At 35.2% G+C, this 57,671-nt stretch carries 49 protein-coding genes (2 of these 49 only partly in view); 28 read left to right on the top strand and 21 right to left on the bottom strand.

The window, feature by feature from the left end; all coding sequences use genetic code 11:
- Positions 1–534: the 5' portion of a fasciclin domain-containing protein gene (locus tag FT986_RS10920; RefSeq protein WP_147865079.1), read on the bottom strand. 18 nt of this gene lie to the left of the window's left edge; only the first 534 of its 552 coding nucleotides appear in the window; its start codon is at positions 532–534; its stop codon lies beyond the left edge, outside the window.
- A 404-nt stretch (positions 535–938) separates the two neighbouring features.
- Here FT986_RS10920 and lysA point away from each other — a divergent pair, with 404 nt between their 5' ends.
- Both lysA and FT986_RS10930 read left to right on the top strand, forming a co-directional pair.
- On the top strand, positions 939–2,147 hold the full coding sequence (gene lysA, locus FT986_RS10925; RefSeq protein WP_147865080.1) for a diaminopimelate decarboxylase: 1,209 nt from the start codon (positions 939–941) through the stop codon (positions 2,145–2,147).
- Between the two features lie 73 nt (positions 2,148–2,220).
- Complete coding sequence (locus tag FT986_RS10930; protein WP_147865081.1) at positions 2,221–2,448, top strand: putative signal transducing protein; 228 nt, start codon at positions 2,221–2,223, stop codon at positions 2,446–2,448.
- A 45-nt stretch (positions 2,449–2,493) separates the two neighbouring features.
- Here the strand turns inward: FT986_RS10930 and FT986_RS10935 are convergent, their stop codons facing one another.
- On the bottom strand, positions 2,494–3,321 hold the full coding sequence (locus tag FT986_RS10935) for a M48 family metallopeptidase (RefSeq protein ID WP_147865082.1): 828 nt from the start codon (positions 3,319–3,321) through the stop codon (positions 2,494–2,496).
- A gap of 130 nt (positions 3,322–3,451) precedes the next feature.
- Between FT986_RS10935 and msrB (FT986_RS10940) the strand changes: the two genes are divergently transcribed.
- The 4 genes from msrB (FT986_RS10940) to lpdA all read left to right on the top strand — a co-directional run bounded on the left by msrB (FT986_RS10940) (position 3,452) and on the right by lpdA (position 6,395).
- A complete protein-coding gene (msrB, locus tag FT986_RS10940) occupies positions 3,452–3,934 on the top strand; it encodes a peptide-methionine (R)-S-oxide reductase MsrB (RefSeq protein WP_147865083.1) in 483 nt (160 codons plus the stop codon).
- A 5-nt stretch (positions 3,935–3,939) separates the two neighbouring features.
- Positions 3,940–4,347, top strand: coding sequence for a peptide-methionine (R)-S-oxide reductase MsrB (gene msrB / locus FT986_RS10945; protein WP_147865084.1), 408 nt, complete (start codon positions 3,940–3,942; stop codon positions 4,345–4,347).
- A complete protein-coding gene (locus FT986_RS10950) occupies positions 4,344–4,883 on the top strand; it encodes a collagen-like protein (protein ID WP_147865085.1) in 540 nt (179 codons plus the stop codon). Before msrB (FT986_RS10945) ends, FT986_RS10950 begins: the two co-directional genes overlap by 4 nt.
- A gap of 120 nt (positions 4,884–5,003) precedes the next feature.
- Positions 5,004–6,395, top strand: coding sequence for a dihydrolipoyl dehydrogenase (gene lpdA, locus FT986_RS10955; RefSeq protein ID WP_147865086.1), 1,392 nt, complete (start codon positions 5,004–5,006; stop codon positions 6,393–6,395).
- Between the two features lie 188 nt (positions 6,396–6,583).
- On the opposite strand, the gene FT986_RS10960 is transcribed toward lpdA, so the two are convergent.
- From FT986_RS10960 to FT986_RS10980, 5 genes are all read right to left on the bottom strand, one after another.
- Positions 6,584–7,135 carry a hypothetical protein gene (locus FT986_RS10960; RefSeq protein WP_147865087.1) on the bottom strand — a complete coding sequence of 184 codons (552 nt, stop codon included), beginning with the start codon at positions 7,133–7,135 and terminating at the stop codon, positions 6,584–6,586.
- A gap of 134 nt (positions 7,136–7,269) precedes the next feature.
- Complete coding sequence (locus FT986_RS10965; RefSeq protein WP_147865088.1) at positions 7,270–8,001, bottom strand: diphthine--ammonia ligase; 732 nt, start codon at positions 7,999–8,001, stop codon at positions 7,270–7,272.
- On the bottom strand, positions 7,988–8,413 hold the full coding sequence (gene aroQ, locus FT986_RS10970) for a type II 3-dehydroquinate dehydratase (protein ID WP_147865089.1): 426 nt from the start codon (positions 8,411–8,413) through the stop codon (positions 7,988–7,990). Before aroQ ends, FT986_RS10965 begins: the two co-directional genes overlap by 14 nt.
- Positions 8,414–8,422: 9 nt before the next feature.
- Entirely contained in the window at positions 8,423–8,905 is a 483-nt protein-coding gene (locus tag FT986_RS10975) for an outer membrane beta-barrel protein (protein ID WP_147865090.1), read from the bottom strand.
- 113 nt (positions 8,906–9,018) lie between these two features.
- Positions 9,019–9,636 (bottom strand): porin family protein, encoded by a 618-nt coding sequence (locus tag FT986_RS10980; RefSeq protein ID WP_147865091.1) that lies wholly within the window; start codon positions 9,634–9,636, stop codon positions 9,019–9,021.
- Positions 9,637–10,003: 367 nt separating this feature from the next.
- On the opposite strand from FT986_RS10980, the gene FT986_RS10985 reads away from it, so the two are divergent.
- Positions 10,004–10,597: an outer membrane beta-barrel protein gene (locus FT986_RS10985; protein ID WP_147865092.1), complete on the top strand. Its 594-nt coding sequence runs from the start codon at positions 10,004–10,006 to the stop codon at positions 10,595–10,597.
- Positions 10,598–10,669: 72 nt separating this feature from the next.
- Here the strand turns inward: FT986_RS10985 and FT986_RS10990 are convergent, their stop codons facing one another.
- Entirely contained in the window at positions 10,670–11,311 is a 642-nt protein-coding gene (locus FT986_RS10990) for a porin family protein (RefSeq protein WP_147865093.1), read from the bottom strand.
- Between the two features lie 114 nt (positions 11,312–11,425).
- Here FT986_RS10990 and xerD point away from each other — a divergent pair, with 114 nt between their 5' ends.
- Positions 11,426–12,331 (top strand): site-specific tyrosine recombinase XerD, encoded by a 906-nt coding sequence (gene xerD, locus FT986_RS10995; protein WP_147865094.1) that lies wholly within the window; start codon positions 11,426–11,428, stop codon positions 12,329–12,331.
- Positions 12,332–12,398: 67 nt separating this feature from the next.
- A complete protein-coding gene (locus tag FT986_RS11000) occupies positions 12,399–13,352 on the top strand; it encodes an aldo/keto reductase (protein ID WP_147865095.1) in 954 nt (317 codons plus the stop codon).
- A gap of 148 nt (positions 13,353–13,500) precedes the next feature.
- On the opposite strand, the gene FT986_RS11005 is transcribed toward FT986_RS11000, so the two are convergent.
- Positions 13,501–14,958 carry an aminoacyl-histidine dipeptidase gene (locus FT986_RS11005; RefSeq protein ID WP_147865096.1) on the bottom strand — a complete coding sequence of 486 codons (1,458 nt, stop codon included), beginning with the start codon at positions 14,956–14,958 and terminating at the stop codon, positions 13,501–13,503.
- An 88-nt stretch (positions 14,959–15,046) separates the two neighbouring features.
- Between FT986_RS11005 and FT986_RS11010 the strand changes: the two genes are divergently transcribed.
- The 14 genes from FT986_RS11010 to FT986_RS11075 all read left to right on the top strand — a co-directional run bounded on the left by FT986_RS11010 (position 15,047) and on the right by FT986_RS11075 (position 32,466).
- Complete coding sequence (locus FT986_RS11010; RefSeq protein WP_147865097.1) at positions 15,047–16,114, top strand: DUF3810 domain-containing protein; 1,068 nt, start codon at positions 15,047–15,049, stop codon at positions 16,112–16,114.
- A 45-nt stretch (positions 16,115–16,159) separates the two neighbouring features.
- The gene (locus tag FT986_RS11015) at positions 16,160–16,960 is read left to right on the top strand and encodes an RNA methyltransferase (protein WP_147865098.1); all 801 of its coding nucleotides are present in this window, start codon (positions 16,160–16,162) and stop codon (positions 16,958–16,960) included.
- 50 nt (positions 16,961–17,010) lie between these two features.
- Positions 17,011–18,243: a M48 family metallopeptidase gene (locus tag FT986_RS11020; protein ID WP_147865099.1), complete on the top strand. Its 1,233-nt coding sequence runs from the start codon at positions 17,011–17,013 to the stop codon at positions 18,241–18,243.
- A 22-nt stretch (positions 18,244–18,265) separates the two neighbouring features.
- On the top strand, positions 18,266–20,473 hold the full coding sequence (locus tag FT986_RS11025) for a bifunctional (p)ppGpp synthetase/guanosine-3',5'-bis(diphosphate) 3'-pyrophosphohydrolase (RefSeq protein WP_147865100.1): 2,208 nt from the start codon (positions 18,266–18,268) through the stop codon (positions 20,471–20,473).
- 22 nt (positions 20,474–20,495) lie between these two features.
- Positions 20,496–20,951 (top strand): Fur family transcriptional regulator, encoded by a 456-nt coding sequence (locus FT986_RS11030; RefSeq protein WP_111540882.1) that lies wholly within the window; start codon positions 20,496–20,498, stop codon positions 20,949–20,951.
- Between the two features lie 7 nt (positions 20,952–20,958).
- Positions 20,959–22,233, top strand: coding sequence for an adenylosuccinate synthase (locus FT986_RS11035; protein WP_147865101.1), 1,275 nt, complete (start codon positions 20,959–20,961; stop codon positions 22,231–22,233).
- Between the two features lie 106 nt (positions 22,234–22,339).
- Positions 22,340–24,079, top strand: coding sequence for an OstA-like protein (locus FT986_RS11040; RefSeq protein ID WP_147865102.1), 1,740 nt, complete (start codon positions 22,340–22,342; stop codon positions 24,077–24,079).
- Positions 24,076–25,269, top strand: a complete 1,194-nt coding sequence (locus FT986_RS11045) for an aspartate aminotransferase family protein (RefSeq protein WP_147865103.1) — start codon at positions 24,076–24,078, stop codon at positions 25,267–25,269. Before FT986_RS11040 ends, FT986_RS11045 begins: the two co-directional genes overlap by 4 nt.
- A gap of 86 nt (positions 25,270–25,355) precedes the next feature.
- On the top strand, positions 25,356–26,747 hold the full coding sequence (locus tag FT986_RS11050) for a tetratricopeptide repeat protein (RefSeq protein ID WP_147865104.1): 1,392 nt from the start codon (positions 25,356–25,358) through the stop codon (positions 26,745–26,747).
- A 74-nt stretch (positions 26,748–26,821) separates the two neighbouring features.
- Complete coding sequence (locus FT986_RS11055; protein WP_147865105.1) at positions 26,822–27,766, top strand: DUF368 domain-containing protein; 945 nt, start codon at positions 26,822–26,824, stop codon at positions 27,764–27,766.
- Positions 27,744–28,766 (top strand): DUF368 domain-containing protein, encoded by a 1,023-nt coding sequence (locus FT986_RS11060; protein WP_147865106.1) that lies wholly within the window; start codon positions 27,744–27,746, stop codon positions 28,764–28,766. The genes FT986_RS11055 and FT986_RS11060 overlap by 23 nt, the downstream gene beginning before the upstream one ends.
- Positions 28,763–29,491 (top strand): shikimate dehydrogenase, encoded by a 729-nt coding sequence (locus tag FT986_RS11065; protein ID WP_147865107.1) that lies wholly within the window; start codon positions 28,763–28,765, stop codon positions 29,489–29,491. The genes FT986_RS11060 and FT986_RS11065 overlap by 4 nt, the downstream gene beginning before the upstream one ends.
- Before the next feature lie 94 nt (positions 29,492–29,585).
- The gene (locus FT986_RS11070; RefSeq protein ID WP_147865108.1) at positions 29,586–31,556 is read left to right on the top strand and encodes a DUF349 domain-containing protein; all 1,971 of its coding nucleotides are present in this window, start codon (positions 29,586–29,588) and stop codon (positions 31,554–31,556) included.
- A 37-nt stretch (positions 31,557–31,593) separates the two neighbouring features.
- Positions 31,594–32,466, top strand: a complete 873-nt coding sequence (locus FT986_RS11075) for a DUF808 domain-containing protein (protein WP_147865109.1) — start codon at positions 31,594–31,596, stop codon at positions 32,464–32,466.
- 70 nt (positions 32,467–32,536) lie between these two features.
- On the opposite strand, the gene FT986_RS11080 is transcribed toward FT986_RS11075, so the two are convergent.
- A complete protein-coding gene (locus FT986_RS11080) occupies positions 32,537–32,836 on the bottom strand; it encodes a hypothetical protein (protein WP_147865110.1) in 300 nt (99 codons plus the stop codon).
- A complete protein-coding gene (locus FT986_RS16185) occupies positions 32,836–33,672 on the bottom strand; it encodes a hypothetical protein (RefSeq protein WP_147865111.1) in 837 nt (278 codons plus the stop codon). Before FT986_RS16185 ends, FT986_RS11080 begins: the two co-directional genes overlap by 1 nt.
- Positions 33,673–33,784: 112 nt before the next feature.
- Here FT986_RS16185 and FT986_RS11090 point away from each other — a divergent pair, with 112 nt between their 5' ends.
- Together FT986_RS11090 and FT986_RS16320 are read left to right on the top strand one after the other, a co-directional pair.
- Entirely contained in the window at positions 33,785–34,729 is a 945-nt protein-coding gene (locus tag FT986_RS11090; RefSeq protein ID WP_147865112.1) for a YafY family protein, read from the top strand.
- Between the two features lie 10 nt (positions 34,730–34,739).
- Positions 34,740–35,585 carry a YqiA/YcfP family alpha/beta fold hydrolase gene (locus FT986_RS16320; protein ID WP_147865113.1) on the top strand — a complete coding sequence of 282 codons (846 nt, stop codon included), beginning with the start codon at positions 34,740–34,742 and terminating at the stop codon, positions 35,583–35,585.
- Here FT986_RS16320 and FT986_RS11100 read toward each other — a convergent pair whose 3' ends face one another.
- A complete protein-coding gene (locus FT986_RS11100; RefSeq protein ID WP_147865114.1) occupies positions 35,586–36,245 on the bottom strand; it encodes a class I SAM-dependent methyltransferase in 660 nt (219 codons plus the stop codon). It abuts the gene before it with no gap.
- A gap of 1,101 nt (positions 36,246–37,346) precedes the next feature.
- On the opposite strand from FT986_RS11100, the gene FT986_RS11105 reads away from it, so the two are divergent.
- Positions 37,347–37,610, top strand: a complete 264-nt coding sequence (locus FT986_RS11105; protein ID WP_147865115.1) for a DUF6520 family protein — start codon at positions 37,347–37,349, stop codon at positions 37,608–37,610.
- A gap of 56 nt (positions 37,611–37,666) precedes the next feature.
- Here the strand turns inward: FT986_RS11105 and FT986_RS11110 are convergent, their stop codons facing one another.
- From FT986_RS11110 to FT986_RS11120, 3 genes are read right to left on the bottom strand one after another with little or no spacing between them, the layout of a single operon-like run.
- Positions 37,667–40,492 carry a M16 family metallopeptidase gene (locus tag FT986_RS11110; protein WP_147865116.1) on the bottom strand — a complete coding sequence of 942 codons (2,826 nt, stop codon included), beginning with the start codon at positions 40,490–40,492 and terminating at the stop codon, positions 37,667–37,669.
- Positions 40,493–40,501: 9 nt separating this feature from the next.
- A complete protein-coding gene (locus FT986_RS11115) occupies positions 40,502–41,905 on the bottom strand; it encodes a RagB/SusD family nutrient uptake outer membrane protein (protein WP_147865117.1) in 1,404 nt (467 codons plus the stop codon).
- Positions 41,906–41,915: 10 nt separating this feature from the next.
- Entirely contained in the window at positions 41,916–44,864 is a 2,949-nt protein-coding gene (locus FT986_RS11120) for a SusC/RagA family TonB-linked outer membrane protein (protein WP_147865118.1), read from the bottom strand.
- A 1,995-nt stretch (positions 44,865–46,859) separates the two neighbouring features.
- On the opposite strand from FT986_RS11120, the gene FT986_RS11125 reads away from it, so the two are divergent.
- The gene (locus FT986_RS11125; protein ID WP_147865119.1) at positions 46,860–47,096 is read left to right on the top strand and encodes a helix-turn-helix domain-containing protein; all 237 of its coding nucleotides are present in this window, start codon (positions 46,860–46,862) and stop codon (positions 47,094–47,096) included.
- 125 nt (positions 47,097–47,221) lie between these two features.
- Here the strand turns inward: FT986_RS11125 and FT986_RS11130 are convergent, their stop codons facing one another.
- The 6 genes from FT986_RS11130 to FT986_RS11155 form a co-directional block, all read right to left on the bottom strand.
- Positions 47,222–47,911, bottom strand: coding sequence for a M48 family metallopeptidase (locus tag FT986_RS11130; RefSeq protein ID WP_147865120.1), 690 nt, complete (start codon positions 47,909–47,911; stop codon positions 47,222–47,224).
- Complete coding sequence (locus tag FT986_RS11135) at positions 47,904–51,095, bottom strand: type I restriction endonuclease subunit R (protein ID WP_147865121.1); 3,192 nt, start codon at positions 51,093–51,095, stop codon at positions 47,904–47,906. The genes FT986_RS11130 and FT986_RS11135 overlap by 8 nt, the downstream gene beginning before the upstream one ends.
- A gap of 322 nt (positions 51,096–51,417) precedes the next feature.
- The gene (locus tag FT986_RS11140) at positions 51,418–53,061 is read right to left on the bottom strand and encodes an ATP-binding protein (RefSeq protein WP_147865122.1); all 1,644 of its coding nucleotides are present in this window, start codon (positions 53,059–53,061) and stop codon (positions 51,418–51,420) included.
- Between the two features lie 6 nt (positions 53,062–53,067).
- Positions 53,068–54,285: a restriction endonuclease subunit S gene (locus FT986_RS11145; RefSeq protein ID WP_147865123.1), complete on the bottom strand. Its 1,218-nt coding sequence runs from the start codon at positions 54,283–54,285 to the stop codon at positions 53,068–53,070.
- Positions 54,282–55,832 carry a class I SAM-dependent DNA methyltransferase gene (locus FT986_RS11150; protein WP_147865124.1) on the bottom strand — a complete coding sequence of 517 codons (1,551 nt, stop codon included), beginning with the start codon at positions 55,830–55,832 and terminating at the stop codon, positions 54,282–54,284. The genes FT986_RS11145 and FT986_RS11150 overlap by 4 nt, the downstream gene beginning before the upstream one ends.
- A 55-nt stretch (positions 55,833–55,887) precedes the next feature.
- Entirely contained in the window at positions 55,888–57,060 is a 1,173-nt protein-coding gene (locus FT986_RS11155) for a PD-(D/E)XK nuclease family protein (RefSeq protein ID WP_147865125.1), read from the bottom strand.
- 458 nt (positions 57,061–57,518) lie between these two features.
- Here FT986_RS11155 and FT986_RS11160 point away from each other — a divergent pair, with 458 nt between their 5' ends.
- On the top strand, positions 57,519–57,671 hold the start of the coding sequence (locus tag FT986_RS11160; RefSeq protein WP_147865126.1) for a hypothetical protein. It continues 492 nt past the right edge of the window; the window shows 153 of its 645 coding nt (coding positions 1–153); the start codon lies at positions 57,519–57,521; its stop codon lies off the right edge, out of view.

The raw sequence follows: 57,671 nt of genomic DNA on the forward strand, positions 1-57,671 counted from the left end.
ATCAATTACGTGAATTACTCCATTTGATTGCATTACATTAGCAATAGTTACCATAGCAGTATTTCCTGCATTATCTGTGATTTTTACAGACTTCCCTTCCATCCAAGCAGTTAGAGTTTCTCCATTTACCGTTTTAATGGTGGACTTTCCTCCATCTTTTTTGATCTTTTTCATAAGATCTTTAGCAGTCCACTTTCCACCAACTACATGGTACGTAAGTACTGCCTGTAACTGGGCTTTGTTTTCCTCTTTCAATAAATTATCTACAGTTCCTTTTGGTAATTTGTCGAAAGCAGCATTTGTAGGCGCAAAAACCGTAAACGGGCCTTTACCTTGTAAGGTCTCTACTAAATCTGCAGCTTTTACTGCAGCGACCAATGTGGTATGCTCTTTAGAGTTTCCTGCATTCTCTACAATGTTCTTTGTGGGATACATTTCTGCCCCTCCTACCATTTTTGTTTGTGCTACAGAATTGAATCCAGTAAGTAACGTAATAGTTAATGCTAGTACCGATAATCTTTTTACATTTTTCATAATAAATTTTTTAATTGATTTGATTTCTAACATAAACGTTGAATACTTCCTTTGGGATTTTTTGGGAGATCAATTTGGGAATACTTTAACAAAACAGATAAATCTTTAAAAAACTAAAAAAAATGGAGTAACTATTTTATATATGTATTAAATTGCAGCCCTTATGAAAGTTAATATTCTTAGCATCTTTTACTTAGCGTTTTCTATGATGCTATTAAAAATCAATTATTCAATAATTCCAGTTATTCTATTAGCTGTTTTATTTGTTTATACTTATTCTATTAAGTCTTCATCTCTATTGAATAAAAAGATTGTCAAACCTATAGTTGTAAAAGAGTAATTTACTTTTTTACAACTCAACCACCCATATAAAAAATTTTCAACCTCAAACCTTCATCTAACCCATGAAAAATTCAGATTTAATAAAAATTACAGAAGATTACAGTAGCCCTATTTATGTTTATGATAGTGCTAAAATTGTTTCTCAATACAAGCGACTGACCTCCGCTTTTAAACAAGTAAAAAATCTAAGAATTAATTATGCTGTTAAAGCATTATCTAACATTAACATCTTAAAGCTTTTGCATAATTGCGGAAGTGGTTTAGACACGGTTTCTATACAAGAAATAAAATTAGGTCTAGCTGCAGGAGTTCCCGCTAAAGACATTATCTACACGCCAAATGGGGTTTCGATGATAGAAATTGAAGAAGCCGTAAAACTTGGTGTTCAAATAAATATTGACAACCTTTCTATTCTAGAAAAATTTGGAACCCTGCACCCAACCATTCCAGTGTGTATACGTATTAATCCCCACGTAATGGCGGGAGGAAACACCAATATTTCAGTGGGACATATAGACTCAAAATTTGGTATTTCTATTCATCAAATGCCTCATTTACTACGCATCGTAGAAAACACAAATATGAATGTGAATGGTATTCATATGCATACGGGGAGTGATATTTTAGATATTGAAGTCTTTTTATATGCATCTCAAATTTTATTTGATGCTGCAAAAAATTTCAATGCCTTGGAATTTATTGATTTTGGAAGCGGATTTAAAGTTGCCTACCATGAAAGTGATATAGAAACAAATATAGAAGAATTAGGAAAAAAGCTTTCTAAAAAGTTTAATGATTTCTGTAAAGATTACGGACGAGAACTTACCTTGGTTTTTGAACCCGGAAAGTTTTTGGTAAGTGAATCTGGTTACTTTTTAGTGAAAGTTAATTCCGTAAAGCAAACAACTTCTACTGTTTTCGCTCACGTAGATTCTGGGTTTAATCATTTTATAAGACCTATGTTTTATAATTCTACTCATGAAATTATTAATATTTCTCATCCAAAAAAGCACAAACGTTTCTATTCTGTAGTGGGTTATATTTGTGAAACCGATACTTTTGGAAGCAATAAAAGAATTAGTGAAATTACTGAAGGCGATATTCTGGCATTTAAAAATGCTGGTGCTTATTGTTATTCTATGGCTAGTAATTACAATTCTAGATTTCGTCCTGCCGAAATTCTTTGGCACAATAATCAAGCACATCTAATTAGAGAGCGAGAAACTATGGACGATATTTTAAAAAATCAAGTGGAGGTTTCATTGAGTTAATTTTTTCTGAAATTATAATTGACCTTTTCTTTTCTTAAGTCTTTTTCAACTATCTTTAAGAAAAAGATAAATTATGAGCAATACAGAGTATACAAATGTTTACACAGGTACTGAAGTTAATATTCAATACCTACAAAGCGTATTAGATAAAGCAGGTATTTCTTCTATCGTTAAAAACAATCATGAATCTGGTGTTCGTGGTGGTTTTTATGGCGGAGATGCTATGCAAGTTCAATTATTAGTACATACTTCTCATAAAGAAGAAGCTGAAAAAATTGTAAAAGCTACTTTCCCAAACTAAAAAAAGCCCGATTAAATCGGGCTTTTTACTTTATAGATTTCTTTTTTATTTGAATGAAGTCACTCCAAATTTTCGAGCTTCAGCTTTAGCACTTGCAGCCCACTGTGTTAAATTATTAATACGGGTATCATTAGAAGGGTGTGTACTTAAAAATTCTGGAGGCGCTCCTCCTCCACTATTTGCTTTCATTCTTCTCCAAAGCTCTGCAGCTTCATCAGGATCGTATCCAGCAATAGCCATAATATTAAGTCCTATTTTATCTGCTTCTGTTTCATGACTTCTACTAAAAGGAAGCATAACTCCAACTTGAGATCCTACTCCATATGCCATATTAAAATAACCTGCGGTTTCTTCATCTACTCCTGCAGCTTGAGTTCCTACTGCCGTTGCTACCGCTCCTACTTGCTGAATTTGACTAGCACTCATACGTTGTTGTCCATGATTAGCAAGCGCGTGAGCAACCTCATGCCCCATAACAACAGCTAAGCCTGTTTCACTTTGTGTAATCGGTAGAATTCCTGTATAGACTACAATCTTACCTCCTGGCATACACCAAGCATTTACTTGATCATCTTTTACCAAGTTATATTCCCAACGATAATCTTCTAAATAGCCTTGATATCCATTAGCGTTTAACCAGCGTTCCGAAGCCGTTGCAATTTTCTGCCCCACACTTTTTACCATATTAGCTTCAGCTGTTCCTGTTACCACATTATTATCTGATAAAAATGCATCGTACTCTTGAAAAGCCATCGGCAATATCTGAGAGTTAGGTACAAGTGCTAATGTTTTTTTTCCGGTAAACGGGTTTTGAGCACACGAGAACAACATTAAAAATGATGCTGTATACAATATTATATTCTTTCTTCTCATAACGGTTAGTGTATTATTTACAAGTATTAAAATTACAAAAGCAATACTTAGTTTTAAAAAGTTTATCATCGCTTTAACAATTGAAATAGTGAAATATGGCAAGGTCTTTGTAATTTTATCATAAAAAATTATGAAAAAGCTTTGTTTCCTTATAATATCTGCCGCACTCTTAGTGAGTTGTAATTCTAACGCTCAAAAAAAATCTAAAGAAGAACAGTTTCCTGTTCAAAAAACAGAAGCTGAATGGAAAAAAGAGCTTTCTGCAGAAGAATTTTATGTTTTAAGAGAAGCGGGTACCGAAAGACCTTTTTCTAGTCCATTGAATAACATCAAAGAATCGGGTACATTTATTTGTGCGGCTTGCAGTCATCCTTTGTATGAAACTAAAAATAAATTTAAAAGCGGAACAGGATGGCCTAGTTTTGACCAACCTATAGAAAATGGCGTATTTTTCTCTACAGATAACAAATTAGGTTATACTCGTAATGAAGTTCTTTGCGCTAATTGTGGCGGACATTTAGGACACGTTTTTGATGACGGACCTAAGGAAACTACAGGAAAAAGATATTGTATGAATGGAGATGCGATGGATTTTATTCCTACTAAAAATTAAATAAAATGAAAAAATATACCATTGAAAAATCTGATGAAGAGTGGAAAAATCAACTCACTGAAGAGCAATATAGAATATTAAGGAAAAAAGGAACCGAAGCACCCCACACAGGTAAATATAACTTACATTTTGATGATGGCGCTTACGAGTGTGCTGCGTGTAACGCTAAACTATTTGAAAGTGAAGCTAAATTTAAAAGCAATTGTGGCTGGCCCAGTTTTGATCAAGCTATAGAAGGCAGTATTGAGTTTATAAAGGATACCACATTTGGTATGATTCGTACTGAAATTTTATGCGCCAATTGCGGCGGACATATAGGTCACGTTTTTGATGATGGCCCAACAGAAACTGGCGAACGCTTTTGCGTGAATTCAGCAAGTATAGATTTTACTAACGAAAACAATAAAAGATGAAAAAATTATTATTAGGAATAGTGATTGCCGCTGGGCTAATGGCTTGCGAAGGCGATAGAGGACCACAAGGACCTCCAGGGCAAGATGGTTTAACTATAATAGGACAAACATATGAATATGAAAATGTAAATTTTACATACGAACCTGCAGCCAACTTATACTCTAGACTTTTAGAAGTACCTTCAGAAATTGAAGTATTAGAGTCTGATGCTATTTTAGTTTATCGATTAGAAGTAGTTTCAGGCGATAACGGTCCTATAGAAACTTGGAGCCTTATCCCTCAAAACTTTTTCTTACCTCAAGGAACAATGCAATATGTATATAACCATACTGCAGCAGACGTAGAACTTTTAATAGATGGTAATTTCGATTTGAGTACTTTAGATGCGGGATTTACAACCAATCAAGTATTTAGATTTGTAGTAGTTCCTTCAGACTTTGCTAAAGATCCAAAAATTAATATTGAAACTTACGATGAACTTGAAAAAGCAGTACTTCAGCAAGATTTTCAATTAAAAGAATTTGCAGTTCAGTAAAACTATATTAAATTTTAAAGGAATATAAAAGAGTGAGCGCTTAAATTTAAGCGTTCACTTTTAGTTATGGGGATATTTGTTTAAATTCGCAATTCAAAATTCAGCATAAAAAATAAAGATATGAGTAAATATGATGTTATTGTTTTAGGAAGTGGTCCTGGTGGTTACGTTACTGCTATTCGTGCCTCTCAATTAGGTTTAAAAACTGCCGTAGTTGAAAAAGAAAGCTTAGGTGGGGTTTGTCTTAACTGGGGATGTATTCCTACTAAAGCACTTCTAAAAAGTGCCGAAGTATTTAATTACTTAAAACATGCTGAAGATTACGGTCTTACTGTAAAAGAAGCCGATAAAGATTTTGAAGCCGTTGTTAACAGAAGCCGTGGTGTAGCTAACGGAATGAGCAAAGGGGTTCAATTCTTAATGAAGAAGAATAAAATTGATGTTATCAATGGTTTCGGAAAAGTAAAAGCTGGTAAAAAAGTAGAAGTTAAAGATGAAGAAGGTAATACTAAAGATTACCAAGCAGACCATATCGTTATTGCTACTGGAGCTCGCTCAAGAGAATTGCCTAATTTACCACAAGATGGTGAAAAAGTAATAGGTTATCGTGAAGCAATGAGCTTAAAGAAACAACCTAAGAAAATGATCGTAGTAGGTTCTGGAGCTATTGGAGTTGAGTTTGCTCACTTCTATAATGCTATGGGAACCGAAGTTACTATCGTAGAATATTTACCAAACTTAGTTCCATTAGAAGATACAGATGTTTCTAAAGAATTTGAAAAATCTTTCAAAAAAGCAGGAATTAAAGTAATGACCAATGCCTCTGTAGAAAGTGTAGATACTTCTGGAGATACGGTAAAGGCAAAAGTAAAAACAAAAAAAGGCGAAGAAACCATCGAAGCAGATGTAGTTCTTTCTGCTGTGGGAATTAAGACCAATATAGAAAATATTGGTTTAGAAGATCTAGGTATCAAAACCGATAAAGATAAAATTATTGTAAACGAGTGGTACCAAACCAACGTGCCAGGTTATTATGCTATTGGTGATGTTACTCCAGGTGCAGCTTTAGCTCACGTCGCTTCCGCGGAAGGAATATTATGTGTAGAGAAAATTAAAGGAATGCACGTAGAAGCTTTAGATTACGGTAACATTCCAGGATGTACTTATGCTTCTCCTGAAATTGCTAGTGTAGGAATGACTGAAAAGCAAGCTAAAGAAGCAGGTTACGAATTAAAAATCGGGAAATTCCCTTTCTCTGCCTCTGGTAAAGCAAGTGCTTCTGGTAAAAAAGAAGGTTTTGTAAAAGTAATTTACGATGCAAAATACGGAGAATGGTTAGGATGCCACATGATTGGTGCTGGTGTTACCGATATGATTGCTGAAGCCGTTCTAGGTAGAAAGTTAGAAACTACAGGACACGAAGTATTAAAAGCTGTTCACCCTCACCCAACGATGAGTGAAGCAGTGATGGAAGCTACAGCAGCAGCTTACGATGAAGTAATCCACTTATAAAATTATAAGATTAAACTATCAAGAAAGCCTCGTGAAATTCACGAGGCTTTTTTATTGCTATTAGTATCCTAGATAATTCTAGTAGTATTAAACTCTTACTATTTTTGAAATGAGTCTTTCTTTAAAATAATTATATAAAAAAAGCCCCACAACAACTGCAGAGCTTTTATATATCGATTAATTATTTACTAAAGAGAAGGATCTAATTTAGCATCAAATTCCATCTCCATATTTAAATTTAAATCGGTAGCATCTTCTGTACTCTCAAACTGTACAACTAACTTTAAGCTTTCAGATTTCGCATAATCATCAATAAAAACATCATCGAGAGTATTTAAATCTAAAGTAGTAGCCCCTGATGGAATTTCATCTAAAAAAGCAACTTCTTTATAATCTAAATCATCTGTTCTAATTCCCAAAGTTACAGAATTCACAAAATCAAAATTCTCTTGATCTTCTGCGTTCAAGAAAACAATGTCCATATCATCTAATTCAACTTCTTTGACTTGATCTAGAGCCTCATCAGTCCCTAATTCATCTTCAATGAGTTGACGCAAGTCCAAATCTGTTTCTACAGGAATTTCAAAAACATTAATAGGTAGATAATCCACACTCACCTCTGCACTTGCAGGAACATCACTAATGGTTCTCAAACGATCAACCACATCGTCATCGTCACTGCATGAGGTTAAAAAAATAGTCATTAAAAATACAGGTAATAAAGAAAAAATCTTTTTCATAATAATTGTTTTTTTGTTTGATACAAAGAACAAAAAATCATTAAAAAAAATATCTCAAAAGGTCGTTAACATTAGCTTTCTAAACCTCAAAATTCCCTTAAAAAAGTTAAAAATGAATTCTTTATTGTGAAACTTTACCCTTGTAAGTCTTGATACCAAAATTGATTGTCCCAATAAGTCTGACCTTTAAAACAATCATCTTCCTCATTCTTGTTAGACGGTTTATAACTGCGCATAATTTTTTCTCCTTTCTCAAACCTTACAGGTTGCTTAAATAAAGGTCCATCATAGACAAAGGTATGAAATTCACCATTTTCACCACAAGGATCTACTCCCTCTGGTAAGTCTTGTAAAAAGTCATGGGTAAATTCTCTTCCACAGAAAGAAGCATCTAACTCTTTAGCACTTGTACAAACTACAATTGCTTTATAGCCTAAATTTATAAACTCTTGAGCTAATGTTGTCGTGTCTTTTTTCCACAAGGGAAATATAGCGTTTAAACCGATTTTGCGGAGTTCTTTTTCCCTATAATTCTTTAGATCTTCTAGAAAAATATCTCCAAAAACTGCTTCCGTAAAGCCTTCATCTATCAATTGGCGAGTATGTTTTTGCATTGTTTCATTATAGGTTTGCAAAGAAACATTTCCGCTTAAAGCGATTTGATGTAGAGGAAGTTGAAGAGATACAGCTTGGGCTTCTAATAATTCTATAGCAACTCCATGCATAGAAACCCGTTTAAAATCTTTATTTACTGTAGTTACTAATTTTTGAATATCGTAATTGCCATCTTGAAGAATATGATGCCACGCCATAAGGGCGTCTTTACCAGAACTCCAATTTAAATAGGCTTTTTTATTTTTGCTCATATAAACAACTTTGTAAAGCTAATTCATAGCTTTGAAGACCAAATCCAGATATTATGCCTTTCGCAAAAGGTGCTATATAAGAATGCTTTCTATAAGCTTCCCGTGCATGAACATTAGAAATATGCACTTCTATTACTGGAATTTGAATGGCTTTAACTGCATCGGCTATAGCTATAGAGGTATGGGTATAAGCTGCCGCATTAAGAATTACTGCATCTACTTTTTTTGAAGCTATATGTAAAGCGTCTATAAGCTCTCCTTCATGATTGCTTTGCTTATAATTGAGCTCTACACTTTTAAACTTATCTTTTAATTGCGTAAAATATTGATCGAAGGAAACATCTCCATAAACAGAGGGTTCTCTTTCTCCCAATAAATTAAGGTTAGGACCGTTAAGGATTAAAATTTTCATGTGTTTGTGTTATAAACCAATTCCTAATCCTACCATAAAGGTATTAAAATTGGTACTTCCTACTCCTGCTACATCTTCATTCACTAGCTTAAATGCGTAACGAGCTTCTATAAACACATTATGAAAAAGATCAAAACCTGCACCGACAGCTAAATCTAAACCTACTTGATTTTTAAAGTCTCCTAAGTCTTCTAAAATCACTGTTCCTTGAGGTCCTAATTGTATATTTAAATCGGTGTTTGCTACATAGTACTTAAACATCAAGGGTACGTATAAAAAGTTGGTGTCTTCTGCATTTCCGTAAAGTAAACTTGGTTGAAAATGAAAACTTTCTGAGATGTCTAAGTCTGAATAAATTCCTGCATAAAACCCTGAAGCTCCTTCATTTGCTCCGTCGGTTTTTACATTAAGATATCCTCCTGTAATTCCTACTTGTGCATTGGCAAATTGTGTAGTGATAGCGAATGCTACTAAAAGTAAAATTTTTTTCATGATTGTCTTTTTTGTGAAGCTAAAATACTGATTTAATCCCTAAAGCTAAATGTATCCTATAAAAAAAAGCGAAAACAAAAGTTTTCGCTTTTCATATTCTTAAAGAATAAAATTTAGAATTTATATCCAACTGAAACTTGAATTACACTGTTTTTCTCATCGAAATCATCACTCGTATCATCAATATCAGCTAATCCATAATAATATCTTGCTCCAAACATTACCCCCATATCTAGGGTATAGCTTACACCAACATTTAAACCATAGTCAATGGATTTATAAGCATCTTTAATATCTTCATCCTCACTTTCACTTTCTCCTCCACCGCTAGCTTCATACTCATAATTTGCAGACATTAAAAAACCAATTTGAGGACCTGCTTCTATCGCTAAGCCTTCAGTAACATAATATTTAAATATCAATGGAACGTTTATATAATCAAGTTTTATTTTTTCTTCAACGGAAACTGTTTCTCCAAAAAATGTTGCAGACTCTTCATATTTGTATCCTTGCATGGAGTAAAGAAGTTCTGGTTGGAAAGCAAATTTTTCTGAAAACATGAATTCTGCAAAACCACCAATATGGAGTCCTATTTTTGAATCTGCGTCTTCAACATCTCCTGCTCCATTGGAAATATTTACACCTGCTTTGACACCAAATCTCATATCTTGAGCTTGTGTACCGATAATTCCGAAAACTGCAATTGCAGCAGTAAGTAATAATTTTTTCATTGTAAGTTAGTTTGGTTATACGCTATCAAATATATAATATTTTTAACAATTTATAAAAATACTCTTAAAAAATCACCTTTAATTTACATTTAACACAATAAGATTAATATAAATTCAATTTTACATTAACTAACGGTTAAGTTGATTTCAACAGGTTTTAAAATTTTATAAAAATTGTGTCTTAACTAGAATTTTCACATTTTACAAGTACTTCTGTTACTTCTACTGGATATGAAGTCTATTTTGCAAAACATATCTATTCTTTTTCTGATAAAATCATATCTAACGTTATTCCATATGCTGTTTAAACATCTTTTTTAGACTAAAAAAAGAAGTACTTTTGCTTAAAACACTTAAAATAAAAAGCATGAAAAAATTAATTTTATCTCTAGCTGCTCTTGCTAGTTTTACTTTTGCAAGCGCTCAAGAACAAGAAGTAGAAACCTATGGTTTTAATGAAGGAGATATGTTTGCTTCTGGATCATTTGGTATAGGATCAACAAAATTTCCAGACGATTCTAAAGAAAACACTTTCAATATTTCTCCTCGTTTTGGTTATTTTTTAAACGATTTTATAGCTGTTGGTGCCCAAGCAGGTTATAGCAAACAGAAAGAAGAAAATGCAAATGGTGATGACGTGGTAGATAACTCTACTTTTACTATTGGTGCTTTTGGTAGATATTACTTAATGCCTGCTCAAAAATTTTCTTTCTTTGGAGAACTTGGTTTAGGTTACGGAACTACCGAAGATATTAATGACAACAAAGTGAACGGGGTGAATATCGAGGTAGCTCCTGGTTTAAGCTATTTTGTATCTAAACATTTTGCTTTAGAAGCTACATTTGGAATTTTAGGATATAATAGTGTAAAACCTGATAATGACGGAGCTGAATCTACAGATTCTTTTCAGTTTGGTTTAAATATGGATGATATTAATTTAGGTCTTATTTATAAGTTCTAATTATTTTAAAATCATCAACAAAAAAAAGGAAGGCAAAATGCCTTCCTTTTTTCATATCTTCTTCTATGAGATTTAAAACATAAACCCTACTCCTGCTTGTATTACAGAGTTATGTACACTTGGGTCTCCAAATACGTCAGATTCTTTTAATAATTTAGATACACCATAGATATATCTTCCTTGCACGAAGAATCCGTTATCAAATTTATATTCTAATCCACCTACTACGCTAAATTCAATATCTTCAGCTTCTGGTAATGCTGTATCTTCAATATTGATGTCTCCTGCATCTGAGTTCGGTTGGTAATCAACTTCTTCATTGATTTTAAAACCAATTTGCGGTCCAGCCAATACACTTAAACCTTCAACTACATAATACTTAGCCATAATAGGCACTTGAATATAATCTAATTGATATTCGATATTATCGTCATTATCTAAAAAGTTATCTTGGCCTGAGTTATTTATATCAAATCCCTGACCAGAATACATTACTTCACCTTGCATAGAAAAGCGTTCAGAATAAGGAACCTCAGCTACAAAACCAGCATGAAAACTTGTTCTAGACTCTGTGTCACCAATATCATCTCCAGTTAGATTAGAGAAGTTTACCCCTCCTTTAACACCTAATTGTACCAAATCTGAATCGGCTTGAGCATTTGCGGCGAAAATTGATGTAGCTGCGATAGCTACGGTTAGCACTAATTTTTTCATAATATTTGTTTTTTTGTTTACTGCAAATCTATAGGTTGCTTCCTTAAAGCTTTCCCAAGTAAAGATTAAAGTTGTACTAAAGGAAATTTTAAGAAATATCCTTACTTTTAGCCTATGAAATGGAGCCAAGCCCTTAAGGATTACCAGAGTTACCTAAAAATAGAACGGGGTTTATCTGCTAATTCAATTCAAAATTATTCTTATGACATTGTTAAACTCATCAAACATTTAGAAGAGCATAACATAGAAATTTCTCCCATTCGGGTAACCGAAGAAGATATTCAGGGGTTTATTTATCATTTAGCAAAGAAAATGAATGCACGTTCTCAAGCTAGAATCATATCAGGTTTAAAAAGTTTTTTTAATTATTTAATTTTTGAAGATTACCGAGAAACAAATCCGCTTGAGCTTATAGAATCTCCAAGAATAGGAAGAAAATTACCCGATACGCTTACTACAAAAGAAATCGATTTACTTATCAATGTTATCGATCTAAGTCACCCGCAAGGGGAAAGAAATAGAGCAATCATTGAAACCTTATACAGTTGTGGCTTGCGAGTTTCTGAACTTACCGAACTTAAAATTTCTGATCTTTTCTTTGAGGAAGACTTTATTAAGGTGACAGGAAAAGGAAATAAACAACGTTTTGTACCTATAAGCGAACTCACAAAGAAATACATTAACACGTATAAAGATCATATTCGCATACACCTTAATCCGCTTAAAGATGATGTAGACATTCTCTTTCTTAATCGAAGGGGAAAAAAACTAACTCGAGCCATGATTTTTACCATTGTAAAAACACTCACTAAGCAAGCAAACATTCAAAAGAAAATAAGTCCGCATACCTTTAGACATTCTTTTGCAACCCACTTATTAGAAAACGGAGCCGATTTACGGAGCATTCAACAAATGCTAGGTCATGAAAGCATAACCACCACAGAGATCTACATGCATGTAGATCGCAGTCATTTAAAAGAGGTTTTAGATAATTTTCACCCTAGAAGCCATAACTATTAAAGTAATGCTAAAAGCCTAGCATAATTTTCTAAGCTCTCAATCCCTTCCTATCTTTAAACAAAAAACAATGAAAACACTTACATTTAGAGATGGCGATACGATGCCTGCGATAGGATTAGGAACTTGGAAATCTGCACCAGAAGACGTTACCAATGCAGTAAAACACGCTTTAAACAATGGCTACAAACATATAGATTGTGCGGCTACTTACGGGAATGAAGATGCGGTTGGTAAAGCTTTCGCGGAAGTTTTTAGTGAAGGGAAAGTAAAAAGAGAAGATGTATTCATCACTTCTAAATTATGGAACAACGCCCACCGAAAAGAAGATGTTATTCCTGCTTTAAAAAAGACATTAGAAGATTTACAATTAGACTACCTAGACTTATACTTAATGCACTGGCCGGTAGCTTTTAAATCTGGTTTAGAAGGGTTTCCTGAAAATGATGAAGACTATCTTTCTTTAGAAGAAGTTCCTTTAGCAGAAACTTATAATGCTATGTTGGAAGCTAAAAAACAAGGTTTGGTTAAGCACGTAGGAGTATCTAATTTTAGTGCTAAAAAACTTGAAGACTTATCTAAAGAAGTAGATGAAGCACCAGAAATGAATCAAGTAGAACTTCATCCTTATTTACAACAAAACGATTTAATAGAGTATTGCTCCAAAAATAAGATTCTAATGACGGGTTACTCTCCTTTGGGAAGTGGTGACCGTAGTGACGCTATGAAAGCCGATAATGAGCCTTCTCTTTTAGAAAACGACACTATTAATAAAATTGCTAAAAGACATGGCGCCACTCCAGGGCAAGTCTTAATAAAATGGGCAGAATCTCGTGGTACGGCTGTGATTCCAAAATCTACCAATGAGGGAAGAATTGTAGAAAATATTCAGAGTACGGGAGTGAATTTAAATGAAGATGATTTTAAAGAGATAGCAGACTTAGATCGTCATTTTAGATATGTAACTGGAGAGTTTTTTGTTACTAAAGGAAATTCTTACGAAGATATATACGATGAAAAATAGAAGTTAGAGTCCAGATGCTTCAAGAAATTAAAACGTCCTGAACTTGTTTTGGGATTTCACTCTAGGGTTCTAGAATCTATTTCAAAAAAAAACCTATACAAAGACTTCAAACATCTTTGTATAGGTTTTTATATTTTTAATACCTTAATTACTTTTTAGGGATTTCCTTTAAAGCTGCTAAAGTAAATTTCCAAAATTTCTGCATAGAAGAAATGCTAGCTCTTTCATCTGGAGAGTGCGCTCCACGAATAGTAGGGCCAAAAGAAACCATATCCATTTTTGGATAATGACTTCCCAAAATACCACATTCTAAACCAGCGTGGCAAGCGGCTACGTGAGCCTCTTCTCCATTTTGTTCTTTATATAAATTCTCCATAACTTTTAAGATACCAGAATCTGGATTAGGAGCCCAACCTGGATAATCTCCGCTTAGATTTACATCAAAACCACCTAACTCAAACGTAGATTTTAAGGTATTGGCTAAATCCCATTTCCCAGATTCTACCGATGATCTAGTAAGACACATTACCTCTATTTGTCCGTTTCCTACTTCTACTCTAGCAATATTGTTAGAAGTTTCTACCAAACCTTCAATAGCCGGACTCATTCTAAAAACTCCGTTATGGGCAGCATAGATGCTTCTTAAAAGTTCACTTTGATCTTTTTCTAGCATCACTTTTGCTGGCATTTCTGCTTCATTAACTTCTACCGTTAAATTAGCTTCTAGGGTTGCGTATTCCTCTTGTATGGCTTTACTTAATACTTTTATTGAAGAATTAAACGCTTCCACATCTTTTTCTGCTACCACCACTACAGCATTACTCTCACGAGGAATTGCGTTTCTTAAACCTCCTCCGTTAATTTCAGCTACTTGCATTCCTACGTTTGCAGCTTCAAATAACACACGGTTCATAATTTTATTAGCATTTCCTAAACCTTTGATGATATCCATCCCAGAGTGTCCTCCGTTAAGGCCTTTTACCGTAATTTTAAATGCTTTACTGTTTACACCAGGTTTATCACTTGCGTAAGATCTTGTTGCAGTAATATCTATTCCTCCTGCACAACCAATTCCAATCTCATCATCTTCTTCGGTATCTAAGTTTAATAAGATTTCTCCGCTAAGGATACTATCATCTAAATTCTTAGCCCCTGTCATTCCCGTTTCTTCATCGATGGTAAATAAACCTTCAATGGAAGGATGCTCTATATCATTACTCTCTAAAATTGCCATAATGGTAGCCACTCCTAAACCATTATCTGCCCCAAGAGTGGTTCCTTTTGCTCGCACCCAATCGCCATCAACATGCATCACGATACCTTGAGTATCAAAATTAAAATCGGTATCATTATTTTTTTGATGAACCATATCTAAATGGGACTGTAAAACTACGGTCTTACGATCTTCCATTCCTGCAGTCGCTGGTTTTTTAATAATGACATTACCTGCTTTATCTTCTAAGGTTTCTAAGCCTAAATTTTTACCAAATTCTTTCATAAAAGCAATGACTCTTTCTTCTTTTTTAGAAGGTCTTGGCACTGCATTCAAATCGGCAAATTTATTCCAAACCGCTTTGGGTTCTAAGTTTCTTATCTCTTGATTCATATCGTAATTTTTAAAGTCTTACAAAGGTATTGGTTTCTCTTGCAACTATAAAATTTGCTTGCCTAGATTTAGTTTGTATTTTTAGCAAGTGAAAAAGAAATTAAACATTACCTTAAGCATCTTACTTCCTGTACAAATTGTACTTATTGAGCTTTTAAAAACCAACCCGGTTTGGATAGAGCATTTTTACAGTAAAGGCTTGTATCCTTATATCTCACAAAGCTTAAGAGTCTTGTTAGGATGGATCCCTTTTTCTATAGGGGATTTTTTATATGCGTTGCTTATTTTGGGATTGATCCGATGGATGTACATTCGTATAAAAACCAAATTTAAAGCGCCAAAGCAATGGATTTTTTCCGCTTTAGCGACCTTATCGATTATTTACGGATGCTTTAATTTATTTTGGGGATATAATTATTACCGATTACCCCTACATATTTCTTTAGAGATTAAAACCGATTATTCTCCCGAGGAATTAGTCACATATACCACTTACCTTATTGAAGAGAGTAACCGATTACACAAGGAGATTACTCAAAATGATACTCTACAAGTCAAATTTCCTTTTACAAAATTAGAAGTAGATGAAATGGCTATTAAAGGTTACGAAAATATATCTCATGAATTTCCAGAGTTAACCTATACTCAAAGAAGTTTAAAACCCTCCTTGTTTAGTATTCCTCTCACGTATATGGGCTTTAATGGTTATTTGAACCCGCTTACCAATGAGGCGCAATACAATAGACAAATTCCATTATTTAAATTGCCGAGCACCACTAGTCATGAGATCGGACATCAATTGGGTTACGCTAAAGAAAATGAAGCCAATTATATGGCTTGTTTAACGACGATGAACCATCCCGATATTTATATGCGTTATGCCGGTTACACCTTTGCTTTGCAATATTCTTTAGGCGAAGTGCTAAAAACCCAACCCTGTGTAGGGCAAAATTTAGTAGGCACTATCAACACAGGGATTTTAAAAGATTACCGAGAAGTGCGATTATTTTGGGAAGACCATAACAATCCTTTAGAACCGTTTTTTAAACTTTTTTATGGAAACTACCTTAAGGCTAACAACCAGCCACAGGGAATTAAAAGTTACAGTTACGTCGTAGCTTTACTGGTGAACCAGCATCAAAAAAACTTAAAGTAAGTTCCTCTATAATTTCATGTAAATTTGTCATTCTAAAAAGACTCTATGCACCTCCAAATTAGCAGTACTCAAAATAAAACCGTTAAGCGACTTATACAATTACAAGAGAAATCTAGAAATAGAAAAAAAGAAGGCGTTTTTGTGATTGAAGGATTTCGAGAACTACAACTCGCTCTTAAAGGTAATTACCAGCTTCAAGGTCTGTATTACTGCGAAGACCTGATGCCTTTCGACAATCTTAAAGACTTGTCTATTCCTGCTCATGATATTTATCAACTGAGTTTAGAAGTGTATAAGAAAATCGCTTATCGCGGAAGTACCGAAGGTGTCATTGCTCTTGCTACGCCTAAAAATCATTCTTTAGCAGAGTTAAAATTTCAACAGAAGAATCCCTTATTATTAATCGCTGAAGCTCCAGAGAAACCTGGAAATATCGGTGCCATTCTGCGTACGGCAGATGCTGCTCGAGTAGATGCCGTTTGTATCGCCAACCCAAAAACCGATTTATACAATCCTAATATTATCCGCTCTAGCGTAGGTTGCGTTTTCACCAATCAAATTGCCACAGGTAGCACCCAAGAAATCATCGATTTCTTAGCACAAAACAACATTCATTTTTATGCGGCAACTTTACAAAATGCAAATGTTTACACTCAAGAAGATTTCACTCAACCTACGGCGATCGTAGTAGGAACCGAAGCCGATGGATTAAGCGAACAATGGCGAACTAAAGCTACTAAAAACATTTACATACCTATGCAAGGTGAAATAGACTCTATGAATGTTTCGGTAGCTGCAGGAATTTTAATTTTTGAAGCTAAAAGACAACGCGGGTTTCATTCGTAAACAAATCTATTTACTTACTTTTCCAACCTTATTTATTACTCATCAATTTCATGACTCCACAACTCCTTTTTTATATCCTTATCGGAATTATAATCGCTAACTTTATTTTCGATCAGTTTTTAGATGCTTTAAATGCTAAACATTTTAATGACAGTTTACCTGAAGAATTAAGCGATGTTTACGATGACAAAGAGTATGAACGTTCGCAAGCCTATAAAAAAACACGCTATCGTTTTGGGATTCTTACCAGTACATTTTCATTGATACTTACCCTAGCTTTTTTCTTTTTAGAAGGCTTTGCTTATGTAGATGATATAGCTAGAAGTATAAGCGACAACTCCATTGTAATTGCACTCATTTTCTTCGGAATTATTTTATTAGCGAGTGATATTTTAACCACTCCTTTCTCTTATTACAGCACCTTTGTAATTGAAGAGAAATTTGGTTTCAACAAAACCACGAAAGCTACTTTCTTTTTGGACAAGCTTAAAGGTTGGTTGATGGGAGCTTTGCTTGGCGGAGGGATTCTCGCACTCATCATCTGGTTTTATCAACTCACCGGAAATGATTTTTGGATCTACGCCTGGATCATCGTCACCATCTTTTCTATTTTTATGAATATGTTTTACAGCAAACTCATTGTTCCTCTATTTAATAAACAAACGCCTTTAGAAGATGGAAGTCTAAGACAAAAGATTGAAGCTTACGCTAGAAACGTAGGTTTTCAAATCGATAAAATATTTATTATCGATGGCTCTAAACGCAGTACCAAAGCTAACGCCTACTTTTCTGGGTTTGGAAAAGAGAAAAGAATTACACTCTACGACACTTTAGTTAACGATTTAGAAGAAGAAGAAATCGTGGCGGTCTTGGCCCATGAAGTTGGTCACTATAAAAGAAAACACATCATTTATAATCTTAGTTTAAGTATTCTTACTACAGGTTTAACCTTTTGGATTTTATCATTATTTGTCAGCAATCCTATCTTTTCTCAAGCCTTAAGTGTGGAAGAGACCAGTTTCCATATTGGGTTAATCGTGTTTGGCATATTATATACGCCAATTTCAGAAATTACAGGCTTATTAATGAACCTCCTCAGTAGAAAATTTGAATATCAAGCCGATGATTTTGCTAAGGAAACTTATGCGGCTGCGCCTTTAATTAGCAGTTTAAAAAAACTTTCTAGCAACAGCCTCAACAATTTAACTCCGCATCCCAGCTATGTGTTTTTTCATTATTCACACCCTAGTTTAGGTCAGCGTATTTTTAATTTAAAAAAATAAAGATATTTAGTATCTTAGAGTTATGACAGAACAAGAAATAAGCATCGAGAACAAGAAAATAGCACAAGAATATAAAGAGTTGCTGCGTATAAGTTACAGAGCCTTATCTGATGATGATAAAATTCTCATTAGAAAAGCTTTTGAAACAGCTGTAGATGCTCACAAAGACCAGCGTAGAAAATCTGGAGAAGCTTATATTTTTCATCCTATTGCCGTGGCAAAAATCGTGGCTTCAGAGATTGGCTTAGATGCTACCTCTATTGCAGCGGCACTTTTACACGATGTGGTAGAAGATACGGATTTTACGCTTCAGGATATGGAAGATATGTTTGGTGTGGTCGTTGCTAGAATTGTAGAAGGTCTCACTAAAATAAGTCATTTAGAGCACGATAAAGATATTTCGCTTCAAGCGGAAAACTTTAGAAAAATGTTATTGACACTGAATGATGATATCCGAGTAATCATAATAAAAATCGCCGATCGATTGCATAATATGCAAACGATGGATTCAATGCGAGAAGACAAGCAAGTTAAAATTGCTTCAGAAACGCTCTATATCTACGCTCCCCTTGCCCACAGAATAGGTCTCTATAATATTAAAACAGAATTAGAAGATCTTAGTTTAAAATATACCGAACCAGATATTTACAAGAATATCTTAAACAAGATTAAAGATAGTAAAGAGGAGCAGGATTTATATATCAAAGACTTTTCTAAAGTAATTGCAGATACATTAGATAAAGAAAATTTAGCTTACGAAATTAAAGGACGGCCTAAGTCCATTTTCTCCATTCGCAAGAAAATTTTAAAGCAAAATGTCACTTTCGATGAGATCTATGATAAGTTTGCGATTAGAATTATCTACAAAAGTTCTCCTGAAGAAGAAAAATTTCTGGCTTGGAAAATTTACTCAATTGTAACCGATCATTTTCGCCCCAATCCTATTCGCTTAAGAGATTGGATTTCTTCTCCTAAATCTACGGGTTATGAAGCTTTACACATTACTGTAATGGGCCCTAAAGGACGCTGGGTAGAAGTACAAATAAGAAGTGAGCGCATGAATGAGATTGCAGAAAAAGGATATGCAGCTCATTATAAATATAAGCATGGCGCCAAACAAGAAGATGAAAATTTAGAGCAATGGCTTAATAAGCTTCAAGAAGCACTAGAAAACAGTGAAGCCAATGCGGTAGATTTTGTAGAGCAGTTTAAACTTAATCTGTATTCTAAAGAGATTTTTGTGTTTACGCCAAAAGGAGATTTAAAATCGCTACCAAAGGGTTCTTCTCCATTAGATTTTGCCTTTAGCATTCATACAGAAATCGGATTAAAAACACGAGGAGCTAAAGTCAACGGAAAATTAGTTCCGTTAAGTCATAAATTAAAAAGTGGCGATCAAGTAGATATCATCACTTCAGAAAATATAAAGCCCAATAACAATTGGCTAGATTATGCCAATACCGCACGTGCTAAATCTAAAATTAAAAATGCACTAAAAGAAGAGCGTAAGAAATTAGCTGAAGAAGGAAAAGCCATTCTAGCCAGAAAACTACGTTCTCTTAAAGTTCCATACAGCAAACAGACTATTAATGAGCTGGTAAAGTTTTTTAAACTAAAAACCAGTTTAGATTTATTTTACCGCGTAGGAATAGGAACTATAGACAATATTGCCTTAAAACAGTATAACGCTTCTAGAAGTAATGCGCTGGTTTCATTCTTTAAGAATAAAATTCGAAAACCGAGTATCTCTGAAGACCTCAATAAAGAGGAGATCACCACTAATTTTGATTTATTGGTTTTTGGAAAAGAAGAAGATAAATTAGAGTATAAGTTAGCTAATTGCTGTAACCCTATCCCTGGAGATCCTGTATTCGGTTTTGTAACCGTAAACGAAGGTATTAAAGTACACAAAAAAGACTGCCCTAATGCTATACAATTACAAAGTAATTATGCTTACAGAATTATTTCTGCCAAATGGATAGATTCTTCTCAAGAAGAATTTAGAGCGGTAATTAACCTCAATGGCTTAGACAATTTAGGATTGGTCAGCGAAATCACTAAAGAGATTTCTAATAACTTGCACGTTAATATGCGTAATATTTCCTTTGATAGTCACGAGAGCGTTTTTCAAGGAAAAATAACGGTCATCGTAAAGAATAAAACCATTCTCAAAAAATTAATGACGAGATTAAAAAAAATAAACGGAATTGATAAAGTAACCCGTGAATAAAGCTTAAATTTGCAACCAACATATGGAAGGCACAAAGAAAGAAAATAACGATCAAGCAGTAGTTAAAAACGTATTTACCAAGTTTTTAGAAGATAAGAAACACCGCAAAACACCAGAGCGTTTTGCTATTCTTCAAGAAATTTACGACCATGAAGAACATTTTGATATTGAATCTCTATATATCACTATGAAGAATAAAAACTATCGTGTGAGTAGAGCTACATTATACAATACCATAGAACTTCTCTTAGATTGTGGGCTAGTAAGAAAGCATCAGTTTGGTAAAAACCAGGCTCAATATGAAAAATCTTACTTTGACAAACAACACGATCACGTCATCTTAACCGATACTGGAGAGGTGATAGAGTTTTGTGATCCAAGAATAGAATCCATTAAAAAAACCATAGAAGAAGTGTTTGATATAGAAATAAGCAAGCACTCTTTATACTTTTATGGAAATAAAAAACCATCCAAATAAACATTTTATGGCAGTAGATTTGCTATTAGGACTACAGTGGGGAGACGAAGGAAAAGGAAAAATCGTTGACGTACTTACAAAGAATTATGATATTATTGCAAGATTTCAAGGCGGACCCAATGCTGGGCATACCCTAGAATTTGACGGAATAAAACACGTTTTACACACCATCCCTTCTGGGATTTTTCATGATAAAGCCATTAATTTGGTAGGTAACGGTGTAGTAATTGATCCTGTCATCTTTAAGAAAGAACTTGACAATTTAGAGAAATTTAATATCGACTTCGTGTCGAAGCTTTTAATTTCTAGAAAAGCACATATCATTCTTCCTACTCATAGACTTTTAGATGCAGCTTCAGAAACCGCTAAAGGAAAAGCTAAAATAGGCTCTACCTTAAAGGGAATCGGACCTACTTATATGGATAAAACCGGTAGAAATGGTTTACGTATTGGAGATTTAGAATTAAGCGATTGGAAAGACAAATACCGTTCTTTAGCCAATAAGCACGAATCGATGATTTCTTACTATAATGTCGATATTCAATATAGTTTAGAAGAATTAGAAAAAGAATTCTTTGAAGCTGTTGAAGCTTTAAAGAAACTTACTTTTATCGATTCTGAAGATTATTTACATAAAGCACAACAGGGTGGTCAAACAATCTTAGCAGAAGGAGCACAAGGTTCTTTACTCGATATAGATTTTGGAACTTACCCATTCGTAACTTCTAGTAATACCACTGCAGCAGGAGCTTGTACAGGATTAGGAGTTGCCCCAAATCAAATTAATGAAGTGTATGGTATTTTTAAAGCTTATACCACACGTGTAGGTAGCGGTCCCTTCCCTACCGAATTATTTGATGAGGATGGTGCAAGAATGGCCAAAGTAGGTAATGAATTTGGAGCTACAACAGGGAGACCTAGACGTTGCGGTTGGTTAGACTTAGTAGCTTTAAAATACACGGTTCAAATCAATGGGGTAACACAGTTGATGATGATGAAAGGTGATGTGTTAAGCGGTTTTGATACCTTAAAAGTATGTACCAAATACAACTATAAAGGAAAAGAAATTCACCATCTACCTTTTAATATAGAAGAAGAAAATGTATCTCCTATCTATGAAGAGGTAAAAGGTTGGCAAGAAGATTTAACTCAAATGACTTCTGAAGATCAATTCCCGCAAAACTTTAGCGACTATATTAAATATATAGAAGACTTTATTGGCGTACCTATTAGTATTGTTTCATTAGGACCCGATAGAAAACAAACTATTATTAGAAATTAATCAAATTCTAAAATTACAACTCAACGCTCCTTTTTGGAGCGTTTTTTGATTAAAGACTCTATATTCGTTATCATATTAATGATTACTTTTGACAAAAATTAAAGCATTGAAAAATTACCTTCTCTTTCTTTTCGGATTTTTTGTTTTAGGCTTCTCCGTTCAAGCCCAAGATGAAACCAAAAAAATAGACTACACCAGTGAAAGATCGCTTAAAAACGAGGAAAAGTACCCGGGAGCTTTTTTATTGAGTAAAGTAACCGAACAGGTATATTTTAATCATGAAGGGATTGAGGTATGGTGCGATCAAGCTATTTTTTACAAAGAGGATGATTTCTTTAAAGCCTTCGGAAATGTAAAAATGGTACAAGGCGACACCGTCAATATGGTCAGCGAATATGCCGAATATAATGGAAAAACCAAATTCGCTTTTGCTAGTACTAACGTATTGCTTACCACACCCAACAACCGTCTTACCACCGATACCTTATTTTTTGATCGAACTAAGCAACAAGCTTTTTATCGCAGTGGCGGAACCGTAAAAGATACGGCTAGTACGATTACAAGCCGAGTTGGAAGGTTTTTTATGGAGCAAGATAAATTTTCTTTTATTCAAAATGTAGTGGTGACCAACCCAGAATACGTGATCAATTCCGAGCAAATCGATTTTTATTCAGAAACAGGACACGCTTACCTTTACGGACCTTCAACTATTACTGGAGAAGCTAGCGAAGTTTATTGCGAACGGGGGTTTTATGACACGCGCAATGACAAAGGTCATTTTGTAAAAAACTCCACTATTTATTACGACAATCGAAAGCTACAAGGAGACAGTATTTATTTTAACAGAGAGAATAGTTTTGCCTCAGCCACCAATAATATTAAAGTAACCGATACCGCCAACCAATCTTTAATCACAGGTCATTATGCCGAAGTGTTTCGTGCAAAAGATTCGGTTTTTATTACCAAAAGAGCCTTGGCTTCTATGAAGCAAGAACAAGATTCCATTCACATACATAGCGATACCTTAATGATTACTGGGAAACCAGAACGTCGCCTCATTAAAGGTTTTTACAACACCCGCCTTTACAAATCTGATATGAGTGGTAAATGTGATTCTGTTGTGGTAAATGAATATACAGGCTTAACCGAAATGTTAGGCGAACCTGTGGTGTGGACGGGAGACAATCAAATGACGGGAGACACCATTCACTTGCTAAACAATGTGACCACCAACAAGCTAGATTCCTTAAAAGTGTTTCAAAGTGCTTTTATGATTCAAAAGGATTCTATTAGCGGTTTCAATCAGGTAAAAGGAAAAGAAATGTTTGGTTTATTTGAAAACAACGAAATCACCCAAACCAACTTTATTAAAAATACCGAAACCATTTTCTACAGCAGAAATGACGATGGTACCCTTATCGGAATTGATAAAGCCATCTCTTCATCGATCAAGATTTTATTTCAGCAAAAAGCCATTACCGACATCTATTATTATACCGATGTAGAAAGTATACTTTATAAAGAGGAAGATTTTCCTGAAAATGCGAGAGAACTAAAAGGTTTTAATTGGCGAGGCGAAGAACAATTGCTAAAAAAAGAAGATTTGTTTCTCAACGACCCTCCTTTAGATCTACCCAAAATTACAGGAATCCCGTTGCCGGAAGAAGAAGACGAATTTTTTGATGAAAAAGAAGAGGATGAAGAAAACGGAGAAATGATGCTCAATAAAAATTCTAGGCTAACCCCAAAAATACTTCAAAATCGAGAGAAGGATACTTTGCAACTCAAGCAATCCAAAGCTCCGCAATTAAAAGAAAATCAACCTACCCTAAAGTCTGAAGAATGAAAAAAGACTTTCTCACCTACCAAGCGCAAACCACACCACACCCTCTAGGAATTGAAGTCGAGCGTGCTAAAGGAAGTTATATTTATGATACTTCAGGAAAAGCTTATTTAGATTTTGTTGCGGGAGTTTCTGCTTGCAGCTTAGGTCATTTACACCCAAAAGTAGTAGATGCCATAAAACAGCAGCTCGACCTATATATGCATGTAATGGTCTACGGCGAATATGCACAACAACCAGCGATTGAGTTTTCAAAACTCTTGGCAGAACATATAGAAATTGAAAATGCCACCACTTATTTGGTAAACAGTGGCACCGAAGCTATTGAGGGAGCGCTTAAATTGGCTCGCAGATATACAGGAAGACAAGAAATCATTTCAGCTCATAGGGCCTATCACGGTAATACGATGGGTTCTTTAAGTTTAATGGATTTTGAAGAACGCAAAAAGCCATTTTATCCTTTAATTCCAGATATTAATCACCTTCATTTTAACGCTGTCGCGGATATTTCTAAGATCACTACAAAAACAGCTGCCGTAATTTTAGAAACCATTCAGGGTGGCGCTGGGTTTATCGAGCCGCAAAATAATTACCTCCAAAAGGTAAAAGAACGCTGCAAAGAAGTGGGAGCTTTATTAATTTTAGATGAAATCCAGCCTGGTTTTGGAAGAACAGGACATTTATTTGCTTTCCAAAAATACAAGGTCACTCCAGATATTTTAGTTATTGGTAAAGGTATGGCTGGAGGAATGCCTGCTGGGGCTTTTGTCGCTAAAAATGAAATTATCAATAGCTTAAGTGATCACCCAAAAATGGGACATATAACCACTTTTGGCGGCAATGCAATTATAGCAGCGGCGGCTTTAGCGACTTTAAAAGAAATTACCTCTTCCACTTTAATGCAAGAAACCTTAGAAAAAGAGGCTTTATTTAGAAAATTATTACAACATTCGCTCATTGAAGAAATTCGAGGAACGGGTCTCATGTTGGCTTTAATTGTTTCTTCAGAAGAAGTTGCCAATGATTTGGTTTTAAAAGCACAAGAAGAAGGACTTATCCTCTTTTGGTTGCTGTTTGAAAAACGAGCAGTACGTATTACGCCGCCTTTAACTATTTCTGATCAAGAAATTAGAGAAGGATGTAAAAAAATTATACAGCTTTTAGACGAAATCGAAAAAAAACCTGTTAATTAATTTGTTAACAACAATCATTTACTACTGTAAGTTTTCTTAAAATAACTGACTAACTTTAGTAATGTAGATATAGTAAACATTCGTGTATGCAGTTAAGTCAAAACGAAGAACACCATTTTTCTCTTTCAAAGTTTGAGTCGATGCTCAAAACAAATGATATTTTGTTTTTTGATGCCGACGAATTTGGATCTATTATTTTTCATTACTTAGAAGTGGGGAAAATTGCATTGGCAAAAAAAGCAGTACGCTTAGGTTTAGAGCAACACCCTAACTCTATTCACTTACTTCTATTTAAGGTTGAAATTTATATTTTCGAAAACAAATTAGAAGAAGCCGATTTTATTTTAAATAGCTTACATAAAATTGAACCTTCTAACGAAGAGATTTATATACAAAAAGCCAATATTTTATCTAAAAAAGATGCGCATCAAGAGGCCATTCAAATGCTAGAAATAGCCTTAGAAAACACCACAGATGCCGCCGATGTATATTCGCTTTTAGCCATGGAATATATGTTTTTGGAAGATTACGAAAATGCCAAAAAGAATTTCATGGAGTGTTTAGCTATAGATCAAGAAGATTATAGCGCGCTATACAATATCATCTATTGTTTTGATATGCTAGAAGAAAGCAAGGAGTCTATTAAATACCTTCTTTCTTTTATTGAGCAAAATCCATATTGTGAAGTAGCTTGGCATCAAATAGGAAAACAATATTTCGATCTAAAAAAATACGAAAAAGCTTTAGATGCTTTTGAATACGCCATTATATCTGACGAGCTTTTTATTGGTGCTTACCTTGAGAAAGGTAAAGTTTTTGAAAAATTAGGAAAGTATAAGGAAGCCATACAAAACTATCAAATAACGCTAGAGTTGGATGACCCAACCGCCTTTGCTTATTTACGCATTGGTAAATGTTATGAGAAGTTAGAGGTGGAAGATTTGGCGATTCATTATTATAAAAAGGCAACGCATGAAGATCCGTTGTTAGATAAAGCTTGGATTGCGATCACCGATTTTCATTACCGCAAACTCAATTTCCAAAAAGCTTTATACTACATCAATAAAGCCATTCAAATCGATGAAGAAAATGTGCTTTACTGGAAGCGTTTTGCGAAGATCAATAAAAAACTCAACTTTATTGAAGAAGCAGAAAAAGGCCTAAAGAAAAGTTTAGAACTAGGAAACTACGAGTTAGAAACTTGGGTAACTCGCTGCGATCTACTTATTAATTTAGGAGAATATGAAACGGCGATAGAAACCATGTTTCAAGCCATAGAATTTTATCCAGATACCGCAGAAATTGAATACCGTTTATCGGGTTTACATTTTACCATTAATGAAGGTGAAAAAGGATACTATCACCTCAAAAACGGATTAGAAATCGACGAAGAATATGTGATGGTTATAGAATACCTATTTCCTAATATCTTTGACCGTCCTAGCATTCAAAGCCTTATTAATAAGTATAAAGCTTAATCAATTGTCGCATTAAAATTAGTCCCTTCTTTTCTATTTTAGTATTTTTACTTTTATAGAATCGAATCAATTTCATGGGTAGAAAAATTAAAGACTATTTCACTATAGGTCTAAAAGGCATGGCTATGGGAGCCGCAGATACTGTCCCAGGTGTTTCTGGAGGAACCATCGCCTTTATATCAGGTATTTACGAAGAGTTAATCACCACCATTGGTAATGTAGATTACGCTCTAGTAACGGAATGGAAAAACAAAGGTTTTGCTGCCTTTTGGGAAAAATTAAACGGTAGTTTTATCGTCGCGCTTTTAACAGGTGTATTAATTAGCGTATTTACCTTTATGCGCTTAGCGAGCTATCTATTAGAACATCATCCTATTCTTATTTGGTCTTTCTTTTTTGGCTTGGTAATCGCCAGTATTTGGTTTGTCGCCAAACAAATTACACAATGGAAAATCGCTAATTTCATAGGCTTAATATTAGGAGCTATACTTGCTTTTTATATCACCACCTTACCTGTTGGCGCCTCTAATGATAGCTATATGTATTTATTTATGTCGGGGGCTATTGCGGTTTGCGCTATGATTTTACCTGGTATTAGCGGAGCTTTTATTTTAGTGCTTTTAGGCGCTTACGAAACTATCACCAAAGCAGTTCACGACTTCGATTTAAAAAAAGTAGCTGTAGTTGGCTTGGGAGCGATTACAGGTTTGTTATTATTTTCTAAAGTCTTAAAGTGGCTTTTTCAGCATTATAAAAATTTAACCTTAGCGATCCTTACCGGATTTATTGCGGGTTCCTTAAATAAAATTTGGCCGTGGAAGCACGTATTAGAAACCAAAATGTTTGGTGATAAAGAAAAAGTGATCAACGAAGAGTCGGTTCTCCCTTGGAATTTCAATGGAGAATCTTATTTACTATATGCTGGATTATTAATGTTAGCAGGCTTTTTATTGATTATCATATTAGAAAAAGTAGCCGAAGAAAAACCAGAAGGGAATGCAGCAAACCCGAACGTTTAGCGATAAATTATTTTTAGTACTCAAAGGCCTTGCCATGGGAGCTGCCAACAAAGTTCCTGGGGTATCTGGGGGCGTGGTTGCTTTTGTCGCTGGTTTTTATGAAGAATTTATTCATTCGTTACAACGCATCAATTACCGCTCCTTTCAGTTCTTGATCAAAGGAAGATTTAAAGAATTTTATCATTACATCAACGGGAAATTCTTAGGTCTTTTGGTGCTGGGTATGGTTATTAGCTATTTTAGTGTTTCTAAAATTTTAGACTATCTAATTGTTCATTATGAACTCTATGTTTGGTCCACTTTCTTTGGGATGATTTTAGGTTCTATTTATTATATCGCTAAAGATTTTAACCTTAGGTCTTCTAAAAACCTTCTGTTTATTCTTGTCGGAATGCTGGCTGGGATTGGTATTAGCTTATTAGAACCTGCTACCGAAAATGACAACCTTTGGTTTGTATTTATTTGTGGCATTATTGGCGTTTCGGGGATGACGCTACCAGGACTCTCGGGATCTTTTATCCTTATCCTTATTGGTAATTATGTTTTGTTATTAGTAGACTCGGTCAATGCGCTTTTTGACACCTTAACCGATTTGATGAAATTAGATTTTTCATTTACTAATAATCAAGAAAGAGTAAGGTTATTGCAAGTACTCGCTAGCTTTACCGCAGGTTCTGTGGTAGGCTTAGTCACCCTATCTCACGTGTTGGGTTATGTACTCAATCATTACAAAAATATTACCTATGCCATTATTATTGGTTTTATTACAGGGTCTTTAGGAGTCGTTTGGCCTTGGAAAGAGAAAATTTTTAAAACTAATTATAGCGGTAAATTTTTAACCGATGCCAATGGCAATCGCATTCTCGATAATTACGACCGTTATTTGCCTAGTTTAACAGATACCCAAACCTATATCGCCTTCATTTTTATAGTAGTAGGCGTTTTAGTTGTGATTGGTTTAGAGCGTTACGGCAGAATTTCAAAAGAAAAACAAACATGAAAAAATTTGGCTTAATAGGTAAAAATATATCTTACTCCTTTTCTAGAAAATTCTTTCAGGAGAAATTCAATCAGCTTCAAATCGATGCTACGTACGAGAATTTTGATCTTCAACATATAGAAGAATTGAAGTTAGTGCTTCAGAAAAACAAAGGCTTAAACGGACTTAATGTTACTATTCCTTATAAAGAAAGTATTCTCCCTTTTTTAGATGAGTTATCTCCAGAAGCACAGCAAATACAAGCGGTAAATACCATTAAAATCAGCAACAACCAATTCGTAGGCTACAATACCGATGCTTTTGGCTTTATGAAATCTCTATTTCCTATACTAGAAAAGCAACATACCCACGCGCTTATTTTAGGCACGGGAGGCGCTTCTAAAGCGGTGGCAAACGCCTTAAAATCTATGGGTATTGAATATCGTTTCGTTTCTAGAAATCCGCAGCAGCAAGATCTTGCTTACGCGGATTTAGATGAAACTATCATTCAAGAACATCAATTAATTATTAATTGTACTCCTGTAGGCACACATCCTAAAGTAAAGGAATCTCCAGCTCTACCCTACCAATTTTTAGAAAGCAGTCATCTTCTTTATGATCTTGTTTACAATCCACCTATAACCGAATTTTTAGCCAAAGGCAAAATACGCGGATGTAGCATTTATAATGGAAAAAAAATGCTAGAATATCAAGCCGAAAGAGCTTGGCAAATCTGGAACGAATAACAAGAATTTGCTTCCCTTTATTTTTTCTTGCAGAAACAACTCCTAGTTACTATCTTTCAAACTTGTAATAATATGAACTTAAACATTGAAAGACATGTCTGACAAGGAAACCCGCAACGAAGAAAACGAAGAGCAAAAAATGCAAGCCTCCACCCCACAAGCTAAAGAAAGCGATGAAAAAAATGCCGATTTAGAAGGTGCAATGGTAGAAGAGGCCGATAGCGAAAAACTTGCGGAAACCCCTGTAACCTCTGAGGATGATGAACCTCAAGCAAACGACATGCATAAAGAAATGGATGACGCAATTGCCGAAGATAGTGAAGATGAAGATTCGGGGAAAAGACACGATATTGAAATGAAAGACTATCATGCTATGAGCATGAATGAGTTGATAGGCGAATTAAATTCATTGGTAAAAAATGAAAAAATTCAAGCCATAAAAGATCATGTAGAAGAAATCAAAACCGAATTTAATGCGAAATTTGAAGAAGAAATGGAGCAAAAGAAGGAAGATTTCTTAGAAGAAGGAGGTAATATTATAGATTTTCACTACTCTACTCCTGTAAAAAAAGAATTCAATTCTGCTTACTTCGATTATAAAGAAAAACGCAATCATCACTACCAAGAGTTAAAGCAAAATTTAAACGAGAATTTAAAGCGTAGACTTGCCATCATTGAAGAGTTAAAAGGAATGGTGGGCGCTGGAGCCGACATGAATGCTAACTTTAAAGAATTTAAAGAACTGCAAGACCGTTGGAAAAAAGCAGGTCCTATTCCTAGAGATCAATACAATACAGTTTGGAACAATTACCACCACCACGTAGAGCATTTTTATGATTTCTTACACCTAGATAGAGAGTTTAGAGACATGGACTTTAAGCACAATCTAGAACAAAAGTTGAAAATGATCGCTAGAGCGGAAGAGTTGGCACAAGAAACCAACATTAATAGAGCATTTAGAGAACTACAAATGCTCCATAAAATGTGGAAAGAAGATGTAGGCCCTGTTGAAAAACAATACAGAGAAGACATTTGGGAGAAATTTAGCGAAGCGACCAAAAAAATACACGAAAATAGACAAGCACATTTCGCAGAACTAGATCAAGAAAAAGAAAAAAATCTAGAAGTAAAGAAAGAGCTGATCAGCCAGATTAAAGAAATTGCAGATTTAGAAATTGAATCTCACAACCACGCGCAGCAACGTATTAAGAAAATAGAAGCTTTACGTGAGCAATTTTTTAAGGCAGGAAAAGTGCCTAGAAATGTGAATGAAGAAACTTGGTCGAGTTTTAAGCAAACGGTAAGAGAATTTAACCGTAAAAAGAATGCTTACTATAAAGACCTTAAAAAAGAGCAATATCAAAATTTAGAAAAGAAGTTGAACCTTGTTGAAATTGCGGAAGATAATAAGGACAATAATGATATGGAGGCTACTACGCCTATCATGAAAAAGGTTCAAAGCGAATGGAGAAAAATAGGTCACGTTCCTAGAAAAGACAGCGATAAGATTTGGAAACGCTTTAAAAAAGCTTGTAACCATTATTTTGATCGTTTGCATACCAAACAAGACGAAGAAAACAAAGAAGGTATCGAAGCATTTGAGAAGAAAAAACAAATGCTAGAAGAGGTAAAAGAACTTCAATTACCAAAAGACCACAAAGAAGCTTTAGCTATTATTAAAACGAAGATATCTGAGTGGAAAGAATTAGGTCGAGTACCTTATAAGATGAAGTATATTGAAGGGAAGTTTAATAAAACATTAGACCATTTATTCAATGACCTCGATATGAGTAAAAAGGAATCTGAAATGCTGAAATACGAAAATCGTTTACAAGCTTTAGATGATGCCGATGATACCGAGAAAATAAGAAAAGAACAGTTTTTTATTCGCAAGAGAATAGATGAAACTAAGGCAGAAATAAGACAGCTAGAAAACAACATGCAGTTTTTCTCTAATGCCGATGAGTCTAATCCTTTATTTAAAGAAGTATTAAAGAATATAGAACGTCATAAGCAAGATTTGGAGACTTGGAAAGCGAAATTAAAAAAGTTAAAAGCTCTATAATTTCTTTCTTTTAAACTTCAATTTTCAACCCTAATTTATGGCTTCAGGAATTTTTGCAATTTTAGATGATATCGCTGCACTCATGGATGATGTAGCGGTGATGAGTAAAGTAGCTGCCAAAAAAACAGCAGGAATTTTAGGAGATGACCTAGCGGTAAATGCCGAAAAAGCATCGGGATTTGTTTCTTCTAGAGAAATTCCTGTACTCTGGGCGATTACTAAAGGTTCTCTATTAAATAAGCTTATCATTCTGCCCATTGCCTTTTTGTTGAGTGCCTTCCTTCCCGTGGCCATTACGATTATTCTGTTATTAGGTGGTTTGTATTTAGGTTTTGAAGGAGCCGAGAAAATTTATCATTTTTTTGTTCCGCATCACCAATCTAAAAAAGAAGAATTAAAAGAAGCTAAAACTGAAGAAGAGATCCTTGCTGTTGAAAAAGAACGCGTAAAATCGGCTATCGTTACTGATTTTATTCTTTCAGTAGAGATTGTGATCATCGCCTTAGGAACGGTAGTGCAAGAAGAAATTACGACACAAATCTTAGTGGTTAGTATTATCGCCCTTATCGCAACGGTGGGCGTTTACGGTATTGTAGCTCTAATTATTAGAATGGATGAAGCAGGTTATTACCTTATCAAGAAAAGTGAAGGTGAAAAGAGCTTTAAAAAGAAACTCGGAGAAATTTTAGTCGCTGCATTACCTAAGGTCATCAAAAGCCTTAGCGTTATTGGCACCATAGCTCTTATTTTGGTAGCAGGAGGAATTTTTGTACATAATGTAGAGTATATACATCACCTTATTCCAGAAGCTATTCCCTCTATATTAGGAGAGTTTATCGTGGGTTTAATCGCTGGTTTTGCTTGCTTATTAGTGGTAAAATTATTTATGAAAATAAAAAAGAGTTTTTAGAGTATTACTTAATTCAGATATAGTTATATAATCTCCACAAAAATCTACCTTTCTTTCTAGAAGCAAAACATCAAGACCATAAATAGGTTCGTATTTGGATTAGTCGCAAGAGCATTTCGGTGTCTTCTTGTTGTTGCTCCTCGTCTTCAAGATCTTGATGCGCTAGCTTTCGCTGATTCCACCAAGCTGATAAATCATCAATCTCTTTCTTTATCTGTTGTTGCCTCGCAGAAATCTCCCAATCAGTAAGGTGCATTTCCTCTTGCACAAAGCGCTCCAATAAGTTAAAACAAGCATAAAGCATCATCGTATCTATTTCTTCCCAATCGGCGCTTAAACCTGTAAGCTCTATTAAATTTCCTGGACGCATTATATTAAATTTTTCATATAAGTGATGACGTCATTCCAATGATCAAATCCCGCTCCGTTTTTTGTGAAATGAATGTGTTTTCCTTTAAATTGATCTACTCCCCTAGCGGTACGATCATCAATAATAAAATCGCCTTTCAATAAGTTTTTATGATGACTTAAAATTAAACGTTTCCAAGCTACTTCTGGCAAATAGCGTTGTACCCAAAGCAACTTATCTTGCCAAGCAGAAGGATTTTTCCACGGTGCGGTAGAGAGAATATACACATCAAAATGTTTACTTAGCCACTCAAAACCTTCAACTGCGCCTTCGTTAGGTTTCATCAAAGCAAAAATTCCTGGTACCTCATCCAAATCATCAGGACCATAGGTTTTTATATCTTCAGCTGAAATTTTATCGATACCCGATTGAAAATTGACCAAAACATTATCCATATCTACATACACAATCTGTTTACCTCCATTTCGCTTTAAATCAATGAGCTCCTTATAATTTTTGGTCTGTCGCACCACCTCTTCGCAGAATTTTTGAGACGAATTATCCGTCGTATAGCCCGCTTCGCTTAATACACTTACTCCAAATGTTTTCCTTTTAAGGTTAATACGTTCTGTATACTCTACTCTCATAGGGTTTTTCCCTTTAGCACGATCTTTAGCATCAGCTCCAGAATCTAACATAAAATCTGTTTCTTCTGCAAATAATACATTTTTTAAAGCTTTAGCCTGCTCCACAAATAAACTAGGTTTTCTTTGGATCTCCTTTAACTCTTTTATTTCATTTTCCGTCAAGTGATCAGAATACGTATTTAAAATTTTTCCGATAGTTAAGTATTTCATTCTGAATATTTAAGTTAATGCTCGCTGTTAATAGTCCTACAAATCTAAAATTTATGTCCGTCAAATCATGTCGAACTAGAATTATTCTTTTATTTTTAAGCATCGTCACTATATGGCGGACTTACTTTCTAATTTTGAACCTATGTCTAATTATTCCATTTCAAGAAGAATTCAATTTGTGATCCAGTATATTCACGACCAACATTATGCGTCTAAAGATCAGATTTTATCCTTTTTAGAGCAAAAAGAATTTTATATCTCGTCACGGACATTAGAGCGGGATTTTGAAAAAATTAAAGCCGATTTCGGAATCGAACTCAGTTATAGCAAATCGCATAGAGGCTACTTTATCGATAAAGACAAAAGTGTAAAAGTAGAGTCTTTTTTTAAATTTCTAGAACTGGTTACTTTAGCAGATGTATTTAGCGATGGCTTACAAAACAATCATAAAATTTTAGAATATGTAATTTTCGATGATTCTAGTCAATTAAAAGGCGTTGAAAATCTACACCCCATTTTATTAGCCATCAAACAAGAGCGAGATTTAGAGTTTACACATTATAATTTCCATAAAGACACATATAAAACAAAGCTAATTACTCCTATTATTCTAAAAGAATACCTCAATCGGTGGTATGTGATTGGCGTCCCTAAAGGGGAAGAAGAAATTAGGACCTATGGGATTGAACGCATTACACATATTAAATTGGGAGAACTCAGTACGCTTAACAAAGAAAGATACTATCACCAAACCCAGCAATTTGAGAATATTATAGGATTGATGTATACCGATCAGCAACCTGAAAAAATTCAACTCAAAGTCACCAATTTGCACACCAAATATTTGGAGAGTTTACCCTTGCATTCTTCACAGGAAATCGAAACCAGTGAAGAACCCGGGTATTCTTTAGTCAGTTACCAACTTATTCCCAATTATGAGTTCAGTATACAAATATTAAAAATGAGTATTCATGCCGAAGTACTCTCCCCAATTTGGTATCGAAAATACATCAAGGAAGAAATAGATAAAATTCAATTAAAATATCAAAACGATTAAGTTATCATCTATGAACATTTTATACTTACACGGTCTTTTAGGATCACTCAACCCAGAAAAAAGAGAGGTATTAGAAAAATACGGGACTGTATATGCGCCCACGATTCCGTATAAAAGTAACTCAACTTGTATTGATTGGCTTTACCAAACTTATAAGGAAAAGCAGATAGAAGTCGTCATAGGCAGCAGCATGGGCGGTTTTACGGGCTATTACCTAAGTCGGCTTTTACAAACTCCTGCCTTATTATTTAATCCTGCTTTAGCACATCGTACGGTTCGTCAAGAAATTCCGTCTCCCCTCCCTACCCATCAACATCCTGTACATTTTACTCTAGGAGCTCAAGATGATGTAGTAAACCCTAAAGAAACATTGGGGTTTATCGCCACGCATTTTCCGGTCACGCAAAATTACCAGCTTCACCTTCAGCAAGATTTAGCCCACCGTATTCCGTTACCTACATTTAAGTCGGCCACCACACATTTTTTTGCGTCGCTATCCAAAGCTCCCTCTTCTCCAAAAAAGCATTTATTTCTAGACGATATTAGAACTGTAGATATGGTATACGAACCTATCTTTACGAAACATTTTGATGTGGTAAGAAGCTATAAAAAGTTTGTAGAATACATCAAACGAAACGGACTCCCAGATTTTATTAGTTTTGACAATGACCTGGGATTAGACAACAATGGTACTGTAGCCCCAGATGGTTATGCGGCAGCCAAATGGTTGGTGTATGAATCGGGTTTGGATTTAAAGAATCTACAATTTGCGGTTCATTCTGCCAATCCCGTCGCTGCGGAACAGATTAGAGGGCTGCTTCATAATTATATTAAATTTTTAAAAAGTAAGGAATAATCAAAATACTTGGTAGAGGGTCGTTACTAATTTACCTTTAAAACCTGGGGAGGGAATAGATAACAACTCTTGTTCTTCTTTCACTTTAAAGTGAAAAGGTGCCGCTAACAATTGAACTCCACTCTTCTTTTTAAGTCGGATACCCTGTCCAGAAATAATAGTGGCATTAGGCTCAAAATCTTGATCAGGCAAATGCTCCGTGAGAATCACATATTTAAACTGATATAGTTTTTCAACGATTGCTAGAATTTCGGCATTCGATAAATGCTGTAACACCTGCCTTAAAATGGCGCAATCGCCAGAAGGCAATTCATCTTTAGCGATATCTAGCGTATAAAATTCTAGATGTTTCTGCTGAAATGTCTTTTGATGATGAGCGATCAAATCGGGGACAATATCGATAGCCTTATAGGTTTTTGCAAAGGCTAGCAGTTGCTTTCCGATATTAAAATCCCCACAGCCCAAATCACAGACTACGGGAGGCGATGCCAGAGTTTTAAAAAACTGAGACACAACGCTAATATAAGGCTTGACCACTTTAGGATGATGCGATCCTAAACCAGAATAAAATTCTGTTTCCCCTCCACCCCAAAGGTTCTCTTCATAAACTTGTATCATCGCCTTTTTGGTAGGCCAAGGTGTTTTTGATTGCTTCTTCATTCTTTTCTCCACTGAAGCGGTAAAGATAAAAGGAATTTTATTACAGTCTTTTTATTTACATATATCAAGTATTGTGTTTTTTTTATTGATATTCTTTTCTTTTCCATCGCTGAAAAGAAGCAAAAATCTAGGCTGATTTTAGCCCTTCTTGAAAACCACATAAAAGCTTTATCCTGCGTATAGCAATCGCTCCGCTAGGCTATACTCCTCTGACCAATGCTGCAGCTTTTACTCGTTTTGCTACGAAAACTAAAAGTAGGCCACATAAACTATACTTGAATATTTGGAAGTAAATTGAGCATCCCAAATAGTTCAATTCAACTCTCAACATTTGCTGTCATGCTGAACTTGTTTCAGCATCCCATCCAGTTTAATCCAATAAACAATGTCAGTTCGAGCCCGCCTGAATGACTAGTCGGGCAGGTGATCATCGAAATGCAATTGAGGGGATTGTATCGAGAACCAATCTTGTATTCCTATCCACTTCTCATCCTTGTCATTTCGAGCCGAGTCGAGAAATCTTGTTATTAATTCGTTATACATCATAAGCATTCGTTTATTACTTAGTAAATGTCTTCTTTTTTGCATTGCCCAAAAAAGAACCAAACCCGCCTGACGCTTTTACTCGTTTTGCTACATAAACTAAAAATAGGCCATATCAAACTATATTTGAATGCTTAGAATCAAATTGAGTATTTACACAGCTTAGCGTCATGCTGAACCTGTTTCAGCATCTCACCTTATTAAACCTAAGGTGTAATATATAATTTTTTTTTATTCTTTTTTGAAGGTTTTCGCATACATATACTAAGCTAAAACCCTAGTGTAAAAGCATACCTACTGTTTATCTTAGTATTCTAAACCCGTAACTTATGAATACACAACATGTAAATCACTTATTAGCTTCATTTTCTCGTTTGGAAAATATATTAACCTAAAAATACCTGACAGACAACCCTTTATCCCTTATGAATAAATAATATGGCTGATCTTTATACTGTATTTCAAAGAAAGAAAAAATAAGTGTTGCGCAACACGCCAGGGGTAGCCGAAAACCTGTAAAAAAGAGTAGGCATTTTATTTAATTTAAATTTAGAAATTATGAAAAATAAATTTTTAATTCCCGTGTTAGCGATGATATTCGCAACTGGACTCTCCTTTGCCACGGCAGAGAAGAATAAACAGGCCGTAGATTATATTCATAACGGCAGCTCTTGGATGGCTATTCCTGAAATTGATTGTGGTACTCCAGGAGCTAGAGAATGTCAAGTAAGACTTCAAGACGGTACAGTGTACAGCGTCTATGACCTTAATAACTTCGGTTCTCTTAAGAAAACCATAAGTAAAGTTCCGTTTCAATTGTAAAATTAACCCTTAAAAAAGAAGAAGCACACGCTAATTCCGTGTGCTTCTGTTTTTTATTACGGACTTATATTACCTGCAATAAATTCAAATTGATTTTCTTTTTTTAAATAACGTTGAGCTGCCTGTTGAATTGCTTTGGCTTTAAGTCCATTTAAATAACTAAGGTACTCTTGTGAAGAAACCCAGGGTCGTTGGTTACCAATTACATCGTAAAGACGCTGTTGCATCTTATCATGGGTTTGTAAATAGGTTTCAGTATATTTTAGTTTTATACGCTCCACCGCAGCTTCCAAGTATTTTTCAGAGATATCTCCTTCTTTCAGTTCTTCCACGATTTGCTGACACTCCTTTCGAATAGCCTCGATTTCCTTTGGAATACCACTGATCTCTATTTTTATTTGCACACGATTTTCTTCCAGATCATAATACCCGTCCGACCAAAGGTCATATACACTCAACCCCAACTCTTGTCTTAATCGTTGTAGCTTTGTTTCTATCAACTCTCCTAAAGTCTGTACCAATACCTCTTCTTGCCAAGGTAGAACTTGCTTAATCGGTTGGATATATTGCAAGTAATATTTTTCATTAGACATCAATTTTTGTGTTTTGATTCTTTGCACCAAGGGTCCTTTTAAAAGGGGCTTAGAAGAAGAAGCTGTAGGTCGACTTGTAGTTAAAACTGATTCCTCGGGGAGGTTTCCTAAGTATTTCTGTAATAATGGCATTATTTCTTCAGCATTAAAATCACCACTCAAAATAAACGTCCACTGACTCGCATCATTAAACAAGCGATTATAAATCTCTATGCTCTTTTCTGCTTGATGCTGCCGTAAGAATTTAGCGTTTTGCCAAGAATTTACATTTCTATACCCATAAAAACGAGGTATCACCGTATCTTCATAAAATTCTCGTATAGAAGATTTTATTTCTTCTTCTGAAGAAGGAACATAAGGTTCTCTTTCTTTATATAAAATCTCCCATGCCTTTACTTTTTTAGCCGAATAAGGAACTGCTTGAAAAAGGCTATAAATCCACTCCAATACCGCTTCGGTGGAGGCTAAAGGTGCTCTGGCAGCCATTCCAGTTTCCCGATAATCGATAAATGACTCACTGAGATGTATACCATAGCTTTCTTTAAAACTATTCAACGCTTTGGTAGTATAGTCTCTTAAATCTGTTTCCTGTATCCAACGAGGAGCCACAACAGCACTGGCATAATCCGACATAGAAAAAGCAGAAGCACCCTGTGGTCTAAATCCTTGCACGTATAAGTCTTTAGCGCCTATGCCTGAGGTGGGTTGAAAAGGCTTTAATATAATCTTTACTCCATTCTCTAAAACGAAAGCTCGACTGCCTTGTACTGGTGGCTCCACTTCAATACAACTAACAGGCTTCAAATCATTTTTTATAGCAGCGGGTATGAGCTCCTTTGTCACCACAGGCATTACATACGGCTGGAGTTGATTGGTGGATACCTCTGAAAGCTGTTTTCTTACCCAGTCTTCTTTTTTATAATACGATGGAAGCTTGCTTCCAGTTATCACCCCAACATCCTGAGGTTGCGTCTGTACAAATTCTTGTAAATGCTCATTAAAAGCGCTTAAGGATATATCTCTAAGCTTCGTTTCTAAGGTCTTCGGAGAAGCAAACAAGGGGTGTCCCTCTAAAAAATGCCTCTCTAATTGTTTGATCCAAAAATTATGAGCTCTTGGTAAACCTTGAGTTACATATTGTGCTACCACCTCCTTATACTCTTCGGGATAGACCCCATAGACTTTTAAAACCTGAAGCGCGTTGGTGATCCCAGCCAATACCTCTTGGCTATTTTGTGGTTGACCACTAAGTTGAATGGAATAAGACATGGGTTTAGAGGCGTATTGATATTCATTTTTAACCAAGATTTGGTCCGCATAGACATGCTCTAATCGCTTACGCAGAATATCAAGGAAAAGGTTAAATTCAATACTGCTTAGAAATCCTTTTGGCGTTTGTATACGCTCTGCCAGTTGCGTTCGGTAATAGAGCTGATACCTTAAAAGATGAGATGCTTCTGCTAGTTCTTCTACATAAAATTGTGGAGGTTTATTTTGATAAACTTCCTCACAATCCGTCATCTTATCCATCTGCTGAGCAGGTGGGATATCTCCGAAAAGCTTTTGTATATGTTGTTCTAGGTTCTTCATTTCTTTTAAATCTCCCACGATAAGAATAGCCATACGATCGGGACGGTACCATTTTTTATAAAAATGTTCTAATTCTTGAGGCGTTAAAGCCTCTATGCCTTCTAATAGTTGATCGGTAAAACGGGTACAAGGGTAAATCTTTGCCTCTAAAGCCTCTACAGCAGCGAGTATTAAAGGTTCATCACTTTCTCGAAATAACATCTCTTGCTTTACCGATGCTTTTTCCTTTTCAACCTCCCGGGCATTAAATTTTACATCTGCCGCTATATCCCTCAACCAATACAGTGCTTTTTCAACCCCTTGGGGATGCTCAGGCACCCGCAGGTAATAACTCGTACTCTTCATCCCTGTGCCTCCATTGATATCACCCCTTACCATCCCTAAACTGCGCATACTTTCGGGATGCATTATTCCCTTAGGAAAATGAGGACTGGGACCAAATGCTACATGCTCTAAGAGGTGTGCTAATTCTACTTGTCCTTCCTGTTCTTGCTCTACTCCTGCTTTGACCAAAAGACGCATATGTATCTTATTCCCCGCATTAGGGAGGTGTTTGAAGTAGTACTTTAATCCGTTGTTGAGTTGTCCTTCCACTACATCTGTCGATGGTCTTGAGTGTTGGGCAGATTGACCATAGCTTAAAAATACCATCATATACACCCCCAAGCCTATTATTATTCTACAAAATTGTTTGTTCATAGCTTCAAATTAATAGCCTGCGTTTTGTATGAGCTGGGGGTTACTTAATAATTCCGTAGCAGGAAGGGGGTATAGTACATCGGTACTTTCCCAGTCAGGGCTATAAGGAGCAAATACCTGATCGGTGGTATCCCATCGCTTCACATCCAACCAACGGTGGCCCCATTCGGTAAAAAGTTCTTTGCGACGTTCTTTTACCACTTCCTCTAATAAGGCAGACTGACTTATTCCTGGGTTGTTTTCTGACAATAGTTCTAACCCCGCTCGTTGTTTAATATGATCTAGATCTGCGATAGCCCCTGAAAGATCATTCTGTTGAGCACGAGCCTCTGCCCGTATCAAATACTGTTCGGCTAATCTTAAGATCATAGAATACTCGGTAGCTTCTCCTGTAGCATTATGGATTTTGTATTTGTACGCGTGATATACATCAAGTCCTTCGTGATAGCCTATCCAATCTATTTTGCGTTGATCTTCCTCGTCTAAATAATTCACCAAATCTGCTGTTAGTTTTACATAGGAAAAAGAAGGGATATAGGGATTAATGATGAATACCGAACCTTCATTGGTGTGTGTTAAACCTGTTCCGTTTCCTATAGGGGAAAGCTGCCAAATGGCCTCCGGACTGTTGGCTAGGAACACCTCATTTAAATCGGTAGGCAAACTGTAAGTTCCGCTGGCGGCGATCACTTCACTGCTGTAAATTTCGGCTAATTCCCAATTCTCTAAATAAAGGTGTACCCTCGCCAATAAAGCTTTTGCGGTATAGGCATTGATTTGTGTACGCTCTCCCGAGGAGTAGCTATTTCCCAGCGCATTGGCCGCAATTCCTAAATCCGCTAAGATGTTTTCATAAATCGCTTGTTTAGAACTTCTAGGTTCTACAGCATTTTCTTGGTAATCGGTTCCTAATACTAAGGGCACTTCTCCGTACAAATTCACCAAATAGAAATAGGTAAAAGCACGAACAAAACGAGCTTCTCCTTCCAATCGCTGTGCTGTTTCTGGCGATACTTTGGTGGAGACCTCTAGTCCTTCCAATAGAGAATTGACCATATAGATCATATTATAGGCGCTTCCCCACAAACCTTCATTATAAGAGTTCTCGGGATGCAACTGGTGATTTTGAAAACCTAATAGGTCGAAGGTATTGGTATTGATCAGCTCTAAATTATCTGCCGATAATCCTGCCAATACGGTGGTACTCCCCAACCAACCTGCACTAAAACTAGCTTGGTAGAGTTGATTGTAAATCCCTTGCATGGCGGCTTCTGCAGTTTCTTCGGTGTCGAACACTTTACTGCTCACCAGTTTATAATCGGGTTCTTCAATATCTAGCCATTCTTGGCAAGAAGTAAGTAGCATCCCTATAAGTAGGGTGCTCATTAGGATAAGGTATGTATTATTTTTCATCGGTATGTGTTTAAAAGTTAAGTTGCACCCCTGCGGTAAGGGTACGCAGGCTAGAAAAATCTGTTCCGCCCACGGGAGAATCAGGATCCATGCCTTTATAATCGGTCAGCGTCCATAAATTTTGTCCTGTTAGAAAGAATTTAGCCTGACTTAAACTCAGCTCCTCTATCCAGCTTAGGGGAAATTCATAACTTAAATTCAAGGTTTTTAAACGGATAAAAGAGGCGTTCTCTATCGTAAGATCAGATTGCACCGCCCGAGAATAAGCCTGTGAAGCTTCGTAGGTTTGTGATACCTGTTGATACGCACTAGAATTTTGATCGACTTCTGCTGTGAGGGCTTGCGGAAAACCAGCATTAAAGATATCCGCAAAGCTCCCTTCCTGTTTGACAAACTCAAATAAAAATTGCAAGGAAATTCCTTTATAGCTGAGGCTATTTTGAATGCCCCCAAAATACTCCCGGGTGCGGTCTTGAATCACCACCTTATCCTCTTGATCATAGACACCATCCCCATTTTGATCTATGACTTGATAATACCCCGTTTCTGGATCTATACCCTCATATTCATACAAGAGTGCTATATTTAATGGATGTCCCTCTCGGTAGGTATGGGCATAAGGAGATTGCTCTAGACCAGGGTAACTGATCAGTTCATTTTTTGGGAAGCTCATGTTCAAGGATGTCTGCCAACGAAAGTTTCCTTTACGGATATTATCGCTAGAAAATTCTACTTCCCACCCCCTATTTTCTACAGTCGCCGGTAAGTTGGCTTGTACGTTATTAAATCCTGTAGTGGCTGGTAATGGATAAGCTACCAATTGATTGGAAGAACGGTTGCGGTAGGCGCTCACCCCCAAATGGATTCTATCATTTAAGAACCCTAACTGCATCCCCACCTCTGCTTTTTTATTGACCTCCCAAGAATAAGCAGGGTTAGCCAAAGCCGTGGGGTAAAGTCCACCCGGACCAGGGGTAGCTTCATAAGCATCTAAATATCCATAATCTGGAATCTGATCGCTCCCCGTAGTTCCATAACTCCCACGCAGTTTCCCGAAAGATAACCATGCGAGGTGCTGTTTAAAAAATGCCTCATCGGTAAAAATCCATCCCGCTCCAATAGCTCCGAAATTAGCAAAGCGATTCCCTTGGGCAAAACGAGAAGAACCATCCCTTCTCCCAGTAAGGTTCAGGTAGTATTTTTTATCCCAGTTGATTCCGAGTCTGGCAAATGCTGCTTGGTAACGGTATTGGGTGTTTCTGGCTTGTGCGTGGAGCAAACTTTCTGCGGCTCCAAGATTTCCAATCAAAGCTTCTGCTACATAATTTTCCCCTTGTACAATAAAGGTATCGTACTGATTTTCTTGAAGCGTACTCCCCAGTAGCGCATGAAGACTTAACTTTCCCCATTGGTGTTGATAATTAAGTTGGGGTTCTATGATCCAAGACTGACGCTGACTTTGGGTATTTAAAGAGCGGTGCAGCGGTATAGAAGATGGATTATAAGAACGCTTGGGCATTTTTACCACTTCATCACTATTAAAATGGGTAAAACCCACATTGGTTTTCAAGGCTAGGCCTGGGATAATTTCATAAGACAGGTTAAGGCTGGTCACTAGATTGTGAGATTTTATTTCCGCCTTATTATAAAGTCCAGCTAAAGGGTGTTCAAGCCCTGCTTCTCCCCAAGTCTCCCAATTTAGGCTATTATCTTCGTTATAAAGTTCGGGCGCATTAGGTGGTAATAAAAAAGCATTGGCCTTAAAATCGGTTCCATTGCCCATCAGTTCATTTTGATCTACTCCATAGTTGAGTGCCAGCCCCAGTTGAAATTTTTCATCTTTAGATCGATGGTCTAGGTGTGCCCCACCCGTAAATTTTTGGTATTGTAAATCTACCGGGTAAATTGTCCCTTGTTGGTGAAATGCTCCATTTAATCTAAAATGCGTCTGGTCACTTCCGCCTTGAGCGGAAATATTCACATCGGTAATATCGGCCGTACCTCCCAAAAACTCTTCCTGCCAATCGGTTTCTCGATTTTGATCCCAAAGCAACAAGTCGTAGGCATTATATTCATCGGGTTCTACCCCATCATTTACAAAAGCTTGTTGTCGTATTTCAAGGTATTGTTGGGTATTTAATAGATCTAGTTTATTGGCAACGGTCGATACTCCTTTATAAATTCTGGCTTGAATCCCTTTTTGCCTCTTCCCCTTTTTAGTGCTAATCAAAATCACCCCATTGGCTCCTCGAGAGCCGTAAATCGCCGTAGCATCCGCATCTTTAAGCACCTCAATACTTTCTATATTACTCAGGTTCATTGTACTCAGGGGGTCTATTCCAGAAAAACTCAGACTAGTCTTACTCTCTACAGGAGTGGAGTTGATAGGAACCCCATCAATGATATATAAGGGGTAATTCCCTTCACTGCGCAGACTATTTTGTCCGCGAATTCGAATAGTGGGCGCTGCCCCCGGAGTATCAGTTCCCGTACTGATCTCCACCCCTGCCATTCTTCCTTGTAGGGCTTGTAACGGACTTACCACGGGCTGCAATTCTATCTCTTTGGCTGTGACCTTGGCGATATTACCTGTGCGTTCCCTCTCGGTAGTGGTGTAATAACCCGCATTGATCACCAGATCGCCCAGTGAGTTCTCGTTTTCTTTTAGCTGTATATTAATTTGCGTCTGCTCTCCCACTGCTACTTTTTGGGAGACATAGCCCATATAGGTATAGACCAAGGTGTCTTGCGGACTAGCCACCAATTGGTACTCCCCTTCAAAATTAGAGGTGGTTCCTCGGTTAGTACCTTGGACTTGAATGTTCACCCCTGGGATAGGGAGATCTTGGGGACCGGTAACCTGTCCCTCGATGATTTGTTGGCAGAACCCGCTTAAGGGAATAACTCCTATCAATAAAAGAGTTATCCTTAACAGGTGCTGCCTGTAAGAAAATTTCATAGATTTGTTGTGTTATTAGTTAATTCGATTTAGTTAATAATCGCCTTCTCCTTGACCGTCCAAAGTTGGGAGGGGGCTTTTTTGTTTTAATTTTTAGTTTTTAGCTTCTAGCCTTTAGCTATTAGCTTTCAACGTTTGCTGTCATGCTGAACCTGTACGTACGTCATGCTGAACTCGTTTCAGCATCTCATCCAGTTTATCGTCATGCTGAGCCTGACTCAGCATCTCATCCTCTTTAATTTTCTCGTCTTTGTCATTTCAAGCGGAGTCGAGAAATCTCATGATTTTTTTTAATTCATAGGCATTTAGTTTATATCCTTTACTTTTTCCCATCGCCGGAAAAAGACCTCTTCGATAGAAGATGCACGAACTCCCTTAAAATAGTAATGGGTGAGCTAAACAAACCCGCCTGACGGATAGGAAGGTCTAGCCTCATTGATACTCTTTTCTTTTGCATTGCCCAAAAGAAACAAACCCGCCCGACCGGTACGGGCAGGAGTCTAGGCTGACGAAACTATTCTTAAATTTATCAACCGAGGTCTAAATTTTAGGAACTCCCTGCGGTCAAACAGCCTAAAATTTTACAACCATCGATTTTCAAATTTCACAGAATACTTTCGATATGCCACATCAAAATATACTTGAATATTTAGAAGTAAATTCAGCATCCCAGATAATTCTATTCAATTCTTAGCTTTCAACGTTTACTGTCATGTTAAACTTGCACGAACGTCATGCTGAACCTGCCCGAATTAAATAATTCATTTAGGCGGGCTTGTTTCAGCATCTCATCCTGTTAAGCATCTCATCCTCTTTAATCTTCTCCTCTTTGTCATTTCGAGTCGAGAAATCTCATGATTCGTTTTATTTCATAAGCATTCATTTATTGATTGATTGTTCTCTTCTTTTCCATCGCTGAAAAGAAGCAAAAATCTAGGCTGACGAATCTTACTCTAAATTTATCGTTCGAGGTCTAAATTTTAAGAACTCACTTCGTTCAAACAGCTTTAAATTTTACGCCCTTTTCACTTCAAACCTGCCAGACGCACAGGCTGGTTTTACGAGCAATTTTCGATAGGCCATCTCAAATTATACTTGAATGCTTAAAATTAAATTCAGCAGCTCATCCTATTCGACGTCATGCTGAACTCGTTTCAGCATCTCATCCTGTTAAGCATCTCATCATGTTTAATTTTCTCGTCTTTATCATTTCGAGCCGAGTCGAGAAATCTTATTATTAATTCGTTTTATTTCATAAGCATTCATTCATTGATTGTTCTCTTCTTTTTTGCATTGCCCAAAAAAGAACCAAAAAAGTCTAGACTGATTTTTATTTCCTTGAATTGCTACGAGAATTTCTTATCCTGCGCAAGGGAAACCGTTTCACTAGTCCCTTGCTCCACAGCCATCGCTGCTAAATTCTCTGCAATTGCTACAGAATTAAAAAGAGGTCGTATTTTTCCCTACAAACGTCATGCTGAGCTTGACTCAGCATCTCACCCTCTTTAATTTTCTCCTCCTTGTCATTTCGAGCGGAGTCGAGAAATCTTCCAATTCAAAATCCAATTCTCTTGTCATTTCGAGCGTTATCAAGAAATCTTATTATTATTTTTTTTTATTTCATAGGCATACAAATTATTAAGTCCAACCCTAAACCATAGCGGTACTCTTAAAAAAGGAAGAAGGAAATGCTTTGAAAATGTAGAAGAGAAAAGCGAAATACAAAAAAGGCGCAGACCTCAATTTACCGACTTGAGGTACTGGTATACCTGACAACGATAAGAGAGGTTGCGCCCGGGTCGCAAGCCAATCTGCTTATCATCTCGTTGTCCAAAAATTACCAGTTTTCAAGTCGAGATTCAAAGCGAAAGCTTCTAATGTTTTTACTTAAAGAAGTATCGCAAATATAATATTATGATTCAAATATAGTGAAATTTATTTAAATATGTACTATAGAACATAATATTACATAGCTTTTTTATTTCAATTTGGCATATGCATGAATCCTTAGAAGAAATAGAAAAATATATTATTTCAAAAGTCCGAGAAATTAGAGAAAGTAAAGGCATCAAACAAGAAGCCCTCTCATTGGCTATTGGAAAAAATATAAGTTTTATATCTCAAATTGAAGCTCCTTCCAAGAAGTCTAAATATAACGTTATTCATTTAAATCTTATTGCAAAAGCTTTAGACTGCTCGCCAAAAGATTTTTGGCCAGAGAAACCATTGTAATTTTTTTGTACGAAAATTGAATATTAAATCTTAATTAGGAAATAAATAGAAATAGTAGTTTCTAGCTAGCTTGGGCACACCATAATTTAGTGAACTATGATATATCTATTTATACCGTTAAATTGTTAAAGTTTCATTCCTAACATACGTTCATCAAGGTTTTTCCAATTGGGAAGATGTTTTGAAAGCTCTGCCCAAAATTCTTTAGAATGGTTTTTGACTTTAGTATGGGTGAGTTCATGAACAATTAAGTAATCAATTAATGACCAAGATAGTTTGACCGCATCCACATTAATAATAATTGTATTACTAGGTGTACAACTGCCCCAAGTTTTTTCTAATTTTCTAAATTTCAATTCATTAAAACTCAACCCAGTTTCTTTAGACCATTTTTTTACTCGCGGGCTTAACTTTTCCTCTGCCTTTCTTTTAAAAAAACTGTTTAATGCTTCACTTATATCTAATTGCTTATAATTTTCTGGAACAGTAATTTTAAACTTAGACTCCGTAAATTCAATTATAACAGAAGATACTTTACTGTTCTTAAAAAGTTGTACGTAGTATTTTCTCCCTAAATATTGAATTCGTGAACCTGTAACAATTTCCTCATCTTCAATGGTTTTAACCAAGTCTAACTTATCTAAAATCCATTTGGCTTTTTTTAGAATGAGCTGCTGTGCTTTTTCTTCTGTAACCCGTTCACCTTTTAGCACAACCCCACTATTACGCTCTACTGTAATGTAATGAGACTTTAAACCATTAGTTTCCTTAATAGAATAAGCTATAGTCCTATTTCCGTAAGCTACACTAGGCATCTTTATTCTTCTTTAAAATTTCTAGCATATCCTTTGCCTTTAGCTTAGCTTCTATATTAGTAAGTTTGCTACGTAAGAAACGTTTAATCTTGTTCTCTATGTCTTTTTGAACTCTAGTTTTATCTACCCAACCTACAATACTCAACTCACCTGCTATTAAATCATATAAAGTATGGGTAGCATCTTCAGCACCTTCTTCAAAAATAATTTTCATTGAATTATAAACTGCTTTCTTTTGGTTAGTGACAAAACCTTTTTCATTACTTTCTTTGTCTTCTACTGCTATTTCTTCACCCAAGCCAGCATAAGCTAATAACAACTGTGTTTCTGTAATTCTCTGTTCTTTTTTCTGCTTTAAAAGCTCTTCTAAACGTTGTGCTAAGGGTTTAAAAAAATCTGGATTTTTATCTAAACCAACTTTAATAGTATGCTTTAGGTTGTTACGCATTTTTAATTCTTTAGTAGATGGAGAAGCGTTCATCATTTCTTCTTTAAACCTTTCCTTATCAATTATAGAAATAGGTTCTTCTAATAAGTTTTCTATCCCTTTAGATTGCAAGTGCCTATCTATCATATTTTGCAACATTGTACTCTCCTCTCTACTTACTTTTAAATCTTCATCATCAGGATAAAAATTTCTAGCTTGGAGTTTTATTTCATTATATAACTTAAAATCTTTTTCATATTTCATTGCTTTAATATTAGGCAAAACAATGTGTATAGATTTATTAAATTCTTTAAGCAATACTTTAAACTCGTCTCGCTTATCTAATGGTTCTATAAAGCGTATCGCTGCATCTATATATCTTTCACGTTCATATAGACGATCAATTTCCATAGGTTTAAAAAATGAGACTAATTTTGTATGATTTAATGCTAAACGTGGTAACTCTTCTGCCAAATTTTTTAAAATATCATCTGGTCTTAAATCACCACTAAAAATTTCCATTGCTTGAATGAGGTAAGACGAGATACCACAATAATCTACAATATACCCCGCATCTTTTCCTTTCTTAGAACGGTTTACTCGTGCAATTGCTTGTAGTAAATTATGCTCTTTTAAGGCTTTATCTAAATATAAAACACTGGCTATAGGTGCGTCATACCCCGTAAGCAACATATCACTCACAATTAAAAATGCAGTATTATCATATTTCTTTTTACCAGATTTTTCCTTTTCATTTTCATTACCAAACGGAAGTTTATAATCTTCTGTAACCGTTTTCACCGCTTCGGGTGCCGTTAGCCAAATAGGCATAGGGTTGTCGGGGTTTTCTTTATTATGTTCTACCGCAGTATAATATTCTTTAGCGATTTCATCAGTTTTTGGCGAACCTAAACTAATAACCACTTTCGATGTGAATTGATGAAAACCTTCGTTTTCTAACTCCTTAAAAATCTTTTGATATTTTATGGCTGCTTCCCGTCCCGACGTAACCAACATCGCTTTATGCTTGTCGGTATAAATCTTATCTCTGTAGTGAGTAATAATGTGTTTCGCTACATCTCGCATTCTGCTGTAGGATAACTGATATTTACGCAAAGCAGCTCTCTTTAGTACGTCCTTTTTTTCTTCGGAAGTGTCTTTAAACTGCTCATCAAATTCTTTATCCAGCTCTTTCTTTTTAACATCTAGTTGAGCTATGCCTTCATCATAGAATAATTCTTTGGTAGCCCCATCGGCAACCGATTCTTTAATAGTGTATACATCTATATATTGCCCACCATAAAATTCACCTAAAGTGCTTTTATCTTCCTTGCTAATAGGTGTTCCTGTAAATGCTACAAATTTGGCATGCGGGAGTATAGAACGCATAAAAGCTGCTAAGAAGCCATAATGACTTCTATGTGCCTCATCTACCAATACATATAAGTTCTTTTTATCAGAAAGGTGTTTTAATTCTATTTCTTCTGTATCTACCTCTACCCATCTTCCTTGCTGAAGTTCTTTGGTGATTTTAATAAGCTTATTTTTATCTAGATCTACTTTTTTTTCGATTCTGAAATTTTCATTTTCTTCTAATTCAGTTTGGTCTTGAATTGAATTATCTTCGGTATCGGTTTCTTGAAACTTTTGTAATGTAGTGGTTATAATTTTACCATAATTATTAGATAGTAACGTATTTAAATGCGCTACCGATGATGCTTGGGTAACATTTTTAAATCCTATGTTTTGAAAAGTGGTGGTGATTTGCCTATCTAAATCTTTACGGTCGGTCATGACCATTACCGTTGGGTTGTCAAAACCGTATTCTGGTGCCATCAATTTTCTTGTTACATAGGCCATGGTTATAGATTTACCTGAACCTTGTGTATGCCAAACCACCCCACCACGACCTTCTTGCAAACGTGTAATGGTTTTATTAGTAGCACGTAACTGCTGGTAACGTGGTAGTTTTTTTATGAGTTGCCCGTTTTCATTTTCAAAGATTACAAAATGACGAATTAGATCTAGCAACTGTTCTTTACGAAAAATAGAGTGCAGTAAAATATCTTGATGTGTAGGCTCTTCGCCTAGAAAACTAAGCTCTTCTTCTTGATGTGGTTTATATACCGAATAAAACTGTTTGGGTGCTTGTATAGCTCCATACTTACCTCCTACTTTCCAGATACCAACCAATAACTGATTAAAGTGAAATAACTTTTCTGAATTTTCTTGGTAATGCTTTAGATCTCCAAAAGCAGACTCCCAAGCGTTTTGGGCTTTTGGCGATTTACACTCAATAACTGCTATGGGTAACCCATTTATATAAATAGTAATATCTGGAGAAGAATTCCACGTTTTACCTTTGTATTTTAACTGACTTATAGCCTGAAAGTCATTGTTGTCTATACATTCATAATCTATAAAATAAACAGGAATAAAAACTTCTTCTCCTGCAATTTTTTGTTTTAAACTCAACTTAGAACCGCGTAAATGCTCCCAGATTTCTTTATTAATCTCTATTAATGAAGTACCTGTAATAGAAGTGATGCTGTGAAATGCTTTTTGCACATTGTTCTCATCAAGCTGCGGATTGATACGTTTAATAGCTTCCAGCAATTGATCTTTAAAAATAACCTCGCTAATGTCTTGACGTGTATCTAAGTTTTTAGCAGTACCACTGGTATAGCCCATACGCTCAAAAAGTTGTAATGCTGGTAATTCACTATATAGATATTCTGGTTGGCTAGTATCACTCATTCTATTATTGTTATTGTACAGTTATCGACCAATTATTGATTATTTATTGATTTTTGGTCGATAAAATATTTTGTGATTCTCCTTCTCCTAAAATCTGCATAAGATGTAGAAATCAAATCGTAAATTTTATTTCTTATTTTATCTTAAAACCCTCACAGTCTATTTATTACACAGAAAGCTATTGTTTTTTCGGTTATATTACCGCTAACATTCGTTGATTATTTATTACTTTTTGTTCGATAAATATAATTGGTAAACTCACTACTATACTTCTTTTTATCAGACATTTTATCGGACACTTTATCGGACATTGATGGATTATTTATTGCTTTTTGTCCGATAACTTATATTGCGTACCTCGTTTTTCTCCAATTTTTATAACTTTTTCATCTTCTATTAATTTATCTATAGAACGTTTTAATTTCTTTTCGTGAATCTCTAAACCTATTCTTGTATGAATATCGGCCTTAGCAGCTGGAGCATATATCTTTAAATCTTCTAAAATTAAATGTTCTAAACGGTGTGGTTCAATCTTTTTTAAATCTGTTTTTCCTTTAAAATCGACACTCTTTAATAACTTTGGGTTTACATAGTACTCGGTAGCTTTTGTTTTACCCTTACTTAATACAATATCATTTTTAAGTAAGTTCCCCAACCAATATTTAATAGAATCTTTATTTCTTAACGAGAGTTTACTAGACAGGTTAATTGCAGATAAAACACCACTTTGTGCAATTAAGCCTAACGTAATAATTTCTTTTTGGTTTAAATTGAATTCATCATTTACGTTAGACATTAGCCTAACTACCTCTTTACTTATAATTTGTTTTTTTAAAGTAACAATTACTCTATCATCCCATTCTTCTACAACAGGTTCTGGTTTACCGTTAAACAACTGTATTTCAAAAACCTTATCATAACCGCTACCTTCTTTCTCGATCAGTTTTAAATCGTGAAATATTTTAGATAAATGTTGATTACGCTGTACAGATTTAGATATAATATTAGAAGGCGTTACCCCTAAAGGTAATCTTCCCGGGGAATGCACCTCTAATCTATCGTGATATAAATTGATAAAAATATCACCACGCATGGTATAAACTTTATGCACTAGCGCATTGGCGATAATCTCCCGTATTACTTCAATATCATAATTAGGGATTGTTTTTCTAAAAATACCATCTGAAATTTCAACAGACTCTTTCCAATCTGGTAGAGCTATAATTTCATTTAATAATTCTTTTGGGTTTTTTGTAAAATCGTCCCAAAGTAATTTATTTATTTTATTACCTGTTTCATCATATTTAATAAACTGAATGGTAGGTGCATAATGAAGTAAGGCTCTGTCTTTTCTGCTACCAAACCATAAAACACCTAAGTTGGTTAAATACTCTTCTGCGGTTAATAAATAATATTCTAGTAGCTCCTCCCTAGACATTTCTTTTACAAAACCACTTACCCGTTCTGAATTTATAATATCTGATAATAAAGTATCTCTTTTTTGATAATCTGCAGCTGCTAACTTTACTTTACGCACTACTTTTTCTTCCCAAATAAAGGCTTGTTTGTCTGCAGCAACCCTAGACATATCTTCTGGCATTAATGGTCTGCATTCATCTGCTACACGCATATAATATTTACCGTTAGAAGTGCAAGCTATGGTCTGTTTACTTTGTAATACTTTTAAATTAATAAACTCTCCCCCGTTTTCTGCTGTTGCTATGGTAGGAATAATCCCCACATTTAAAGTAAGCTGCGGTATTTTTTTATTTATTTTATCTACTAAAGAAGAGGTGATCTTTTGTGAAGCTTCTGGAAGTTTTTTATCATCTTCTATCCCAATATGTATTTCACCACCCACGCCATTGGCAAAGCAAACACAATCTTTGGCAAGTTCCTGCCAGTTGGCAGTCTTGCCTTGTATAAGTTTTAAGGATTTTTTATCGAAATGACTGTTTTCTTCCATAACTATTTAAGCTTCTAACAATTGGTTTACCCTAATTTTACCCGTAAGCAATTGCTGCATCAAACCTTTTTTAAGTTGTTGATACGCTTGTTTTTTATCTTTTTGGGTTTGAAGTTTATCGTCAACTTTACTAAGAATTTCCGCAATATCTTTTTGTTCTGAAATTGGAGGCAAAGCCACTTTTAAGTCTTTTAATACTTCTAATCGAATACCTTTTACAGTACTTCCAGATGCTAAATTTAGAATCTTTTCAGAATTACAATTGAACCAATGAAACAAGAAAAATTTATTAAGATTGTCTTTTAAAAACAGTGCTTTTAAATCCTGATTAATTGTCACATCTTTGGTAACAAAGACAGCTTTCCCTACAGCCATTCTTGTTGAAATAATCAGTGTCCAAGCAGGTATTAAATTTGCTGCACTATTATTTAAGCCTGCTTTTGAGATATAGTCAATAGAATCATCAATAATTGAATTTTTCAAATCTTTTACAGTAATCCAAGGGATTTCGGGTTTCCAATATTCTGAATTTTCTTTACTTGGAGTACCACCGCCTTTAATCCTATCCAATAAAACACCTAAATTCTTCACCTCCCAACTTTTAGGGATTTTACCAAGGGGGGAATCTTTAAACTCGGTATGTCCAATGCCTTTGGTGAGCAGACGTTGCATTAAACCTTTTTTCAACTCTTCGCTAGCCGTAATTTGCTGGTCAATCACCGCTATTTTCTTATCTACCGTACTTAAAATATCAGCTATTTTTTGTTGTTCTGGTAATGGTGGGATTGGCAATTCTATACTTTCTAAAGCCGATTTGTTTAATTTGGTTCTTGTTGAACCAATTATATATTTTGTTATATCTCGATGCACTAGGTTATAATGGAGAAAATAGTGATTACCATTTTTTGCCTGCAAAATATGTGCGTGATTATTTACCCAAAACTTACCTTTCATCATATAGGTAATTGGTTTTATTCTATAATCGTGAAAATTACCACCGTCTTCTGCTAATAGCACATAAGTACCATCAAATTTATAATCATTAATGTAATCAACAATTCCGTTAGCACCACAGTAAGGATACTTTCCTTTCATTTTAAAGCGGATTGATGAGCTTAGAGGTTTTCGCTGATTGTTTAAAATATGGCAATACTCTTCAATTTTTTGTATATCCCATTCAGAAGGTATTAAACCTATTGTAGTTCTTCTCCACTTATCCTTCATATCCCCAATTCCTTTAAAAATTCACTTAATTTTTGGTCAATTTCAGCTTCTTGCTGTTCTAAGTCGGCTATCATTTGTTTTACCGCAGCAATATCTACTTCTGGTTCTGGCTCTGTGGTATCTATATAACGAGAGATGTTAAGGTTATAATCGTTTTCTGCAATTTCAGCTAAATCTACCACTCGCATATATTTATCTACTTCCGCGTAAGCGTGATAGGCATTTACAATATTAGCCACGTGCTCTTCTTCTAAACTATTTTGGTTTTTCCCATCTTTAAAAGCTTGGCTAGCATCTATAATGGCTACCTTATTTTTTTGCGCTTCGGTTTTATTTTTATTAATAATCCAGATAGAAGCAGGAATACCTGTATTATAAAACAACTTAGATGGTAAACCTACAATACCTTCTACCAAATCTGCCTGTAAAAAAGCTTTACGTATTTTACCCTCGCTAGAGCCTCTAAACAGTGTACCGTGTGGTAAAACCACACCTGCTTTACCGTCTTGTTTTAAAACGGCAATCATATGTTGTAAAAAAGCTAAATCTGCATACCCTCTTGGAGGGGTACCATATTGAAAACGCCCGTAAGGATCTGTTACCTGCGTGTTATATTTTGGAGTTACTTTTTTCTCTTTACCGTCTTTATCTAGTTTTACTTCTACATTGGTTTCGGCAGGAGTCCACCATTCACCTTGAGAAAATGGAGGGTTAGCAATTACCCTATCAAATAACATTAAATCGTTATTCTCTATATGTTTGGGAGTTACCAAGGTATCGCCTTTTTCTAAACTAGCATCGGTAAAATTATGTAGTAACATATTTAGTTTACCTATTGCCCAAGTGCTTAGGTTTTTTTCTTGACCATAAAGCGAAACATTTATGTTTTTACCTACTTTACCTTCGGGTAATTGAGCAATATAATTGGCAGCTTCTATAAGCATACCACCGCTCCCCATTGTAGGGTCGTAAACCCGTTGCTTGGGTTGTGGTTTTATAAGTTGTACAATAAGCTGCACCACACCACGAGGGGTATAAAATTCGCCTCCTTTTTTACCTGCATCATCTGCAAATTGTTTAATAAGATACTCATAAGCATCTCCCAGAATATGCGGCGATGCTAAATCTGCATTACGCAACGAGTATTGATTAAAATGGCTAAGTAAACGTTTAATGACATCGTCTGATAGTTTGTCTTTATCACCAAACTTAGTAGTGGTTAACACGCCTTCTAAAGAGGTGTTTTCACGCTCAATGGCAGCAAAGGCTTTGTCTAGCTCTATCCCTATATTTTCAGTTACTGTTTTTAGATACTCCCAACGTGCCTCTGGAGGTAAGGCAAAATAAGCATCATCTTCTGCATCTTCACGGCTACTACCATCCTCTTCCATTAATTGCTCTACTTCTTCTTCAAAAGTATCGTTGGTTCTTTTTAAAAATAAAAGACCAAAAATGTAATTTTTAAAGTCCGACGAATCTATGGATCCACGTAATATATTAGCCGACTCCCATAACCAGGATTCGAGCGTATCTAGTTTTAAATTCATGTATTGTATATATGTTTTATATAGGCTGTTGTAAAAATAGAAAAAAGTAGTGAGATTAAGCGGTTACTAGCTCTGCTTCTAATTTTTTGAAGATAGAAATAAAACCTTTCTCTTCTAATTTTTCTGCAATATACTTTCCTAAATTTTCTATTTCAGATTCTTGTAAATGATAGGTTTTAATTGCGAAATGCGCGTAAGCTTTATTTGTAGAGGTATAAAAACTATCACTAATGAGTTCCTTTTCTTGATCGTTAAATTTAATTTTCCCGTAGACCTCTTTATTTTTTAAAGCTTTTCCTTTAAGCTCTACAATTAACCTGATAAAATGCTCTTCTTCTAGTAAGCCATGGTAACTTATGGTAAACATAAGGTCTTTATTTTCTTTATGTTCAAAATAGGTAATCCGCTTTCCTAAATTTCCTTTAGACTCATTGAGTTTTACATTTAATTTTTCTTTTTCTGTTAAGATAGAAAAGCTTTTCTTGATTTCTTCTTCAATATATTCTCTAACCTTATTTTTATAAGTGACTAATTCATTAATTTCTTGTTGAAATTGATAATAAAAATTTAAGTTTTTTGGGTTCATTACAGGTGCGCTTAAGTTGATAATATTTTGATGAAAATCATTTAAAAAAGTTATATATTTAGGTGTTGCCTCTACCAGATAACTTCCTATATTATTATAGATTTTAGTAAGTAACTCTACGTGAGTAAGGTTAATAAAGTGAGCATGATCTATGTATGGTTTGGGTTGTAAAGTTAAGACGATTCCTATTTTATTTTTACTTTGCTTTTGGGTTGAGCTCCAATAATCTTCCAAATCATTTGCTAAGAAATGATATACCTTGTTTTCAATAATAATGGCTGCATCGGTAGACTCTATTACTAAATCTATTCTGCCGTTCTTAAGTGTAGTTTTTTGAGTAAGACAAGTAAAACCCGTATCAAATCTTAGTTCTTTTTTTTGTTGTGTGTTTGATCCTATATTCCCAATTTTCTCTTGAATAAGTTCTAAAAGTGATTGTATAAAAAGATCATGTAAATTATGTTCTTCATTTTCATCTAAGAAAAAAGCATACCAATTAGTAAGAACATCTTCATAATGCGGTTGCTTAGCTATCCCAAAAAAAGTTTGTGGTTTTCCTCTTAGCTTAGGGATATCATTTTCAAGTAAAAACTTTTTTAAATCTTCAAGTGTTTTCTTTTTTTTATTTAATTTTTTCTTCATAAAACTTAGGGTTTATTTATTTGACTTAGTCCTAAAACTGTTGATATCATACTATACTTAAATGGTTTTTAATAAATAAGAAAGATCTTACAGGTATTGCTACACAACTTCAATACTAACTAAACTAATTGATTGCTGTTTACGGGAAACCATATTTAAATTTATAACCTCGACAGTATTATGCTGAATAGAGTTACAAACAGCCATTCAAAAATCAATGTTGTATTGGCCTAAAATAGTTTTATGATGAATCTCATATATCTATTGCTAAAAATTTAAACATAGATTTCTACCTCTCCTCTACTATCTTGTCAAAATTGATCATAGAGCTATTTTTATTTCTCATCAAAGATCGCTTCTCTCTACTCAAATTCAACACATTACGGTATTCCGTAAGGATTACTTCCTAATATTTTAAATTTTTACAAAAACAAATATTCATTAAATATTAGAAGCTCATGAAAAAAATTTTACTACTCTTCGTTATTAGCCTTATCGTTTCTTGCTCTGGTCCTTTAGATAGAGAATACAACGAAGATATGCTCGAAGAAGACGCGAAAGCACTAAAAGAATCAGGTTTAAGTGAGGAGGATACTCAAATGTTAGCAGGT

Origin of the sequence: Mesonia sp. K4-1, assembly GCF_008017825.1 — a bacterium.
Lineage (GTDB): Bacteria > Bacteroidota > Bacteroidia > Flavobacteriales > Flavobacteriaceae > Mesonia.

Excerpts from the sequence above, each read along its gene's own strand:
- FT986_RS10965 (WP_147865088.1), bottom strand. The coding sequence starts at position 8,001 with ATGAGCAAAAATAAAAAAGCCTATTTAAATTGGAGTTCTGGTAAAGAC.
- FT986_RS11140 (WP_147865122.1), bottom strand. The coding sequence starts at position 53,061 with ATGGAAGAAAACAGTCATTTCGATAAAAAATCCTTAAAACTTATACAA.
- FT986_RS10990 (WP_147865093.1), bottom strand. The coding sequence starts at position 11,311 with ATGAAAAAATTAGTGCTAACCGTAGCTATCGCAGCTACATCAATTTTC.
- FT986_RS11015 (WP_147865098.1), top strand. The coding sequence starts at position 16,160 with ATGCACCTCCAAATTAGCAGTACTCAAAATAAAACCGTTAAGCGACTT.
- msrB (WP_147865084.1), top strand. The coding sequence starts at position 3,940 with ATGAAAAAATATACCATTGAAAAATCTGATGAAGAGTGGAAAAATCAA.
- FT986_RS11115 (WP_147865117.1), bottom strand. The coding sequence starts at position 41,905 with ATGAAAAATAATACATACCTTATCCTAATGAGCACCCTACTTATAGGG.
- FT986_RS10950 (WP_147865085.1), top strand. The coding sequence starts at position 4,344 with ATGAAAAAATTATTATTAGGAATAGTGATTGCCGCTGGGCTAATGGCT.
- FT986_RS16185 (WP_147865111.1), bottom strand. The coding sequence starts at position 33,672 with ATGAAATACTTAACTATCGGAAAAATTTTAAATACGTATTCTGATCAC.
- FT986_RS11120 (WP_147865118.1), bottom strand. The coding sequence starts at position 44,864 with ATGAAATTTTCTTACAGGCAGCACCTGTTAAGGATAACTCTTTTATTG.
- xerD (WP_147865094.1), top strand. The coding sequence starts at position 11,426 with ATGAAATGGAGCCAAGCCCTTAAGGATTACCAGAGTTACCTAAAAATA.
- FT986_RS11135 (WP_147865121.1), bottom strand. The coding sequence starts at position 51,095 with ATGAGTGATACTAGCCAACCAGAATATCTATATAGTGAATTACCAGCA.
- FT986_RS10980 (WP_147865091.1), bottom strand. The coding sequence starts at position 9,636 with ATGAAAAAATTATTACTTACTGCTGCAATTGCAGTTTTCGGAATTATC.
- FT986_RS11125 (WP_147865119.1), top strand. The coding sequence starts at position 46,860 with ATGCATGAATCCTTAGAAGAAATAGAAAAATATATTATTTCAAAAGTC.
- FT986_RS11105 (WP_147865115.1), top strand. The coding sequence starts at position 37,347 with ATGAAAAATAAATTTTTAATTCCCGTGTTAGCGATGATATTCGCAACT.
- msrB (WP_147865083.1), top strand. The coding sequence starts at position 3,452 with ATGAAAAAGCTTTGTTTCCTTATAATATCTGCCGCACTCTTAGTGAGT.
- FT986_RS11030 (WP_111540882.1), top strand. The coding sequence starts at position 20,496 with ATGGAAGGCACAAAGAAAGAAAATAACGATCAAGCAGTAGTTAAAAAC.
- FT986_RS10975 (WP_147865090.1), bottom strand. The coding sequence starts at position 8,905 with ATGAAAAAAATTTTACTTTTAGTAGCATTCGCTATCACTACACAATTT.
- FT986_RS11070 (WP_147865108.1), top strand. The coding sequence starts at position 29,586 with ATGTCTGACAAGGAAACCCGCAACGAAGAAAACGAAGAGCAAAAAATG.
- FT986_RS11110 (WP_147865116.1), bottom strand. The coding sequence starts at position 40,492 with ATGAACAAACAATTTTGTAGAATAATAATAGGCTTGGGGGTGTATATG.
- FT986_RS11025 (WP_147865100.1), top strand. The coding sequence starts at position 18,266 with ATGACAGAACAAGAAATAAGCATCGAGAACAAGAAAATAGCACAAGAA.
- FT986_RS11045 (WP_147865103.1), top strand. The coding sequence starts at position 24,076 with ATGAAAAAAGACTTTCTCACCTACCAAGCGCAAACCACACCACACCCT.
- FT986_RS11055 (WP_147865105.1), top strand. The coding sequence starts at position 26,822 with ATGGGTAGAAAAATTAAAGACTATTTCACTATAGGTCTAAAAGGCATG.
- FT986_RS10985 (WP_147865092.1), top strand. The coding sequence starts at position 10,004 with ATGAAAAAATTAATTTTATCTCTAGCTGCTCTTGCTAGTTTTACTTTT.
- FT986_RS11035 (WP_147865101.1), top strand. The coding sequence starts at position 20,959 with ATGGCAGTAGATTTGCTATTAGGACTACAGTGGGGAGACGAAGGAAAA.
- FT986_RS11050 (WP_147865104.1), top strand. The coding sequence starts at position 25,356 with ATGCAGTTAAGTCAAAACGAAGAACACCATTTTTCTCTTTCAAAGTTT.
- FT986_RS10960 (WP_147865087.1), bottom strand. The coding sequence starts at position 7,135 with ATGAAAAAGATTTTTTCTTTATTACCTGTATTTTTAATGACTATTTTT.
- lpdA (WP_147865086.1), top strand. The coding sequence starts at position 5,004 with ATGAGTAAATATGATGTTATTGTTTTAGGAAGTGGTCCTGGTGGTTAC.
- FT986_RS11005 (WP_147865096.1), bottom strand. The coding sequence starts at position 14,958 with ATGAATCAAGAGATAAGAAACTTAGAACCCAAAGCGGTTTGGAATAAA.
- lysA (WP_147865080.1), top strand. The coding sequence starts at position 939 with ATGAAAAATTCAGATTTAATAAAAATTACAGAAGATTACAGTAGCCCT.
- FT986_RS11020 (WP_147865099.1), top strand. The coding sequence starts at position 17,011 with ATGACTCCACAACTCCTTTTTTATATCCTTATCGGAATTATAATCGCT.
- FT986_RS11155 (WP_147865125.1), bottom strand. The coding sequence starts at position 57,060 with ATGAAGAAAAAATTAAATAAAAAAAAGAAAACACTTGAAGATTTAAAA.
- aroQ (WP_147865089.1), bottom strand. The coding sequence starts at position 8,413 with ATGAAAATTTTAATCCTTAACGGTCCTAACCTTAATTTATTGGGAGAA.
- FT986_RS16320 (WP_147865113.1), top strand. The coding sequence starts at position 34,740 with ATGAACATTTTATACTTACACGGTCTTTTAGGATCACTCAACCCAGAA.
- FT986_RS11065 (WP_147865107.1), top strand. The coding sequence starts at position 28,763 with ATGAAAAAATTTGGCTTAATAGGTAAAAATATATCTTACTCCTTTTCT.
- FT986_RS11150 (WP_147865124.1), bottom strand. The coding sequence starts at position 55,832 with ATGAATTTAAAACTAGATACGCTCGAATCCTGGTTATGGGAGTCGGCT.
- FT986_RS11145 (WP_147865123.1), bottom strand. The coding sequence starts at position 54,285 with ATGAAGGATAAGTGGAGAAGAACTACAATAGGTTTAATACCTTCTGAA.
- FT986_RS11090 (WP_147865112.1), top strand. The coding sequence starts at position 33,785 with ATGGCGGACTTACTTTCTAATTTTGAACCTATGTCTAATTATTCCATT.
- FT986_RS10930 (WP_147865081.1), top strand. The coding sequence starts at position 2,221 with ATGAGCAATACAGAGTATACAAATGTTTACACAGGTACTGAAGTTAAT.
- FT986_RS11080 (WP_147865110.1), bottom strand. The coding sequence starts at position 32,836 with ATGCGTCCAGGAAATTTAATAGAGCTTACAGGTTTAAGCGCCGATTGG.
- FT986_RS11130 (WP_147865120.1), bottom strand. The coding sequence starts at position 47,911 with ATGCCTAGTGTAGCTTACGGAAATAGGACTATAGCTTATTCTATTAAG.
- FT986_RS11075 (WP_147865109.1), top strand. The coding sequence starts at position 31,594 with ATGGCTTCAGGAATTTTTGCAATTTTAGATGATATCGCTGCACTCATG.
- FT986_RS11000 (WP_147865095.1), top strand. The coding sequence starts at position 12,399 with ATGAAAACACTTACATTTAGAGATGGCGATACGATGCCTGCGATAGGA.
- FT986_RS11060 (WP_147865106.1), top strand. The coding sequence starts at position 27,744 with ATGCAGCAAACCCGAACGTTTAGCGATAAATTATTTTTAGTACTCAAA.
- FT986_RS11100 (WP_147865114.1), bottom strand. The coding sequence starts at position 36,245 with ATGAAGAAGCAATCAAAAACACCTTGGCCTACCAAAAAGGCGATGATA.
- FT986_RS10935 (WP_147865082.1), bottom strand. The coding sequence starts at position 3,321 with ATGAGAAGAAAGAATATAATATTGTATACAGCATCATTTTTAATGTTG.